Below are 48642 nucleotides of genomic sequence, written 5' to 3'. Positions count from 1 at the left end.
TCGGGGGGGGGGGGGGCGGGGGGGGCGGGGGGGGGGGGGGGGGGGGGGGCCGGCGGGGGGGGGGGGGGGGGGGGGGGCGGGGGGGGGGGGGGGCGCCCCCCCCCCGACACCCGCTGCTGGTGTCTTCGGTGGTGCGGGCGTCAGAGGGCGAGCGCCTGGGCGCGGCGCTTCACCTCCGTGCCGCGGTTCTCGTTGAGCGCCTGGGCGGGCGTGCCCGGCAGGCTCTCGTCCGGAGTGAACAGCCACTCCAGCATCTCCTCGTCGGTGAAGCCGTCGTCCCGCAGGACGGTCAGGAGCCCGACGAGGCCCTTGACGATGGCGTCGCCCTGGATGAAGGCGGCGGGAATCTGCAGGGCGTTGTTCGCTCCACGGCGCACGGCGATGAGCTGACCTTCCTTGATCAGCTGCCGCACGCGCGTCACCTCGACATCGAGCATCTCCGCGATGTCGGGCACGTAGAGCCAGGCGGGGACGAGCGCATCGATCTTTACGTCAATCTCGGTCACAGGACAAGCCTGCCATCCCGGACCGACAGTCGGTACTCGGGCCCTCGCCCGGCCTATCGGACCGCCGCTTTCAGGGGTACGGACGGGTCCGCGGCGCGCTCCGGGTCGACCGGGGTGGCGGCCTCGATGAGCTTGCGGCCCTGGGCCAGGTCGCGGGGGCGGCCGACGGCGAGGAGGGCCACCGGGACCCCGGCGCGCAGCCAGAGCACGGACCAGGTGTCGTCCGCCGGGTCGCCGCGCCACAGGAGCTCGTCGGCGTCCGCGTGGTGTCCGGCGTACTGCACGAAGCGGCCGAACTGCTCGGACCAGAAGTACGGCACCGGGTCGTACGGGCCGGTCTCGGCTCCGGTGATCGTCGCGGCGACCGTGCGCGGGCCCTGGAGGGCGTTGTCCCAGTGGTGGACGAGGAGGCGCTCGCCGTAGCGGGCGGAGGGGTAGGAGGCGCAGTCGCCGACGGCGTACACGTCGGGCAGGGAGGTGCGCAGCCGGTCGTCGGCCGTGACGGCGCCGCTCGGGTCGAGGGCGATGCCGGAGCCGGCGAGCCAGTCGGTGGCGGGGCGGGCGCCGATGCCGACGACGACGGCGTCGGCGGGCAGCTCGCGACCGTCGGCGAGGACGACCCGGCCGGGGGTGTCGGGTTCGACGGTGCGCACGCGCGCGTGGGTGAGGAGTTCGGCGCCGTGCGCCCCGTACCAGTCGGCCATGGGGGCGGCGACCTCGGCGGGCAGGGCCCCGGCGAGGGGGCGCTCGGCCGCCTCGACGACGGTGACGGCGCAGCCCGCCTCGCGCGCGGCGGTGGCGAACTCGGCGCCGATCCAGCCCGCGCCGACGACCACGACGGAGTGGCGGCGCTCCAGGACGGGGCCGAGGCGCACGGCGTCGTCGAGGGTGCGGAGCAGGTGGACCCCGGGGACGCCCTCGGTGCCGGGCAGGGTGACCGGGTGAGCGCCGGTGGCGACGACGAGGACGTCGTACGGGACGGGCCCGGCCTCGGTGTCGACCTCGTGGTCGGCGGCGCGCAGTCCGGTGACGTCGAGGCCGAGGCGCAGCTCGACGTCCAGGGCCTCGAAGTCGACGTCGAAGGCGGAGTCCTCGGCCTTGCCGAGGAGGATCGCCTTGGAGAGCGGGGGCCGGTCGTAGGGCTGGTGGGGCTCGGCCCCGATGAGGGTGACGGGGCCGGTGAAGCCCTGTTCGCGCAGGGCCACGGCGGTCTGCACACCCGCCATCCCGGCACCGACGATCACAACCTGCTGCTGGGCCTGCTTCTGCTCGCTCACCCGACCACCTTACGCATCTGACGGACCGTCAGGAAGGCAGGGGTGCGGCGTCCCCTGTGGGGCGCGTCGGGGCTGCGGCTAGTCTGGCGGGCGTAAAGCACTCGCGGGAGCCCGGACGCACCGGGCTGAGAGGGAGGCTGGCCGGCCTCCGACCGTACGAACCTGATCCGGGTCATGCCGGCGAAGGGAGGGGCTGGACGCCCATGCGTTCTTCCGATGTCCTCGTGGTCGGGGGCGGCATCATCGGCCTGGTCACGGCCTGGCGGGCCGCGCAGCGCGGGCTGCGCACGGCCGTGGTCGACCCGGATCCGGGCGGCGGGGCCGCGCGGGTCGCGGCCGGGATGCTCGCCGCCGTCACCGAGCTCCACTACGGCGAGGAGACCCTGCTGGGTCTCAACCTCGCCTCCGCCGCGCGCTATCCCGCCTTCGTGGCCGAGCTGGAGGAGTCCACCGGCCACGACGTGGGCTACCGCGCCTGCGGCACCCTCGCCGTGGCCCTCGACGCCGACGACCGGGCCCATCTGCGCGAACTCCACGCCCTCCAGACCCGCTGCGGCCTCACCTCCGAGTGGCTGAGCGGGCGCGAGTGCCGCCGTCTGGAGCCGATGCTCGCCCCCGGGGTGCGCGGTGGGCTGCGCGTGGACGGCGACCACCAGGTCGACCCGCGCCGGCTGGCCGCCGCGCTCCTCGTCGCCTGCGAACGGGCCGGGGTCGTCTTCCACCGGGCCCTCGCCGAGCGCCTGACGGTGGTACGGGACCGGGCCCGCGGAGTCGTCCTCGCGGGCGGCGGACCGGGCGGCGCCTCGGCCGGTGCTTCGGGCGGCGCTTCGGGCGGCGGACCGGGCGGCGCCTCGGCCGGTGCTTCGGGCGGTGGTCCGGGCGGTGGTCCGGGCGGCGCCTCGGCCGGTGCTTCGGGCGGCGCCTCGGCCGGCGCTTCGGGCGGCGGACCAGGCAGCAGTCCCGCCGGCTCCTCGGCCGGCGTCGAGCTGACGGCCGACCAAATCGTCCTGGCCGCGGGCAGCCTGAGCGGGCGGCTCGCGGGCGTGCCGGACGAGGTCCTGCCGCCGGTCCGCCCCGTGAAGGGCCAGGTCCTACGGCTGCGCGTGCCCGCGCCGTACGCCCCCTTCCTCTCCCGTACCGTTCGGGCCGTCGTCCGCGGCAGCCACGTCTACCTCGTGCCGCGCGAGAACGGCGAGCTCGTCGTCGGCGCCACCAGCGAGGAGCTCGGCTGGGACACGACGGTGACGGCGGGCGGGGTGTACGAGCTGCTGCGCGACGCCCACGACCTCGTCCCTGGCATCACCGAACTGCCGCTCACCGAGACGCTGGCCGGACTGCGCCCCGCGTCCCCGGACAACGCTCCGCTGCTCGGCCCCAGCGCCCTGCCCGGCCTGCACCTGGCGACCGGCCACTACCGCAACGGGGTGCTGCTCACCCCCGTCACCGGCGACGTCATGGCCGAGGCGCTCACCACGGGCACCCTCCCCGACGAGGCGCGCCCCTTCACCCCCCGGCGTTTTTCCCGTACTTCTCCCGTACGACAGGAGCAGCCCGCATGAACGTGTCCGTGAACGGAGAACCCCGCGAGCTCACCGGTCCCGTCTCCCTCGGCGCGCTCGTCGCGACCCTGAGCACGGCCCCGACCGGAGTGGCCGCGGCCGTCAACGAAGCGGTCGTCCCGCGCAGCGAGTGGGCGGCGACGCTGCTCGGCGAGGGCGACCGGGTGGAAGTCCTGACCGCGGTGCAGGGAGGCTGAGCGCGATGTCCGACGACGTGTTCACCCTCGGCGGTACGGAGTTCTCCTCGCGTCTGATCATGGGCACCGGCGGCGCGCCGAGCCTCGACGTCCTGGAGCGCTCGCTGATCGCCAGTGGCACCGAGCTGACCACCGTCGCGATGCGGCGGCTCGACCCGACGGTCCAGGGCTCGGTCCTCTCCGTCCTGGAGCGCCTCGGCATCCGGGTCCTGCCCAACACCGCGGGCTGCTTCACGGCGGGCGAGGCGGTCTTGACGGCCCGGCTCGCCCGGGAGGCGCTCGGCACCGACTGGATCAAGCTGGAGGTCGTCGCCGACGAGCGGACGCTGCTGCCGGACGGGGTGGAGCTCCTCGACGCGGCCGAGACGCTGGTCGACGAGGGCTTCACCGTCCTGCCGTACACGAACGACGACCCGGTCCTCGCACGGAAGCTGGAGGACGTGGGGTGCGCGGCGATCATGCCGCTCGGCTCCCCGATCGGCTCGGGGCTCGGCATCCGCAACCCGCACAACTTCGAGCTGATCGTGGAGCGGGCGGGGGTGCCGGTGATCCTGGACGCCGGTGCGGGCACCGCGTCGGACGCGGCGCTCGCGATGGAGCTGGGGTGCGCGGCGGTGATGCTGGCCTCGGCGGTGACGCGGGCGCAGGAGCCGGTGCTCATGGCGTCGGCGATGCGGCACGCGGTGGAGGCCGGCCGGCTCGCGCACCGGGCGGGCCGCATCCCCCGCCGCCACTTCGCGGAGGCCTCGTCCCCCGTGGAGGGCCGCCCGCACCTGGACCCGGAGCGCCCGGCGTTCTAGGGTCGTGCCCCGCCGAAGGGCTGCGGCGCTCGTCACAGCTGCGCTGCAGTACCGGGGCATCCGCGCGGGGGGCGTGTCCACGGCTCGTAGACTCGACGCCGTGGACACGACCCTTCAGGACCCCCTCGTCGGGCGGCTGCTCGACGGCCGCTACCGCGTCGACGCGCGCATCGCCGTCGGCGGGATGGCCACGGTCTACCGGGCCGTCGACACCCGCCTCGACCGCGTCCTCGCCCTCAAGGTGATGCACCCGGCCCTCGCGACGGACGCCGCTTTCGTCGAGCGGTTCATCCGCGAGGCGAAGTCCGTCGCCCGGCTCGCCCACCCGAACGTCGTCGGCGTCTTCGACCAGGGCGCCGAGGGCGCGTACGTCTATCTGGCGATGGAGTACGTCGCCGGCTGCACCCTCCGTGACGTCCTGCGCGAGCGCGGCGCCCTCGCGCCCCGCGCCGCGCTCGACATCCTGGAGCCGGTCCTCGCCGCGCTGGGCGCCGCGCACCGGGCCGGGTTCGTGCACCGGGACATGAAGCCGGAGAACGTCCTGATAGGGGACGACGGCCGGGTCAAGGTGGCCGATTTCGGTCTCGTCCGGGCCGTGGGCTCGGCGACCGCCACCACCGGCTCGGTCCTCGGCACGGTCTCGTACCTCGCGCCGGAGCAGATCGAGCACGGCACGGCCGACACCCGCGCCGACGTGTACGCCTGCGGTGTCGTGCTGTACGAGGTGCTGACCGGCGGCAAGCCCCACGCGGGCGACACCCCCGCCCAGGTCCTGTACCAGCACCTCCACACCGACGTGCCCGCCCCCTCCGCCACCGTCCCGGGGCTCGCCGTAGAGCTGGACGAGCTGGTCGCGGCCGCCACCGCCCGCAATCCCGAGGTCCGCCCGTACGACGCCGTCGCGCTGCTCGCCCTGCTCCGGGAGGCCCGCGCGCCCCTCTCCGACGAGCAGCTGGACGCCGTACCGCCGCAGGCGCGCTCCGAGGTCCGGGGCACCGCCGAGGACCGGACCAGCGTGATCGCCCGTGTCGTGCCGGCCGAGGCGGACGGGCAGCAGGCCCATCAGGTCCAGCACACGAACCGGCTGCCGGCCCCGGAACCGCCCCCCGCCGGCCGCGGGCGTGCTTCCCGCACGCCCCGCGCCCCCCGCGGTCCTCTTCTCGTCGTCCTCGGCGTCCTGCTCGCGCTCGGCATCGGCGCCGGTGTCTGGTACATCAATTCCGGCCAGTTCACCCGCGTCCCGGCCGTCCTCGGCCAGACCGAGGCCGTCGCGACCCAGCGGATCAAGGACGCCGGCCTGGACGTCGGCACGACGAAACGTGCCTTCAGCGAGGTGTACGAGCGCGGCGCGGTCATGGCCGTCGACCCGGCGCCCGGCGAGCGCGTCCGGGGCAACGTCACGGTCGTCCTCACGCTCTCCCGCGGTCCCGAGATCGTGAAGGTGCCCAACCTCAGGAACAAGCCGCTCGCCGAGGCCAAGCGGATGCTGCAGGCCGAGGGGCTGGCCCCCGGGGTGATCACCGAGGAGTTCAGCGACTCCGTCGCGCAGGGCGCCGTGATCGGCTCCGACCCCGAGCCCGGCACCGAGCGACGCCCCGACTCGGCCGTCGCGCTGGTGGTCAGCAAGGGCTCCCCGATCGACGTGCCCGACATGACCGGCGAGACCGTCGCCGACGCCACGGCCGCACTCAAGGAGGCCGGCCTCACCGTGCGGGTCGCGCCGGAGCGGGTCCACTCCCCCGAGGCCGCCGGCACGGTCGCCGCGCAGTCCCTCGCCGAGGGCAGCCGGGCCGCCGAGGGCGACACGATCACCCTCACCGTCTCCAAGGGACCAAAGCTGGTCGAGGTCCCGGACGTCACGGGCGAGACCACCGACGACGCCCGTACGGCGCTCGAGGACGCGGGATTCGAGGTGGAGGTCAAGAAGTCCTTCCCCTTCCTCGGCGACACCGTCGCGAGCCAGTCCGTGGACGGCGGCTCCACCGCCCCCGAGGGCTCCGTCGTCACCATCACGATCAAGGGACTCTAGAACCTCATGCGCAACCCCGTCGGCGGTCATGTCCCCGTGGCCGGTGGCCTCGCGACGACCGGCCTCGCCTACGCCCGCGTACTCGGCGCCGAGACCGTCCAGGTCTTCGTCGCCAATCCGCGCGGCTGGGCCACCCCGGTCGGCAATCCGGCCCAGGACGAGCGCTTCCGGGCGGAGTGCGAGGCCGAGTCGATCTCGGCCTGGGTCCACGCCCCGTACCTGATCAACTTCGGCTCCCACACCGAGGCCACCGTGGAGAAGTCGGTCGAGTCGCTGCGGCACTCGCTGCGCCGGGGCCGCGAGATCGGCGCGAAGGGCGTGGTCGTGCACACCGGCTCGGCGACCGCGGGCCGGCCGCGCGAGGTGGCCCTCGCGCAGGTGCGGGAGCGGATGAGGCCGCTCCTCGACGAGCTCACGCACGAGGACGACCCGTATCTGCTCCTGGAGTCGACGGCCGGGCAGGGCTTCTCGCTCTGCTCGCGCGCGGAGGACTTCGGTCCGTACTTCGACGCCCTCGACCACCACCCGAAGCTCGGCATCTGCCTCGACACCTGCCACATCTTCGCGGCGGGCCACGACCTCGCGGAGCCGGGCGGCGCGGTACGGACGCTCGACGAGCTGGTCGCGACCGTCGGCGAGGGCCGGCTGAAGCTCGTCCACGCCAACGACTCGAAGGACGTCGTGGGCGCCCACAAGGACCGGCACGCCAACATCGGCGCCGGTCACATCGGCGAGGACGCCTTCCGCGCGCTGCTGCGCCACCCGGCGACGGACGGCGTGCCGCTGATCATCGAGACCCCGGGCGGCACGGAGGGACACGTGGCCGACGTGGAGCTCCTCAAGAAGCTGCGCGGCTGATCCGGGGCCCGCATTTCCCGTTGAGGAATACCCCAGGGGGGTATACGGTTCTCGTAACGGCAGGAACCGCTACCCGGCCTTGGGGGCACCCATGGAACACGAAGCGCACACCCATCACGAGCACACCGCCCACGAGGGTCACGAGAACCACGCCGAGCACGCCAACCACACCCAGCACGTGAACCACAGCGAGCACCACGGACACCACCGCTCCGACGGCAAGGTCTCCTGGTCCATGGCCGCCAAGGCCACGCTGCACTGCCTCACCGGCTGCGCCATCGGCGAGGTGCTCGGCATGGTCATCGGCACGGCGCTCGGCTGGGGCAACATGCAGACGATGATCCTCGCGATCATCCTGGCGTTCTTCTTCGGCTACGCGCTCACCCTGCGCGGCATCCTGTCCGCCGGCGTCGACTTCAGGACGGCCTTCAAGGTCGCCCTCGCCGCCGACACCCTCTCCATCGCGGTCATGGAGATCATCGACAACGGCATCATCGCCCTCTGGCCCGGCGCCATGGACGCACACCTCGACGAGCCGTTCTTCTGGATCGTGCTCGCCATCGCGCTCGCCGCCGCCTTCGTGATCACCACGCCGGTGAACAAGTGGATGATCGGCCGCGGCAAGGGCCACGCGGTGGTCCACCAGTACCACCACTGAACCAACAGGACAGGACGGCCCCTCGGCGGTCCGGAGCGCTACAGCTCCGGGCCGTCGCCCGGTTCCTCCTGGTACGAGTACCGCTGCTCCGTCCACGGGTCACCGAGGTTGTGGTAGCCGCGCTCCTCCCAGAAGCCCCGGCGGTCGGCGGCCATGTACTCCACGCCCCGGACCCACTTGGGCCCCTTCCAGGCGTACAGATGCGGGACGACGAGCCGCAGCGGGAAGCCGTGCTCGGCGGTGAGCAGCTCGCCGCCCTTGTGGGTGGCGAAGATCGTGCGGTCCGCGGCGAAGTCGGAGAGCCGCATGTTGGCGCTGTAGCCGTACTCGGCCCAGACCATCACATGCGTGACCTGCGGCGCGGGCGGAGCCAGTTCGAGGATGGTCCGGGCGGGAACCCCACCCCATTCGGCCCCGAGCATGCTGAATTTCGTCACGCAGTGCAGATCGGCCACGACTGTGGAGAACGGCAGGGCCGAGAACTCCTCGTGGTTCCAGCACCGCTTGTCGCCGTCCGCCGTCGCGCCGAAGACGCGGAACTCCCAGCGCTCCGGCTTGAACTTGGGGACGGGGCCGTAGTGGGTGACCGGCCAGCCGCGCTGCAGCCGCTGACCCGGCGGAAGGTCCGGTGAACGATCCGGCTCCCCCGCTTCCCCTTTCCGGCGTTCTCCGCTCTCCGGCTGACCCATGCCATCCATGGTGACAGACGGCGAGGGGTGGTCATGACCAGCCAACCTCCCACCCGTCCGAGATTCGGGCAACTCCCACTAAGCCTGCACTTACTGGACGCCCCCCATTCGGGGTGCGAGGATGCGGCCATCCCGCCCAGTGACGACACAGACACGCAACGTGTCAGTGGAAGGAGCCTCTGCAATGCAGGGCGACCCCGAGGTCCTCGAGTTCCTCAACGAGCAGCTGACCGGCGAGCTGACGGCCATCAACCAGTACTGGCTGCACTACCGCATCCAGGACAACAAGGGGTGGACGAAGCTCGCCAAGTACACCCGCGAAGAGTCCATCGATGAGATGAAGCACGCGGACAAGATCACCGAGCGCATCCTGATGCTCGACGGTCTGCCGAACTACCAGCGGCTCTTCCATGTACGGGTCGGCCAGACCATCACCGAGATGTTCCAGGCGGACCGCCAGGTCGAGGTGGAGGCGATCGACCGCCTCAAGCGCGGGATCGAGGTCATGCGCGCCAAGGGGGACATCACGTCCGCCAACCTCTTCGAGGAGATCCTCGCCGACGAGGAGCACCACATCGACTACCTGGACACCCAGCTGGAGTTGATCGAGTCCCTGGGCGAGGCGCTCTACATCTCGACCCTGATCGAGCAGCCCAGCTGATCCCGGGCGCTCGGGCGGCCCCTCAGGCGGCCTCGGAGAGCCCCTCGGAGTCGACCGCCTCGGACGCCAGGGCCGGCATGCCCTGGTCGAGGAGTTCACGCCGGGGGCAGTTGCCGCGCCCGAGGATGGCCTGGATGCGACGGACACAGGAACCGCAGTCCGTTCCGGCCTTGCAGGCCGAGGCGATCTGGCGCGGCGTGCAGGCGCCCGCGTCCGCGTGCTCCTTGATGTGCTTCTCCGTGACACCGAAGCATGAGCAGACGTACACGCGGTTCACCTCCCGCCGAGATCGATAAGGCTAACCTAACCTTACCCGGCGGCCCGGAGCCTCAAAAGCCCTCGAGACGACGATGGGGCGCGGATCACATGGATCCGCGCCCCGTCGTCGTAGGTACCTACCGACTGATCACCTCACTGGTCGCGGTACATCTCCGCGACGAGGAAGGCCAGGTCGAGCGACTGGCTCCGGTTGAGGCGCGGGTCGCAGGCCGTCTCGTAGCGCTGGTGCAGGTCGTCGACGAAGATCTCGTCGCCGCCGCCCACGCACTCGGTGACGTCGTCACCGGTGAGCTCGACGTGGATGCCGCCCGGGTGGGTGCCGAGCTCCTTGTGGACCTCGAAGAAGCCCTTGACCTCGTCGAGCACGTCGTCGAAACGGCGCGTCTTGTGGCCTGAGGCGGCCTCGAAGGTGTTGCCGTGCATCGGGTCGGTGACCCAGGCGACGACCGCACCCGAGGCGGTGACCTTCTCGACGAGCTCGGGGAGCTTGTCGCGGACCTTGTCGGCGCCCATGCGGACGATGAAGGTCAGCCGGCCCGCCTCGCGCTCCGGGTCGAGCCGGTCGACGTACGTCAGCGCCTCGTCCACCGAGGTGGTCGGGCCCAGCTTGATGCCGATGGGGTTCGCGATCCGCGAGGCGAACTCGATGTGGGCGTGGTCGAGCTGGCGGGTGCGCTCACCGATCCAGACCATGTGGCCGGAGGTGTCGTACAGCTTGCCGGTGCGCGAGTCCGTACGGGTGAGGGCACCCTCGTAGTCGAGGAGCAGCGCCTCGTGGGAGGCGTAGAACTCGACGGCCTTGAACTCGGCCGGGTCGGTGCCGCAGGCCTTCATGAAGTTCAGCGCGTTGTCGATCTCCCGCGCCAGCTGCTCGTAGCGCTGGCCAGAGGGGGACGACTTCACGAAGTCCTGGTTCCAGGCGTGCACCTGGCGCAGGTCGGCGTAGCCGCCGGTGGTGAAGGCGCGCACCAGGTTGAGCGTGGAGGCGGAGGCGTTGTACATCCGCTTCAGGCGCTCGGGGTCCGGGATGCGGGACTTCTCGTCGAAGCCGAAGCCGTTGACCGAGTCGCCCCGGTACGTCGGCAGGGTCACGCCGTCGCGGGTCTCGGTGCCCTTGGAGCGGGGCTTCGAGTACTGGCCGGCGATACGGCCGACCTTCACCACGGGCACGGAGGCCGCGTAGGTGAGGACGGCGCTCATCTGGAGCAGCGTCTTGAGCTTGGCCCGGATGTGGTCGGCGGACACGGCGTCGAAGGCCTCGGCGCAGTCGCCGCCCTGGAGCAGGAACGCCTCGCCACGGGCGACGGCTCCCATCCGGGCGCGCAGCTGGTCACACTCGCCGGCGAAGACGAGCGGAGGATACGACTCGAGGTCCGCGATCACATCGCGCAGAGCCTCGGCATCGGGGTACTCGGGCTGCTGCGCCGCGGGCAGGTCTCGCCAGGTCGCCTTGGCGACGGCGTGGGTATCAGCGTTCACGGTCACACGGACCACAGTACGGGGTTCTTCGTCCTGTCTCGTCCCCCTGCCCAGTGGCTGAGACGCGCGCCCGAAATGTCCGCCGGCGATCTTCATGCCTTCGGGTGGTGTTACCCTCTGGCCCGTTTCACATGTTGACAGTCGAACCACACAGGGGTGGGCGTGACCCAGGGGCACCGCAGGGACCGCAAGAAGAAACGACTCATGTACGGAGCGGCGGCCGCGGTCGTCGCCACCGCCACGATCGGCACCATCGCGGTCGCCTCGCCGGGCCTCCTCGGCGCGGGCGAGGCCAAGCCGGCTGCTGGGAATTCTTCCCTCCAGTCGCAGTTCGCAAACGCGGCGGCGGAGTTCGATGTGCCGCAGAGCGTGCTGATGGCCGTGTCGTACCGCCAGACGCGGTGGGAGTCGCACGACGGTCTGCCGAGCGTCACCGGCGACTACAACGTCATGGGCCTGGCGAAGCTCGATGCCGAGGACGTCGAGGGCCACGACGAGCACATCGAGCACGCCGCCAACGGCACCGGCGACCCGGTGGTCGAGAAGAAGATCGACCAGAAGAAGCTGCTGGCTCCGCTGCCGGAGGAGACGGTCGACACCGACGACCCGAAGCTCCACACGCTGGACAAGGCGGCCGAGCTGATCGACAGCTCGACCGACGCCGTCCAGAAGGACACCAACGCCTCCATCCGGGCCGGTGCGGCGCTGCTCGCCGAGTACCAGAAGCAGGCCGGCGCCGAGCTGTCGGAGGAGCCGGGCGACTGGTACCCGGCCGTGGCCCGCTACAGCCAGTCCGAGGACCGCAAGGGCGCCGACCAGTTCGCGAAGCGCGTCTTCGAGTCGATCAAGACGGGCGAGGCCGAGATCACGGCGGACGGCGAGCGGGTCGTCCTGCCCGCCGACCCGACGGTCGATCCGGTCAAGCCGGCGAACGTCCCGCTGGCCGCGACGTCCACGGCCACGACGGCTGCGGTCGAGTGCCCGGCCGGTCTGGTCTGCACCTACGACTCCGCCGCCTACGTGCAGGACAAGGGCAACTTCAACATCGCGACCCGCGTCCCGTACGGCACCGGCGGCTTCGACATCCGCCAGATCGTCATCCATGACGTCGAGGGCACCCACGACGGCGCCGTGAGCGTCTTCAAGAACCCCGACAAGTGGGCCAGCGCCCACTACATCGTGCGCGCCGACGGCCGTGTCACGCAGATGGTCGAGACCAAGAACGAGGCGTTCCACGCCGGCAACAAGACCGTCAACATGCACTCGATCGGCATCGAGCACGAGGGCTACGCCATCAAGGGCGGCGGCGGCTGGTACAAGGAGTCGCAGTACGACTCCACCGCGGCGATGGTGAAGTACCTGGCCACCAAGTACAAGGTCCCGCTGACCCGCGAGCACATCATCGGCCACGACGAGGTGCCCGGTGTGGTCGACCAGTACGCGGCCGGCGTCCACTGGGATCCGGGCCCGTTCTGGGACTGGAACCGCTTCATGTCCAAGGTCGGCGCCCCGACCGGCGCCGGGGGCGCGGGCGGCCTGCTGACGACCGGCCAGACGGTCCGCGTGGTCCCGCCGTTCACCTCGGCGAACCAGCCTTCCCTGACGTACACGGAGCTGGTCAACGGTGTCGTGACGCGGAAGACCGCTCCCGCCCAGCCGACGAACTTCGGGTACCTCTACACGGAGCCGTCCACCTCGTCCGCCACGATCAAGGACGCCTACATCCCCAACGCCGTGTGGAACAGCGGCGACAACTGGGGCAACAAGGTCGTCGCGGGCGGTCAGTACGTCGTCGCGGGGACCTCCGGCAACTGGACCGCGATCTGGTACGGCTCGCTGAAGGCCTGGTTCTACAACCCCGGCGGACAGTTCACCTCCCTGGTGAGCACCGCGAAGACGGTGGTGAAGCCGGTCGGTACGACCCCGATCAAGGTCTACGGTCGCGCCTACCCCAACCGCGAGGCCTACACCGGCACGGGCGTCCCCGTCCAGGACGTCCCCGAGAAGGGCATCAAGAACGAAGACCCGCTGACCCGGTACACGATCCCCGCGGGCCAGGCGTACGTCGCCGCGGGCGCCGAGGTCGCCGGTGACTACTACTCCAGCGCGTACAACACGGACGGAACCCGTGTCGAGGGGACGACCAAGTTCATCCCCATCCACTACAACCACCGACTCGCGTGGGTGAAGTCCGCGGACGTGCAGGTGGTCGCCGCCACGGCTCCCGTCCGCACCGACAACCGCTACAACCTGCTCGCCCGTGACACCGCCGGTGTCCTGTGGCAGTACCAGGGCACCGGCAGCCTCCCCGGGGCGTTCCTGACCCGGTACCGGATCAGCGCCGGGTGGAACACGTACAACATCGTGTCCCCGATGACCGCGATGCGGGCGGACGGGACCGGGGACCTCGTGGCGCGGGACACCACGGGCGTCGCGTGGTACATCCCGGGCAGCGGGAACCCGTCCTCGCCGTTCAAGACCAGGATCCAGATCGGCCCGGGCTACCAGATCTACGACCGCATGGTGGGCGTCCGCGACATCACCGGTGACGGCAAGCCCGACATGCTGGCGCGCGAGAAGTCGGGCGCCCTCTGGCTCTTCAAGGGCACCGGCAACCCCTCCACCCCCTTCTACGGGCGGGTGAAGGCCGGCGTCGGCTGGTACATCTACAACGAGATCGTCAGCGTCGGCGACCTGACCGGTGACGGCAAGCCCGACGTGATGGCGCGCGAGCCCTCCGGCGCCATGTGGCTCTTCCGGGGCAACGCCACGAGCACGCTCTTCCAGAGCCGCCTCAAGGTCGGCAACGGCTACCAGACCTACAACAGCATGGTCGGCCCCAGCGACCTGAACCGTGACGGGAAGGTCGACTTCGTCGGCCGCGACACCACGGGAATGCTGTGGACGCTGCCGGGCTCCCACACGAGCGCGCTGTTCACCCCGCGTACGCAGGTGGGCGGCGGCTGGCAGATGTACAGCATGATCTTCTGATCGGATTCGTCCGATCGCTCCTCGGGGCCCGGCCCGCACCGTCCACGGTGTGGACCGGGCCCCGTTTCCGTGGCCCGCCGGGTTCCCGCTGGGCTACAGTGCTCGCATGTTCGCGCCGCAGATCCAGAACTGGTGGTGGACCGCTCATCCGGCGGCCCACTGATCGCGCGTACACCGACTGACACGCGAAGGCCGCCCGAGGGGCGGCCTTTTCTCGTACCCGGGCCGTTCCCCTCCTCTCCGCACTCCTCCCGGAAGGAACCGACCCGCCCCATGGACCTCTCTCGCCTCTTCGACGACTCCTGCCCGCCCTTCGCCCTGCTGCGCAGGCGCACCCCCGGCCGTGACCACGACACCGTGGAGGTGCTGGTCGGCCGGGTCCACGAGGCCGAGCGCCTCGCCGAGCTGCCCGTCGGCCCCCTGCCGACGCTCGCGCTCGTGCCCTTCCGGCAGATCCGGGAGCGCGGCTTCGACGTGCGGGACGACGGCACCCCGCTCTCGGTGCTCGTCGCGGACGAGTCGTACGAGCTGCCGCTCACGGAGGCGCTCGCCCAGCTGCCCACGCACGACGTGACCGTCGAGGGCGGCCGGTTCGACGTCTCGGACGAGGAGTACGCCGGGACCGTGCGGCGGGTCATCGACGAGGAGATCGGTTCCGGCGAGGGCGCGAACTTCGTCATCCGGCGCACCTACACCGGCGAGATCCCGGGCTTCGGCCGGGCCGACGCGCTCGCCCTGTTCCGGCGGCTCCTCGCGGGCGAGCGGGGCGCGTACTGGACGTTCGTCGTCCACACCGGTGACCGGACGCTCGTCGGGGCGAGCCCCGAGGTGCACGTGCGGATGACGGGCGGCACGGTCGTGATGAACCCGATCAGCGGCACGTACCGCTACCCGGCCGGCGCCGCCCCGACCCCGGAGGACCTGCTGGCCTTCCTCGCCGACCGCAAGGAGACCGAGGAGCTCTCCATGGTGGTGGACGAGGAGCTCAAGATGATGTGCACGGTGGGCGACATGGGAGGGGTCGTGATCGGCCCCCGTCTGAAGGAGATGGCCCATCTCGCGCACACCGAGTACGAGTTGCGGGGGCGCTCCAGCCTCGACGTGCGGGAGGTGCTGCGGGAGACGATGTTCGCCGCGACCGTGACCGGCTCGCCGGTGCAGAACGCCTGCCGGGTGATCGAACGTCACGAGGCGGGCGGGCGCGGGTACTACGCGGGGGCGCTCGCCCTGCTCGGCACGGACGAGAGCGGCGCGCAGACCCTGGACTCGCCCATTCTGATCCGTACGGCGGACATCGCCGGTGACGGAAGGCTGCGGGTCCCGGTCGGCGCGACGCTCGTCCGGCACTCCGACCCCGTCGGCGAGGTCGCCGAGACCCACGCCAAGGCGGCCGGGGTGCTCACCGCGCTCGGCGTGCGGGAGGGCCGTCCGGCCGCGGACCCGGCAGTCGCGGCCCCGGCGCGTCTGGCCGACGATCCGCGCGTGCGGGCCGCCCTGGACGCCCGGCGGGCCGATCTCGCGCCGTTCTGGCTGAGGATGCAGGTGAGGTCGGCGGAGCTGTCCGGCCACGCGCTGGTGATCGACGCCGAGGACACCTTCACGGCGATGCTCGCGCACGTCCTGCGCTCCTCGGGCCTGGACGTGTCGGTGCTCCGCTACGACGAGCCGGGGCTGCGGGAGCTGGCGCTCGCCCACGAGGGGCCGGTCGTGCTCGGCCCCGGCCCGGGCGATCCGGCGGACGCCGCCGACCCGAAGATGCGCTTCCTGCGCGGTCTGACGGCGGAGCTGGTGCGGGACCACCGGCACGGTCTGCTCGGGGTGTGCCTGGGGCACGAGCTGATCGCCGCCGAACTGGGCCTGGAGATCGTCCGCAAGCGGACCCCGTTCCAGGGGGCCCAGGTGCGGATCGACCTCTTCGGGCAGGAGCGGACGGTCGGCTTCTACAACAGCTTCACGGCCCGCTGCGACGACCGGGCGGCGGCCGAGCTCGCCCTGCACCGGATCGAGGTCAGCCGGGACGTGGAGACGGACGAGGTCCACGCGCTGCGCGGACCGGGCTTCGCCGGGGTGCAGTTCCACCCCGAGTCGGTGCTGACGATGGAGGGGGCCGCGCTGACGGCCTCGCTGCTCGCCGGAGTGCTCGTCTAGGGGGTCTGGACCCTGGGTACCAGGACGTTCTCGCTGCGCCGCCCGGCGGTGTAGTCGAGGACGTTCCGGACCGTGGTGTCGATGATCTGGCTGACGGCGTCGACCGTGTAGTACGCCTGGTGGGAGGTGACCACCACGTTCGGGAAGGTGACGAGGCGGGCCAGGGTGTCGTCCTCGACGATCTCCAGGGACTTGTCGAGGAAGAAGAGCCCGGCTTCCGCCTCGTACACGTCCAGGCCGACACCGGTGAAGCGGCCGGTCCTGAGCTCGGCGACCAGGGCCTCGGTGTCGATGAGACCGCCGCGGCTGGAGTTCACCAGGATCGCGTCGTCCTTCATCGTCCTGAGGGCGTCGGCGTCGATGAGGTGATGGGTGGACGGGAGCAGCGGCACGTGCAGGCTGATGAGGTCGGCCTCGGCGAAGAGCCGCTCCTTGTCCACGTACTCCATGCCCAGCGCGAGGCAGACCGGGTTCTCGGCGACGTCCCAGCCGAGCAGGTTCATGCCGAAGCCCTCGGCGATCCGGGTGAAGGCCTCGCCGATCTTGCCGGTGCCGAGGACGCCGACGGTACGGCCCCTCAGGTCACGGCCCATCAGTCCGTCGAGGCGGAAGTCGAAGTCGCGGGTCCGGTTGGAGGCGCGGACGATCCGGCGGTTGACGGCCATCGCGAGCGTCCAGGCGAACTCGGCGACGGAGTAGGGGGAGTAGTACGAGACCCGGGCGACGGTGAGGCCGAGGCGCTCGGCGACCTCCAGGTCGATGTTGTTGAAGCCCGTGGAGCGCTGGGCGATCATCTGGGTGCCGCCGGCGGCGAGGGTCTGCAGGACCTTGTGGTCGAGGATGGCGTTGACGCTGGTGGAGACGATCTCGTACCCGGCGGCGATCGGCGCGGTGTCCTCGGTGAGGAACACGTCCAGGCAGCGGATGTCGTGGTGCCCCTCGAAGGCCGTCTCGATCAGGGGCTTCTCGTCCGCCTGCACGCCGAATGCCAGGATTTCCACGGGTTTCCCCTCGAAAAGATCGTGAAACGGTGATGGGCCGCGTATGCGCGAACATCGCGAATATACGGCCCCTCACCTCACCGCGCCCGGCACCGACGGGCCTCAGGCAGCCCGCCGGACACCGCCTAGGCGTCGTCGAGGCCGCGCTCGATGGCGTACCGGACGAGCTCCACGCGGTTGTGGAGCTGGAGCTTGCCCAGCGTGTTCTGCACGTGGTTCTGGACGGTGCGGTGCGAGATCACCAGGCGCTCGGCGATCTGCTTGTAGCTGAGACCCTTGGCGACGAGCCGCAGGACCTCGGTCTCGCGCTCGGTCAGCTGCGGGGCCTTCGGCTCGTCCCCGCCGGCCGCCGGGGCGGGCTCGGAGGCCAGCCTGCGGTACTCGCCGAGGACCAGGCCGGCGAGGCCGGGGGTGAAGACGGGGTCGCCGCCGGCCGTCCGCCGCACGGCGTCGATGAGCTCCTCCGTACTGGCCGACTTGAGGAGATAGCCGGTGGCGCCGGACTTGACCGCCTCCAGGACGTCGGCGTGCTCGCCGCTCGCCGAGAGGACGAGGACCCGCAGCGCCGGATGCGCGCCGACGAGCTCCTTGCAGACCTGGACACCCGGCTTGACCGGCAGGTTCAGGTCGAGGACGAGGACGTCGGGGCAGGCCGCCGTGGCCCGGCGCACGGCCTGCTCGCCGTCGCCCGCCGTGGCGACCACGTCGAAGCCCGCCTCCGCGAGGTCGCGGGCGACCGCGTCCCGCCACATCGGATGGTCGTCGACGACCATCACCCTGATCCGCTGCCGGTCCGTCTGCTGCTCGCTCATCTTTCCTGTCCTGCCTTCCCCCGTGGAACCTTCAACTCGACTTCCGTGCCCTGCCCCGGGACCGAGATCAGCTCGGCCGAGCCGCCCAGGTCCCGCAGTCTGCCCCGGATGGAGAGGGCGACGCCCATCCGGCCCTCGCCCTCGGCCTGCGCGAGGCGGCCCTCCGGGATGCCGGGCCCGTCGTCCCGGACGGTGACGATCACCTCGTCGGGCCAGTCCTCGACCAGGATCCAGGCCTGGGCGTCCTCCCCCGCGTGCACCCGGACGTTGTCCAGGGCGGCGCCGACGGCGGCGGCCAGTTCGCGGGCGGCCGGCGGCGGCAGCACGACCGGCGCGCCCGGCTCGGAGAGGGTGACCCGGGCCCCGGCGCGCGGGGCGAGAAGGAGGCGCAGATCGACGGGCGTGTCGTCGTCGGACTCGTCGTCCACCTCGACGACCCGGACCACGGCCCCCTCGGACTCGTCCTCCGAGACCAGGCTGGGCCGGGTGAGTCCGCCCGCGACGAGCGTACGGAGCGCGACCTCCTGCTCCCCCGCCATCCGGCCGAGCTCGGCCGCCTCACCGCCCAGCGCGGTGCCGCGCCGCTGCACCATCGCGAGGACCTGGAGGACGCTGTCGTGGATGTCCCGGGCGAGGCGCTCCCGCTCCCGGGTCGCGGCCTCGATCTCCAGGGCGCGGGCGAGGGTGCGCTCGGAGGCGCGGGCCACCTCGACGACGTATCCGATGGCGATGGAGGCCACCCAGACGAGCAGCACGTTGTGGAAGGTGTCCCGGCTGGGGTGGCCGCGCTCGACGATGTTGGCGACGGCGACCAGGGAGGAGGCGACGCCGGCCCAGCGCCAGCCGCCCTTGATGGCGAACGCGAGGACGGAACCCGCGGTCCATATCGACGGCAGGGTGGGGCCGTCGACCGACTGGGCGTGGGCGTCGGCGAGCGGGGTGAGCAGGATGCCGACGAGGGCGACGGTGAGGTCGACGCCGAGGAAGCGCTTGGTGCAGCTGGCCGCGTTCGCCACTCTGGGGAGGGTCGCGAGGGTCCAGACGCACATCACCGCCAGATAGGCGACCGCGATCCAGGGCCGCTCGTACCGCTCCCGCCCGAAGGCGAACAGCAGGACGGCGTAGGTCATCGTCAGGACTCGGTAGCCGGTCAGCGCCCGCCACAACGGCTGCTCGACCGACATGCGCACGACACGCTCGCGCTTGGCCATCTCCCCCACCCACCCCGGACACCCCCAGGGGGTGCCATGTGCCATGCCCGGTCCCGTACCGCTCCGCTGACGTGCCCGGCGCTCCACTGACGCGCCTACCTGTCCGGCATACGCGCCTGCCCGCTCCGCTTACGCGCCGGACTCTTCCCGCGCGGCGATCTCGGCCTTGACGGCCTCCTTGGCCGCCTTCTCCGCGTCCGCGATCTGCCGCTTGGCGGCGGTCGCGTAGACGTCGACGTACTCCTGGCCGGACAGCTTCATGATCTCGTACATGACCTCGTCGGTCACCGAGCGGAGGATGAAGCGGTCCCCCTCCATGCCCTGGTAGCGGGTGAAGTCCAGTGGCTTGCCGATCCGGATCCCCGGACGCATCAGCTTGGGGACGACCTTGCCGGGCGGCTGGATCTTCTCCGTGTCGATCATGGCGACCGGGATCACAGGCGCGCCGGTGGCCAGGGCCACCCGCGCCAGACCGCCGGGCTTGCCCCGGTAGAGACGGCCGTCGGGCGAACGGGTGCCCTCGGGGTAGATCCCGAAGAGCCCGCCCTTCTCGACGACCTCGATACCGGCCCTGATCGCCGCCTCGCCGGCGCCGCGGGCACCCGAACGGTCGACGGGGAGCTGGCCGACGCCCTTGAAGAAGGCGGCGGTGAGCTTGCCCTTGACTCCCGGGGAGGTGAAGTACTCCGCCTTGGCGATGAACGTGACCTTGCGGTCGAGGACGGCCGGGAGGAAGAAGGAGTCGGAGAAGGAGAGGTGGTTGCTCGCCAGGATCGCGGGACCCTCGGCCGGAATGTTCTCCAAACCCTCGACCCAGGGCCGGAAGGCGAGCTTCAGGGACCCTCCGATGGAGAACTTCATTGCGCCGTAGATCAACTCGCCATGCCTTCCGTGTGCCGTGGCGACGACTTTAACCCGTACCGGCCTACGGCCCCCGCTACGGCCCTGGTCGGTGTCGGTCCGGTCGCGTACCGTGAAGGTCCTTCCCCATTTTCCGTCGCTTCGGCGCACCCGAAGTCGAACGAACAGGAGACCCCGGTGCCGGTCCTTCCCGGAGCCGAGCCGTACCGCCACGAAGGCGGAGAGGTCGGCGTCCTTCTCTGTCACGGATTCACCGGTTCCCCGCAGTCGATGCGCCCGTGGGCCGAGTATCTGGCCGGCCGCGGGCTCACCGTCTCGCTGCCATTGCTGCCCGGCCACGGCACCCGCTGGGAGGACCTCCAGCTCACCACGTGGCACGACTGGTACGCGGAGGTGGACCGGGCCCTGCGCGAGCTCCTGGAGCGGTGCGAGACCGTCTTCGTCATGGGGCTCTCCATGGGCGGGGCGCTCACGCTGCGGCTGGCCGCGCAGCACGGTGCCGCGGTGCGCGGCATCGTCCTCGTCAACCCGGGCAACAAGGTGCACGGCCTGGCGGCGCACGCGCTGCCCGTCGCCCGGCATGTGGTCCGCACGACGAGCGGCATCGCGAGCGACATCGCCAAGGAGGGCGTGAAGGAGGTCGGCTACGACCGGGTGCCGCTGCACGCCGCGCACTCGCTGCGCCAGTTCTTCCGTACCGTGGACGCGGAGCTCCCGCAGGTCACACAGCCGCTGGTGGTGCTGCACAGCCCGCAGGACCACGTGGTGCCGCCGGCCGACTCCGCCCGGGTCCTGAGCCGCGTTTCCTCGACGGACGTCCGGGAGATCCTGCTGGAACAGAGCTACCACGTCGCGACGTTGGACCATGACGCGGAGCGGATCTTCGACGAGAGCTGGGCGTTCGTCGAGCGTCTCGCCCCGAGTCCGGTCGACGGGAAGAGGAGCAGCAGCGGTGGCTGACCAGCAGGACGGCGGCGAGCGGGAGCCGCAGCCCATCGACGAGGAAGCGGCCTGGGCCGCGATCGTCGCCGGGTACGGGGACGAGCCCGCGGATCCCCCGGGGGCGCGGCCGTACCGGCCGATCGAGAACCTCGCACTGCCCGAACCGGAGGACGAGCCCGCGACGCCGGGCACCACGACGGGAACGGGCACCGGCATCGGCAGCACGGGCGCGGGCCCCAAGGCCGGGACCGGGCCGGGGGGCGCCGCCGGCTCGGGAGCCGGCTCGGAGGCGGCTTCCGGAGCCGACTCCGGTACGGAGGCGGACGGCGGGCCCAAAACGGACACCGGGTCCGCGGCGGACGCCGAGGACTCCGCCGACGGCGACCGGAGGCCGGAGGCCGGTGCGGAGAAGCCCGCGCTGGGCAGCTCCGTCGTCTTCGCGCCCGGCGTACGGCCGAGCGGCCCCCGGGACTACTCCCCGGCGGAGCCGGAGGAGGGCCCGGACGGTACCGGGGAGGGCCACTTCGTCCCGCCGGAGCCCCCGCCGCTGCCGGAGGCGGACGCGACGACCAAGTTCGCCTGGCTCGGCGTGGTCGGCGGTCCGGTGCTGATGCTGGTGGCCGTCCTTCTCCAGTGGGACATGACCTGGTGGCTGACGACGCTCTGCGTGGGCGGCTTCCTGGGCGGCTTCGCGACCCTCGTCGCGCGCATGAAGCACGACGACGATGACGACGGCTTCGGCGACCCGGGCCGCGGGGCGGTCGTGTAGTTCCCTCGTTCCGCACGCTACGCAGCAGGCACACGGACCGCCGCCAGTACGGGCAGGTGGTCCGTGGCCGTTCTCAGGTCCGTGGGGTCGAGGTGCGGCGGGACCCCGCAGCCGAGGAACTCGATGCCCGGCGTGGCCAGGATCGCGTCGATGCGCTGGTGCGGGTCGGCGGGGGTGGAGGTGTACTCGCCGCCCCAGGGGCTCACCGCCCAGCCGTCCCGGAGCTCCGTCGCGAGCCGGGTGAAGGCGGGGCCGTCGGGCCGTTCGTTGAGGTCTCCGGCCACGAGGACGTGCGGGGTGCCCAGCGCGGCGACGCGGTCGAGGACCAGGCCGGCCTGGGCGTACCGCTCGTCCTCCCGCAGGCTCAGGTGGCAGCTGATCAGCCCGGCCCTGGCCCCGCCGAAGCGGACGACGGCGGTCGCGAGGCCGCGGCGGTGCAGGCCGGGGGTGAGGGGAAGCAGCACGTCCTCGGTGCGTTCCACGGTGGCCCGCAGGGAGCAGAGCAGCATCGGTCCGGCCGCGGTGGCACCGCCGCTCAGCATGACGAGCTCGCTCTTGGCGGCGAGCCGGGCGGCGTGCTTGCGCCAGCGGAAGAAGCGCGGGGCCTCCTGGACGAAGACGAGGTCCGGGGCGCAGGCGCGGATCACCCGGGCGAGGGCGTCCTCGTCGTCGCGCATCGAGCGGACGTTGTAGCTCAGGACCCGGAGGACGGCCGAACCGTCCGCCTCGGTGAGGGAGTTGGGCAGCTCGCTGATCGCCATGCCGGCCAACATACGACGACCGCCCGCCGTGTCCCAGAGGGCGCGGCGGGCGGTCGTCGTATGCCTTCGTACGGGTGTCAGCCCTGGCGGGCCAGGTCCGCCGCGCCGACCAGGCCGGCCTTGTTGCCGAGCTGTGCCGCGAGGACCTGGGCGTGCGGACGCCACTGGCCGCCGATCAGCCAGCGCCGGAAGGACTTCCGGATCGGGTCCAGGACGAGGTCGCCCTCGTCCGAGACGCCGCCGCCGACGATGAACGCCGAGGGGTCGAAGAGCGAGGCCAGGTCGGCGAGACCGGCGCCCGCCCAGCGGGCCAGCTCACGGAACGAGTCGACGGCGACCGGGTCGCCGGCGCGGGCGGCCTGACTGACGTGCTTGCCCTCGATGCCCTCGGGGGTGCCGTCGCCGAGGCTCAGCAGGACCTCCGCGCGCTCCGGGGTGGCGTTGGCGCGCTGCTTGGCGTACCGGACGAGCGCGCGCCCGGAGGCGTACTGCTCCCAGCAGCCCTGGCTGCCGCAGCCGCACAGCAGTCCGTCCGGGACGACCCGGATGTGGCCGAACTCGGCGGCCACGCCGAAGCGTCCGCGGCGCAGCTTGTTGCCGATGATGATGCCGCCGCCGAGGCCGGTGCCGAGAGTGATGCAGATGACGTCCTCGTGGCCCTGGCCCGCGCCGAACTTGTACTCGCCCCAGGCCGCCGCGTTGGCGTCGTTCTCGACGACGACGGGGAGGCCGACGCGCTGCTCGACCTTGTCCTTCAGCGGCTCGTGCCGCCAGTCGATGTTCGGTGCGAAGAGGACGGTGGCACGCTTGTCGTCGACGTAGCCCGCGGCACCGATGCCCACGGCCTCGATCGAGTGGCCCTTGCCCGCCTCGGAGACCGCGGCGCTGATCGCGTCGACGATGCCTTCGGGGGTCGGCGGGGTGGGCACCTTGTGCGTGTCGAGGATGTTGCCCTCCTCGTCGACCACGCCGGCCGCGATCTTCGTGCCGCCGATGTCGACGCCGATGGTGAGTCCCATGTGTCCCTCAGTTTTCGGTCGAGCCCCGCTACGGCCCACCGTACCCGAGGGGAGGGGTCCTCCCGATCAGTCCCGATCAGTCGGTGCCGATCAGTCAGCCCCGATCAGCGGGTACGGATCAGCGAGTCCTCGATCAGTCGAGGTCGATGTGCTGGCCCGTGCCGGGCCCCTCGTCGTCGCGGCGCGGCTCGTCCTTGCCGTCACGGTCCTCGCCGTCGCGGCCGTCGGCGGCCTCGGTGTCGGCCTCGCGGCGCGGGTCGTCCTCGGCGACGGTCCCGCCGCGGGTCCAGCGGGTCTCGTGGCCCTCGACGGCGGAGCGGTAGGCGGCGAGCAGCTCGGTTCCGGCGGCGGCGAGGTGGTCGAAGACCTGCGGGTTGCGCTCGATGACGGGCTCGACGACGGCCTTCGCCTGGTTGACGACCTGCTTGACGGTCTCACCGCTGATGCCGCCGAGTCCGCCGAGCAGCGGGCCTCCGAGTCCCCCGGCGACCTTGTCGGCGACGGCGTCGAAGAGCTTGCGCAGCTCCTCGGCGGCCGAGCCGGGCTCGGCCCCGCGCTCCGCACGGCGGCGGGCCTTCTCCGCCTCCAGGTCCTCGGCGCACGCCTTGGCCCAGGCGTCCGAATCGCTCATGGCGTACTCCTCACAGGCTGGTACTTCGACGGTACACGCCCTCAGGGGGTCCGCGGCCAGAGTCCCGGGTCCGGTGTGAAGCGCACCCCGAGGTCCCCTTCGACGAGCCCCGCGCCGGTCACGGTGCAGCGGCGCAGGACGGACGGCAGGGGCAGGTGGCGGCGGAAGGGGCCGACGGTCAGGAGCAGTTCGTCGCCGCGGCGGACGAGGGCGAGCTCCTCCTTGACGGCGCCGGGCAGCGGGATGTGCCAGACGAGGACGCCGTCCTTCTCCCGGCGGTCCTCGACCTCGCGTCCGGGTACGGGGACGAGGGGGGCGGGCGCCGGGAGGGGCGCCAGGAGCGCGAGGTCCTCGGCTCCGCGCGGGTCGCGGCCGAGATGCGGCAGCTCGTGGACGACGCCCGCGGCGGTACGGAGCTCCGCCAGGTGCCGGTGCTGCTGGGTGGTGAGTCCGGCGAGCCAGGGGTCCTCGGAGTCGGCGGGGAGCAGCCGGTTGGCGACGACGGCGTCGAGGGCGAGGCCCTGGAGGGCGAGGCCGAGCCGGGCGGTGCGCAGGGCGTCGACGGCGGCCGGGCCGGGTTCGAGGACGAGGCGGACGCGGGTGGTGGGGGCGTCGGCGACGGCCTGGGCGGCGGCGAGCTCGGCCTCCCAGCGGGCGGTGGTCTCGTACAGCCACTGCGCGGGCATGGGGACCCCGGCGAGCTGGGCGAGCATCGGGCGCAGGGCGCGGGCGGCCTGCCGTTCGGGGGGCAGGAGGCGGCGCAGGTAGCGGCGGAGCTGCTCGGGCAGGGCGAGGAGGGCGAGGGCCTCGGGGAGCGGGGGGAGGTCGACGACGGCGAGGTCGTGGTCGCCGTGCGCGGCGTCGCGCAGGGCCCTCAGCAGGGCGAACTGGCGGCTGCCGGGGAGCTCGGTGAGCTCGGCGTCCTCGAGGGGGGCGGCGCCGAGGAGGTCGAGGGCGGCGCCGGAGCGGGCCTGGAGGGCGAGGAACTCGCGGCGGAAGTCCGCGGCGGGGTCGGGGCGCAGGACGCGAAGACCGCCGCCGCCCGGAAGCGGGTCCGGAAGCGGCCCGGCGAGCGGATCCGCCGCCTCGGAGACGAGCAGGACCCGGCGCCCCGCCCGCGCCTCGGCGAGGGCGGTCGCGGCGGCGACGGTGGTACGGCCGGCGCCGCCGAGGCCGGTGACAAGGATGATCCGCATGCGGAGGACGTTACCGCCGCCCGACCAGGGCCTGTCCGGCGGTCAGGGCCCCGGCCATGATCCGCCGGACAGGCTCCAGGGGTGTGCCGGCGGTCAGGCCGGCCCGACCGGCCGCGGACCCCGAGGCCTCACGCGCCGGATTCGACGCGCTTCTTCAGGCCGGCCAGGGCGCGGTCGATGATGACCTTCTCGGCCTTGCGCTTGATCATGCCGAGCATGGGGATCTTGACGTCGACGGTCAGCTGGTAGGTGACCTCGGTGCGGTCGCCGCCGCCGAGCGCGGCGAGCCGGTAGGAGCCGTCGAGGGAACGGAGCATCTGGGACTTGACCAGGGTCCAGCTGACCTCGTCGGCGCCGGTCCAGGTGTACGCCAGGGTGTGGTCGTCCTTGATGGCGCCGGCGTCGAGGAGCAGCCGGACCTTCTCCGCGCGGCCGGCGGCGTCCGTCTCCAGGACCTCGGCCTCCTTCACCTCGCCCGTCCACTCGGGGTAGCGGGCGAAGTCGGCGATCACACCCATGACGTCGGCCGGCGCCGCCTCGATGGTGATGCTCGAGCTGGTGTGTTCGGCCATCGCGGTGGCTCCTCCACTGTGCGGTCCGGCGAGAAGGCGAGAACTCGAAGGAAACGAAGGGCACGGACGTACGGATGTGCCGACGGCAGGCTATCGCGCCGCGGCTCCGCGCCCGTCACCACTCCAGGGCGAAGGGCCTGCCGGTCGACGCGAAGTGCCCGACGTTGACGCACTCGGTGGCCGCGATCCGCATCCGCCGGGCGAGCGGCTGGTGGACGTGGCCGAAGAGGGCGTACCGGGGCCGGGTGCGCCGGATCGCGTCGAGCAGGGCGCGGCTGCCGCGCTCGAAGCGGCGGGCCACCGTGTCGTACGTCAGCTCCGGCACGTCCGGCGGGATGTGGGAGCAGAGGATGTCGACGCCCCCGAGGGCCTCGACCTTGGCCGCGTACTCCTCGTCCGAGATCTCGTACGGGGTGCGCATCGGGGTGCGCAGTCCGCCGCCGACGAAGCCGACGGTGAGGCCACCGAGCTCGACGCGCTGTCCGTCGAGGACGGTCGTGCCCGGTCCGGCGAACTCGGTCCAGAGCCGGGGGATGTCGACGTTCCCGTAGGTGGCGTAGGTGGGGGTCGGGAAGGCGGCGAACAGCTCGGCGTACTGGCGGCGCACGGCGGTCTCGATGGCGGTGTCGCGGTCGACGTCAAGTCCGGCCCAGAGGCGGCGGCCCAGGTCACGGGCCTCGTCGAAGCGGCGGGCGGTGCGCAGTTCCACGAGTCTGTCGGCGTTCTCGACACCGAAGAGGTCGGGGAAGATCCCGCGGCCGTGGTCGGCGTAGTCGAGGAAGAGGACCAGGTCACCGAGGCATATGAGGGCGTCGGCGCCCTCTCCCGCCCTGGCGAGGTCGCCGGCGTTGCCGTGCACGTCACTGACCACATGGACTCGCATGAGCACACCTTAGGGGGTGTCACCTGCGGTTACTTCCGAGTCGGGAAACCTGTGGATTACTGTGCGCACAGCACCGTCATGCATGTGTGACGCACCGAACATCTGGCCGGGACCCCCTATCGGAACCATCTACCGATGGGTAACGTCCGGGCAGTCCAGTCGTGCTCACCCCCACTGAGCACCTGCCCGATCATGGACTTCACCGGTGCATCACACAGAGCCGTGGCGCCGGCGCCCGATGAGGAGCAGCAGTCTTGCGCGAGTTCAGCCTTCCGGCCCTGTACGAGGTCCCCACGGACGGCAATCTGACGGATCTCATCCGCCGCAACGCCTCCCGACACCCAGACGTCGCCGTGATGGGGCGCAAGGTCGACGGGGTCTGGACCGACGTGACCGCGACGCAGTTCCTCGCGGAGGTCCGCGGGGTCGCCAAGGGGCTGATCGCCTCGGGCGTCGAGCCGGGCGACCGGGTCGCGCTGCTGTCCCGCACGCGCTACGAGTGGGTGCTGCTCGACTTCGCGATCTGGAGCGCGGGCGGCGTGACCGTGCCGGTCTACGAGACGAGCTCCGCTGAGCAGATCCAGTGGATCCTCGGCGACTCGGGCGCCTCGCTGGCGCTCGTGGAGAGCCCGGCGCACGAGGCGTCGGTGGAGTCCGTCCGGGCGCGGCTCCCCGAGCTCAAGGGCGTCCGGCAGATCGAGGACGGCGCGATCGCCCGGCTCACCGCCGAGGGGGCGGACGTCTCCGACGAGTTGCTCGACGCGCGGATGTCGGCGGCGAACGCGGACGACCCGGCCACGATCGTCTACACCTCGGGCACGACCGGCCGCCCCAAGGGCTGTGTCCTGTCCCACCGGGCCTTCTTCGCCGAGTGCGGCAACATCGTGGAGCGGCTGAAGCCCCTCTTCCGTACCGGCGAGTGCTCGGTGCTGCTCTTCCTGCCGGCCGCGCACGTCTTCGGGCGGCTCGTCGAGGTCGCGTCCGTGATGGCGCCGATCCGCCTGGGCTGCGTCCCGGACATCAAGAACCTCACCGACGAGCTGGCCTCGTTCCGGCCGACGCTGATCCTGGGCGTGCCGCGGGTCTTCGAGAAGGTCTACAACTCGGCGCGGGCCAAGGCGCAGGCCGACGGCAAGGGCAAGATCTTCGACAGGGCCGCGCACACGGCGATCGCGTACAGCCGGGCGATCGGGACCCCCGAGGGCCCGTCCTTCGGCCTGAAGCTCAAGCACAGGGTCTTCGACAAGCTGGTCTTCAGCAAGCTGCGGGCGGTGCTCGGCGGGCGCGGCGAGTACGCGATCTCGGGCGGCGCGCCGCTGGGCGAGCGGCTCGGCCACTTCTTCCGGGGCATCGGCTTCACGGTCCTCGAGGGGTACGGCCTGACGGAGTCGTGCGCGGCGACCGCGTTCAACCCGTGGGACCGGCAGAAGATCGGCACGGTCGGTCAGCCGCTGCCGGGCTCGGTCGTGCGGATCGCCGACGACGGCGAGGTCCTGCTGCACGGCGAGCACATCTTCTCGCGGTACTGGAACAACGAGGCGGCGACGGCCGAGGCGCTGGCTGACGGCTGGTTCCACACGGGCGACATCGGCACGCTCGACGAGGACGGCTACCTCGCGATCACGGGCCGCAAGAAGGAGATCCTGGTGACGGCGGGCGGCAAGAACGTCGCCCCGGCGGTCATCGAGGACCGGATCCGGGCGCACGCACTGGTCGCGGAGTGCATGGTGGTCGGCGACGGGCGCCCGTTCGTGGGCGCGCTCGTCACCCTGGACGAGGAGTTCCTCGGCCGCTGGGCCGCCGACCACGGCAAGCCGGCGGGCTCGACGGCGGCCTCCCTCCGCGAGGACGGCGAGCTCCTGGCGGAGGTCCAGCGCGCGATCGACGACGGAAACGCCGCGGTCTCCAAGGCCGAGTCGGTCCGCAAGTTCCGTGTCCTGCCCGCCCAGTTCACGGAGGAGGCGGGCCACATCACCCCGTCCCTGAAGCTGAAGCGGAACGTGGTGGCGAAGGAGTTCGCGGACGAGATCGAGGCGATCTACCAGGGCTGAGCCCTGGAAGCGGACCGTACGGCTGGAGGCCCGGGGCGACATCGCTCCGGGCCTCCAGCCGTTTCCGCACCCCACCGCACCGAGACTTGAACACGTTCAACTCCGGGTGGCAGGATGCCTCCCATGAAGATCGCAGGGGGAAGCGCGTCGCACGGGCTCCGCGGGTACGGGGTGGTGGTGGCGCTGCTCGCCACCCTGACCGGCTGCCTCGCCGGGCCGGCCCAGTACTACGAGGGGACGGACGTCCACGACGCCACGGCGGCCGAGGTCGCCGGGGTCTGGGAGTCCACCGAGGGCACCTCGATGACGCTGCGCCCGGACGGAACGGCGACCGTCACCCGGCTCGACGGCGCGGACTTCGACTTCGACGAGGGCTGGCGGCTCTCCGGCAAGGGCACCTGGTCCCTCGCCGACGACCCCGACGGGCAGGACGTGCGCCTGAAGCTCACCCAGCGCACCAAGGTCGACCGGCGAGCGGACGCCACCATGCCCCCGCCGGACGGCGGGGACCCGCCCACCGCCTACACCTGGCGCTTCTTCGTGGACCGCGACGAGCGGCGCGAGCTCGTCCTGTTCTTCTTCTACGGCGATCCCGACGGCGGCTCCAGCTACGTCATGACGCGCGAGCCGTCCGCTACAGCAGCTCCCTGAGCCGCTCCGCCAGCAGGTCCCAGCGCCACCTCTCCTCGACCCAGGACCGGCCGCGCTCGCCCATGCGGGCGCGGAGCCCGGGGTCGAGCAGGAGGGTGGCGACGCGGTCGGCGGTCTCCTCGGCGGATTCGCCGCGGACGACCCAGCCGGTCCCGCCGTCGAGGACGGCGTCGGGGGCGCCGCCGGAGTCGCCGGCGACGACCGGGAGGCCGGTGGCCGAGGCCTCCAGGTAGACGATGCCGAGCCCCTCGACGTCGAGGCCGCCGCGGCGGGTGCGGCAGGGCATGGCGAAGACGTCGCCGGCCCCGTAGTGGGCGGGGAGTTCCGACCAGGGGACGGCGCCGGTGAAGCGTACGGATCCGGCCACGCCGGTCTCGGTCGCGAGGCGGCGCAGGTCGTTCTCGTACGGGCCGCCTCCGACGATCAGGAGGACCGCGTCCGGGACCCGGCGCAGGATCGCGGGCAGGGCCCTGATCAGGGTGTCCTGGCCCTTGCGCGGGACGAGCCGGGAGACGCAGACGACGACGGGCCGGTCGCTGAGCCCGAGGCGGGCGCGGACGTCGGCGCCGCCCGAGTCGGGGTGGAACGTCTTCTCGTCCACCCCGGGCGGGAGCTGGACCATCCGCCCGGCGGCGGCGGGCGTGAGGGCCTCCGCGATCCGGGAGCGGGTGTACTCGCCGAGGTACGTGATGGTGTCCGTGCCCTCGCCGATGCGGCGCAGCAGCTGTCGGGCGGCGGGGAGTTGGGCCCATCCCGCCTCGTGGCCGTGGGTGGTGGCGACGAGCCGCCGCGCGCCCGCCCTGCGCAACGCGGGGGCCATCAGGCCGAGCGGTGCCGCGGCGCCGAACCACACGGACCGGCAGCCGTGCTCGCGCAGCAGCGCGGTGGCGCGGGCGGTGACCCGGGGTGTGGGCAACAGCATGGTGGTGCGATCGCGGACAACCGTGAAAGGCTGTTCGGCGTCGAACAGAGCGGTCGCCTCGACCCCTTCGCGGCTTCGCTTCCAGGTGGAGGCGTAGACCACGATCTGTTCGGGATCCAGGCGCAGCGCCATGTTGTGCAGGAACGCCTGGATTCCGCCGGGTCGCGGCGGGAAGTCGTTGGTTACGATCAGGGTCTTGTCCATCGTGGCCGACAGTACGCGATGGGCACTCACCGCCCGGCACCACCACTCTCCGCGCGAGCGGACCGACAGGACAAGGACGATTCAGTGATGACGGGCGGCGCGGTGAAGAACGGTTCACTCACGGGTCTGCGGCTTCCGCTCGGCCTCTGGGCCCTCACCAGGGCCATCCTGCTGCTCTGCGTCTTCAAGGTCGTCGTCGTCCCCGGGCCGGACATCACCTTCGACATCTCGCACATCTACCAGGGCTGGTACGAGGTCCTGCGGACGGGCACGTACCCGCTGGACGACGTCACGTGGCAGTACCCGCCGGCCGCGGCCCTCGCGGTCCTCTCGCCCGTGCTGCTGCCGTTCCTCGACTACGCGTCCGCCTTCTTCCTCCTCGCCTTCCTCTGTGACGCGTTCATCTTCGGGCTGCTCCTGCACACGGGCCGCCGCGCGGGCCGGACGCTCTACGGCGCCTGGATCTGGATCGCGGGCATCGCGCTGCTCGGCCCGATCACGTACGCCCGGTACGACGTGATGGTGACCGCCGTCGCCGTCGCGGGGCTGCTCGCGGCCGGCCGGAGTCCGCGTGTCCTCGGCGCGCTCGCCGGCTTCGGCGCGGTCCTGAAGGTGTGGCCCGCGCTGATCCTCGCGGGTACCGCGAAGGGCCGCGCGACCTTCCGCTCCTGGTCGACGGCGGCGGGCGCGGCGGCCGCCGTCCTGCTGCTGTGCGTGCTGTGGATGCCGGGGGCGCTGGCCTTCCTCTCCTACCAGCGGGACCGGGGCACCGAGGTCGAGTCGCTGGGCTCGATGGTCTTCCACGTGATCCGGCACTTCGGCTGGGACGGCGAGCCGCGGATGAACTTCGGCTCGATCGAGTTCCTCGGCCCGCACGTCTCCACGGTCTCCACCTTCGCCCTCGGCCTCACCATCGCCGCCTTCGCCTGGCTCCTGCTGTGGCGGATCCGTTCGCGCCGCTTCACCTCGTCGACGGTGGCGGACGCGGCCTTCGTGGCCGTGCTGCTGTTCACGGTCACGAGCCGGGTGCTCTCCCCGCAGTACATGCTGTGGCTGGTCGGTCTGGGCGCGGTCTGCCTCGCCTACCGGTCGAGCCGGATGCGGCGGCCCGTGCACCTGGTGATCTGGGCGGCGGGGGTGACGCAGTTCGAGTTCCCGGTGTGGTTCTCGCACGTGACGCGCAGCGACCCGCTGGGCATCGCGGTGCTGTTCACCCGGAACGGCCTGCTGATCGCCGCCGCGCTGATCGCCTGCCGGATCCTGTGGCGCCAGACGGTGACGGAGCCGCGTCTCGCCGCGGCCACCATCCCGGCCCAGGCGACGCACCCGGAGCGCGAGAAGGCCCTCTCCGGCTCCTTCTGAGGGACGGCTCCTCCTGGTGGGCAGCGAGGACACGGCGGCTCAGCAGGCCGAGGGCCGCGCACTGGACCGCCATGGCGAGAGCCATCGCCAGACAGATCCCGGCGAGTCCGAACCCTGACAGGGCGTACGCGAGCGGCAGCTGCACGAGGACGCCGACGACGGTGATCCGGGCGAGGTACGGACCGGCCCCGCTGCCCTCGAAGACTCCGGCGACCCCGATGAAGCAGGCCATGAGCAGCAGGTAGGGGCCGAGGCAGCGCAGGAAGAGCGCGCCCGCCTCCGCCACCGCGGGCTCGGCGCCGAAGGCGCGCATCACGGGCCCGGCACCCAGGAGCAGCAGCCCGGCGGCGGCCGCGCCGAGGACGGCGGCGAGGAGCAGGGCCTGCCGTTCGACCGCCCGCCGCTCGTCCGTGCCGCCGCCGACAAGGTGAGCGGTGTGGATCCCGGCGGCCTGCTTGACGGCGTAGAAGGCCATGGTGGCGACGTACATGGCCTTGGTGGCGATGCCGTAGGCGGCGGTCTCGGTGACGCCGAGCCGCGCGACGACGGAGACGAGGGCGAGTGCCCCGGCCATCCGGACGGTGAAGTCGACGGACGTGGGGAGGCCGGTCGCGGCGGTACGGCGCAGGGCGGCGGTGGTCGACAGGGTGGGGCGGACGGTGCGCGCCGCCTTCAGCAGCGGGGTCCGGCGCAGGACGAGCAGGCCTGCGGCGAGGGCGACGGTCCGGCCGGTGACGGTGGCGAGCGCGGCGCCCTGGACTCCGTACGCGTGGATGAGCAGCGGATCCAGGACGAGGATCAGTCCGTTGGCGAGGAAGGCGAGCCGCATGGGGGTACGGGTGTCCCCGGCGCCCTTGAGGACGCCGTCGAGGACGTTCGTGGCGAAGAAGACGGCCGTGCCGGGGAGCGAGACCGCGAAGTAGGCGGTGGCCAGGGCGTGCGCCGGGTGGCCGGGGCCGCCGAGCAGCAGGGCGGCCAGCGGGTCGCGCAGCAGGTACCCGCCGAGGGCCACGGGCGGTACGAGCAGGGCGCAGAGGACGGTGCCACCCCGGACGGCGGCGCGGACGGCGGCGGGATCGTCGGCGCCGCGGGCGCGGGCGACGAGCACGGTGGTGCCGGAGCCGGCCATGAGGACGACGCCGAGCAGGAGGTTCTCGACGTTGGTGGCGACCGCGACGGCGGCGACCGCGTCCCCGCCGAGCCGGGCGACCCAGACCATGTTGATGACGCCCGCGGCGACCCCGGCGAGGAGTTCGAAGTAGACGGGCCGGGCGAGCCGGACGAGTGCGCGGCGGTGTGCGGACATGCGAAAGAGATCCCCCCTCTTTTCGAGATACCTCGAAAAGAGGTATCTCGAAAAGAAGTAGCATGACGGCCGGTGGCACGACAAGCGCGAAGGAGGCCGGCCTGTGCTGGAGCTGTCGATCCTGGGCTTCCTGTACGAGAAGCCCCTGCACGGGTACGAGCTGAAGGAGCGCATCCAGGGCCTGAGCGGCCACGTCCGCCCGGTCAGCGACGGCGCCCTCTACCCGGCGATCGCCCGCCTCGTGAAGAACGGCCTCGTCGACAGCCGCACGGAGCCCGGCGCGAGCGCCGCCCCGCGCCGCACGCTCTCCCTCACCCCGGACGGCCGCCGGGAGCTGCTCGCCCGGCTGCGGAACCCCAAGGACGCCGAGATCACCGACGGGCAGCGGTTCTTCACCGTGCTCTCCTTCCTCGGCCGGCTCCCCGAGCCGGCGGAGCAGGCGGCCGTGCTCCGCCGCCGCCAGGAGTTCCTCTCCGCCCCGGCCGGCTTCTTCTACGAGGGCGGGACCCCGGTGCGCGCCGAGGACGAGCCCGACCTCTTCCGGCAGGGCATGCTGCGGATCGCTCGCGCCACGGGCACGGCGGAGAAGGCCTGGCTGACCGAGGCCCTCGAAGAACTGGACGCGCGGGCGGCGCGCGTCAGCCGAGCCGTTCCGTCAGAAACGTCCGCCACGCGGCCGTGAACTCCTCCGGGGTGGTGTCCAGGACCTCCTGGAGCGCCTTCTCCACCGCGCCCTCCCGGGCCGGATGCGCCCCCACCGCCCGGTAGAACTCCGTCAGCTCCGTCTCGCCCCAGCGCTCCGCGATCAGCTCGCACGCGAGCCAGCCGCTCTCGTAGGCCCGGGCGAGCGACTCCGCGTCGCCGCCGAAGGCGAAGTCCGTGTCCTCCGGGAGCCGGACCGGCGGCTCGCCCGCGCGGACCGCGCGCCGCAGCTCGGGGGCGGCCTGGGCGGTGGTCCGGCCGGTGCCCCGGTAGCCGACCCAGTCGGCGAAGCCCTCGGAGAGCCAGACCGGCGTGGCCGGTGAGGTGTGAGCGCGGGTGGCGACGTGGACCGTCTCATGGGTGAGGACGAACTGCCGGCCGAAGTCGCCGAGGCCCCCGTACGCCTCGGGGTTGACGATGACCCGGTCCGCCGGCGCGTCCGCCCCGCCCTCGGTCTCCCCCGTGGTGACGGCGGCGATGCCCCGGTAGGAGGCGCCCGGTGCCCCGAGCAGCCCGCCCATGGCATCCAGGGAGCCTGGAACGAGGACGACGACCTCGCGGGCCCACTCCGAGGACCAGGCCGCGCTCACGGCGGGGACCGCCCGGTCGGCGGCCTCGGCGATGTCCCGGAGCCGCTCCGGGTCCTGGCCGACGCCGAGGACGAGCGAGCGGGCGCCCCGGACGGTCCGTACCTCCCCCTGCTCCCAGAGCTGCCGCGGCGCGCCCTCCGCGGGCCGGTCACCGGTCACGTACCAGCGCCCGTCCCGCTCGGCCAGGTCCAGGACGCGGTCGCTGGTGACGGGTCCCCCGTCGTGGCCACGGAAGCGGTAGCCGAGCACGGCGCGGGCCGTGACCTCGTCCTCGTCTGTGCGGTCGATCCCGGTGACCCGGTACGTCCAGTCGTCGAGCGGCACCTTCGCGAGCCGCCGGAACTCGGTCACGGCGGTCGGCGCGTAGGCGGGGTCGAGGGCGGCGCGGAAGCCGGGCTCGTCGCGGTCGAGGAGCGCCCTGGCGTGTCCGTCGAGGAGCGTCTGTATCTCCCGGGACGCCGCGGCCGTCGCCGAGGCCGTGTCCATGGTTCGACCCGCCGCACAGCCGGCGAGCCCGGTGAGCGCGAGCAGCAGGGCGAGCAGGCAGGCCGCGGCCGGTCGCCGCGCTCCACACCCCTGACCTGCCACGCCAACGATCGTACGGTCGGTACCGCTTCCGGTACGGCGGATCGGCGAAAGGACCGGCGACGGGCCCGGCGACCGCGCGGGCTCAGACCCGGGTCACCGTCACGTTCGACATCATGTTCACCGGGTCGTAGCGGACCCGCGCGCCCGGGTAGGGGGCGTGGATGACCTGTCCGTTGCCCGCGTAGATCCCCACGTGGCTGGCGTCGCCGCGGTACGTGACCAGGTCGCCGGGCTGCGCCTGCGAGAGCGGCACCTGCCGGCCCGCGTGCCGCTGCGCGGAGGAGGTGCGCGGCAGGCTGATCCCGGCCTGCCGGTACGACCAGACCATCAGGCCCGAGCAGTCGAAGCCGGTGGGCCCGGTCGCCCCCCACACGTACGGTTTGCCGATCGCGCTGCGGGCGGCGAGCACCGCGGCCGAGGCCCGTGAGGAGCCGGGGCCGAGGTCGGCGAGGGGCGGCAGCTCCCCGGCGGCCTCCGCGCGTCCACCGGAGCGGGAGGCACGGTCGTAGTCGGCGCGCTCCTCGACGGTGAGGGAGGCGAGGAGGCGGCGGGCCTCGGCGAGCTTGCGCTCGACGGTGCGCTTGTGGCGGGCCACCTCGGCCCGGCTGCGTTCGAGCTCGACGAGGGCGGTGCGTGCCTCGTCCCGCTTCTGGTTCAGCCGGCGCTGCTCCCGCTGGAGTTCGCCGAGCGCCGCGCCCTGCCGGGCGGTGGCGCGGTCGAGGACCGAGGCGCGCTCCAGATAGCTGTCGGGGTCGGAGGAGAGCAGCAGCGCGAGGGCGGGGTCGATGCCGCCGGAGCGGTACTGGGCGCCGGCGACCGAGCCGAGGGCGCCCCGCATGTGGTTGATGCGCTCCTGGCCGCGGGCGAGTCCGTCCTGTGCCCGGGAGACCGTCCGGCGCAGCGCGTCCGCCTTCTCGTCCGCCTTGTTGTAGCCCTCGGTGGCCTTCTCGGCCTCCTCGAAGAGGCGGTCGACGGTGGCCCGGGTGGCCGTGGGCGTGGTCCCGGGGTCGGCGCTCGCGGGGACGGCCCCGAGGGACGCCGCCGCGGTGGCCGCGGCGGCTGCGGTCAGGACGGTGACCCTCGCGGGTCGGCGGTGGGACGCCACTAATCGCGCTCCGTTCGGCTCGACGCAGACTGGCGCGGCAGACAGTAGCCGCTGATCACGTCACGTCCAACGAAGGCGCCGGGCACACAAAGTGACGCCCCGCCGGAGATCACAGGTCACCGGCGGGGCGTCAGGTCAGCGAGCGTCCGGGCGAACCACCCGTTTGGGCGGCATACCGGAGCGGGGTGTGTCAGCCTCCGACGCGGACGCCGAACTGGAACGTGCCCATGTAGCTCATCGACTCGTAGCGGACGCTGGCGCCCGGCTTGGGGGCGTGCAGGATCGTGTTGTTGCCCGCGTACAGACCCACGTGCGACAGGCCGTTGAAGAAGACCAGGTCGCCCGGCTTGAGCTGGCTGCGGCCGATCTTCGTGCCGTCGTTCTGCTGGGTGTACGTGGTGCGGGTGAGCCTGGCGCCGGCCTGGCGGTAGGCCCACTGGGTCAGACCCGAGCAGTCGTAGGCGTTGGGGCCCTCGGCGCCGGAGACGTACGGCTTGCCGATCTGGGAGGCGGCGGCGTTGAGCGCGGCGGCGCCGAGGCCGCTCGCGGGGGCCTCGTTGCCGAGGTCGAGCCGCTCGCCGGCGGCGCGGCTGGCCCGCTGCTCCTTGGCCCGCTCCTCCTGCTCCAGCCTGGCCTTCTCGGCCGCCGTGAGGGTGTTGAGGAGCTTCTGCGCCTCGGCGAGCTTGCTCTGGTACTTCTGCTTCTTCGCACCGAGGGTCTTGCGGACGTCCTCGAGGTCGGCCAGCTTCGTGGTCGCCTCGGCGCGCTGCTGCGCGAGGGTCCGCTGCTTGGCCTGGATCGAGGTGAGGACGTCGGCCTGCTGGGCGCTCAGCTGGTCGATCGCGGACGCCTTGTCGAGGTAGGTGTCCGGGTCGGCGGAGAGGAAGAGCTGGAGCGCCGGGTCGATGCCGCCGGAGCGGTACTGGGCGCTGGCGACCGAACCGATCTGGTTGCGCAGGGTGTTGAGCTCCTGCTGACCGCGGGCCACCTTGTCCTGGAGGTTGCTGATCTCCGTCTGCAGCGTGCCGCGGCGCTCTTCGGCCTGGTTGTACTGCTCCGTGGCCTCTTCGGCCTCGTGATGGAGCTCGTCGACCTTCGACTTGACCTCGTCGATCTTGGGCTTGGGGGCCGCCTGGGCTCCGGACTGGGCGGAGAGCGCGACGGCGGCGGCCGCGGCCGCGGTGAGCACGGTCACGCGGGCACGGCTCGGCTGCTTGGGTCGACGGTGGGACGCCACGAAGGCGAGCTCCTTCTTCCTCAGAGCCGCCCAACCGGTGAGGGGCAGGCGGTTCCTCCGCCGTCACCCCGGATGGGTGATCAACCGCGCGAAGGTTCGAAGCCTGACCCTAGTGACCAAGTTGTGATCAGTTCAAATCCCACTGGCAAAAATATCGCTCACGCAGCACTTTGTTTACCCACACCACACGGGCAGTGATGACCACTTGACGGTGCGCCATCCAGAATTCGGGCATAAAGCCCAGGAGTTACGAGACGTTACGAGAGCCGCGAAAGCCGCTTCAGCAACAATGCGGACGCCACGGGCCTCGCACCCGCCTTCGCCACTCCGTCGGCCACCTCGCGGTCGGTGGAGACCACCACCACGGGCCGCCCCGGCGGCTCGGCCCGGACCAGCTGACGGATCAACTCGTCCGCCGTCACGCCGGGCTTGGAGAAGAGCACGCGCACCCCGCGCGGCGGCGCGAGCAGTACCGGGGCCGCCAGTTCCGCCCCGTCGAAGACACACGTGACCTCGGCGCCCGAGCGGGCCGCGAGGGCCGAGAGGCTCCCGAGGAGCCGCAGCCGCTGCTTCTCCAGCGGCATCGTCGGATAGCCGGTCTTGGTGACGTTGTAGCCGTCGACCACCAGATGGGCCTGCGGCAGCGCGAGCAGTTGGTCGAGCAGCGCCGGATCGGTCTCGGAAAGCGCCCGTGCCGCGATGTCCTTCGGGGACATCCGCCCCGGCTCCACCGCGTCGACGGTGTCCGCCGGGTGTACGGAGACGGGGGGCAACGCCAGTTCGCGGCGCAGCCCCTGGGCCGCGTCCAGGACCGTGTCGAGCAGCAGCCGCAGCCGCATGTCCTCCACCGAGCGGCCCTCGCGCGCGGTCCTGCGGCTCGCCTCCAGCGCCGCCTCGACCTCGGCGAGCCGGGCCTTGAGCCGCCGGCTCTCGCTCTCGGCGGCCGACACCTGGGCCGCCGCCTCCGCCCGCGCGGTGTCGATCTCGCCCTGCGCGCGGCGCAGCGCGGCCTCACCGCGCTTCACATCGCTCTGGGCGCTGCGCAGCTTGCGGTGAAGCGATTCCGCTTCCCTCCGGGCGGCGTCCAGATCGTGGCGCAGCTCCTCCGTCTCGCCCCGGGAGCGGTCCTTCGCGGCGGCGAGCTCCTCGCGCAGCCGATCCAGTTCGCGCCGACCGGCCTCGTCGGCCCGCTCGGCGTCCGCCCGCTGGGCCTCCTCGCCCGCGGCGGCGACGAGCTTGACCCAGCCGACCGGACGCAGCACGTAGGCGGCGGCCGCCACGTCGAGCGGGTCGGCGGCGGCGGGCGGGGTGCCCGTCTCGACGGCACCGGCGAGCTCGGGCTGGGACTGCTTGAACCGCTCGCCGATCCGCTGACGGAAGAGCGGGTCGCTCTCCAGGGCGGCCGCCATCGCGTTTCCGGCGAACTTGGCCCGCCGGCTCGCGGTGAACCGCGCGTACTGCCGCAGGGGGGCCGGCAGCTCCGAGACGGTCAGCCCGCCGAAGGCGTCCGCGACCAGCGCGACGACCCGCCGACGTACACCTTCCGCCAGTGGGTGGTCGAGCGTCTCGGCAGCGTCACCTGCCGCGCCGGCCGGCTCTCCACCGTGCGCGGGCTGCTCCACGATCCGTCACCCCTATGTCGTCCGCGCCGCCCCTCAGGAGGCGGCGCCCGGCCTGTCCACCAGTTCGATCTGGTCCACCGCGTTGCACCAGCGGCAGCGGACCGACTCGATGGTCTCACTGACCACCTGCCGCTCCTCGACCGTCGGGTCGCCCGCGAGGTCCAGATGGACGTACTCCACGACCTTGGACGAGCGGGTCACGTCGAAGCGGGTCAGGTTGCCACAGAGCGTGCAGCGCCAGCGAGTCTCGGCGGTCGGCAGGGGAACCGTCGTCATCGAGCCGTCCTTCTTCCTGTTGCGTGGTACCAGGTGCGGGAGCCGCGGTGCGCCGTCGAACTGCGGTCGTACTGCCCGTTACCCTACGGCCTCGCCGGTGCGCCGGAGCACGGCGAGGCACTCTGTCCAGTTCGGCCCCGGTACGCCATGATCTGTCCATGATCGACTGGCGAGCGGCTACCCGGGGTGCCTGGCGGGGCACCCGCGGCGGCCCCACGGTGACCTACTGCCTCATCGCCGCCTGCTGCCTCCTCTTCGCGATGAGCCCGGTCTCCGGACTCAACCCGGTGTACGGCACGGGGGACGCGCTCCTCGCGGCCCAGGGCGCGTACTTCCGCCGCTGGGGCGTGGTCCCCGCCGAGCTGATGGCCGGCGACCCCCACGCCCTGCTCACCCCGCTCACCGCGCTCTTCGTCCACGGCAGCTGGCTCCATCTGCTGGGAAACATGCTCTTCCTGTACGTCTTCGGCGCGATGGCCGAAGAGCGCATGGGCCCCGTCGAGTTCGCCCTCTTCTACCTGGGCACCGGCTACCTCGCCCTGGTCGGGTACGCCGTGGCACACGCGAACAGCGAGCAGACGCTCGTCGGGGCGTCCGGGGCGATCTCCGGGGTGCTCGGGGCCTTCCTCTTCCTCTTCCCGCGCTCCCGGGTGACCAGCCTCTTCCCCTTCCTCTTCTTCCTGCCGCTGCGCTTTCCCGCCTGGATCGTGCTGATCTTCTGGTTCGTGCTCCAGTGGCTGGCGGCGCGGGCGGCCGGACCGGGCCCCGGCGTCGCCTATCTGGCCCACGTGGTGGGCTTCTCCCTCGGCTTCCTCTACGCCTGGGGCCGCTACCGGGGTGGGGATAGAGTGAAGGCTCCAGCCGCGGCGACCGAGGGAGAAAGCCAGCCGTGATCACCGCGATCGTGCTCATCAAGACCAGCGTGGACCGCATCCCCGAGATCGCCGAGTCGATCGCGGCGCTCGACAGCGTCAGCGAGGTCTTCTCGGTGACCGGGACCTACGACCTGATCGCCATGGTCCGGGTGTCGCGCCACGACGACCTGGCGGACGTCATCCCCGGCAGCATCAGCAAGATCCCCGGCGTCGAGGCCACGGACACGCACGTGGCGTTCCGGACGTACTCCCAGCACGATCTGGAGGCGGCCTTCGCCATCGGCCTGGAGTCCTGAGGCCGCGCACGCGTCACGACGGAAGGGGGCCTCCCGGCCGGGAGGCCCCCTTCACCCGTACGAGTGACTGATCAGCCGCGGTCGGGGACGCAGCGGCCGTCCTCGGTGCGGTACTTCCACTGCGCGCCGTCCCGGACAAGCTCCTTCACGGCGCCGACGAACCGCTCCACGTGCTCGTCCGGCGTACCGGCGCCGAAGCTCACCCGGATCGCGTTGAGGGACCGCTCCCCCGGGGTCGCCTCGGGGGAGCCGCACTCGCCCTGGGTCTGCGGGTCGCTGCCGAGCAGTGTGCGGACCAGCGGGTGGGCGCAGAAGAGGCCGTCACGGACGCCGATGCCGTACTCGGCGGAGAGCGCGGCGGCGAAGTGGGAGCTGTTCCAGCCCTCCACGACGAAGGAGATGACGCCGACGCGGGGCGCGTCGTCGCCGAAGAGCGAGAGCACCTTGACCTCGGGGACCTCGGCGAGGCCCGCGCGGACCGTGTCGATCAGGTGCTGCTCGCGGGCGACGAGCTGGTCGAAGCCGGCCTCGGTGAGCGCCCTGCAGGCGGAGGCGATGGAGTAGACGCCGATGACGTTCGGGGAGCCGGCCTCGTGGCGGGCGGCGGTGGTGTGCCACTCCACGTCCACGCCGCCGTCGGCGCGGCGCGCCACCTTGCGGGAGGCGCCGCCGCCCGCGAGGTACGGCTCGGCGTCCTGGAGCCAGTCGGAGCGGCCCGCGAGGACGCCCGAGCCGAAGGGCGCGTACAGCTTGTGCCCGGAGAAGGCGACCCAGTCCACGTCCAACTCCTGTACGGAGACGGGGTGGTGGGGCGCGAGCTGGGCGGCGTCGAGCACGGTCCTGGCGCCGTGGGCGTGGGCGGCGGCGGCGAGCTCCTTCACCGGCCACAGCTCACCGGTGACGTTCGAGGCACCGGTGACGCAGACCAGGGCGGGGCCGTAGGGGTCGCGGTCGGCGAGTGCCCGCTCCAGGGTCGCGACGGCCTGCTCGGGGGTGCGGGGCGCGTTGAGGTAGGTGACGTGGGCGTCCTGCCAGGGCAGCAGCGAGGCGTGGTGCTCGGTCTCGAAGACGAAGACCTGGCAGTCGGCGGGGAGCGTGGCCGCGAGCAGGTTGAGGGAGTCGGTGGTGGAGCGGGTGAAGACGACCTGGTCGCCCGGGCGGCAGTCGAGGAACTCGGCGACGGTGACGCGGCTGTTCTCGAAGAGGTCGGTGGAGAGCTGGGAGAGGTAGCCGGCGCCGCGGTGGACGCTGCCGTAGTAGGGGGCGTACGCGGCGACGTCGTCCCACACCCGCTGGAGCGCCGGGGCGCTGGCGGCGTAGTCGAGTGCCGCGTAGGTCACTTCGCCACCGGTGACGAGCGGGACGGTGACGTCCCGGCCGAGGACCGGCAGCGGGGCGGCGCAGCAGGGGTCGGCGGACTCGGAGTCGGCGGTCACGACAGCGGCGTTCGGGTATGCGGACATGGCGGTATCTCCCGGCGGGCGGTGCGGAATGGCTTCGGTGATCCCGTACGCGGCCGGACATGGCGGGGTACGGGTGATGCCTCGGAGGACATGGGGGTACGCGAAAGTGACCCTGATCCGAGGGTGAAGAAGGGGCGGATTCGCCCTATCGCATTCGCTTGCTCACGGAAAAAGCTCCTCGAGAGACCAGGACCCCTGGTGGTCGAGGGGCCCGCGCTTGCCGTGGACCTTGCTGTCCACGGCCTGGTCTTCACCCGGGGCACCCCGCCACGGACGGAGGGTTGCCGGACAGCAAGCCGGGGCTTCGTAGCTGTCACTCATGACCTGGCATGCATCCTGCCACATGATCGCGGATGCGTAAGACCCCGGTCCGCATGCTGGACCGGGGCCTCGAAGGAACCGCTACGCGTTGCTGGCGGCGACCCAGCGCTCCAGGGTGCGGTGGGCCGCGCCGGAATCGATCGCCTCCGCGCCCTTCGCGATACCGGCGCGCAGCTGCTCCGCCAGGGTGCCCTCGCCGGGCTCCAGGGCGGTGAGCGCCGCCGCGGTGTTGAGGAGCACCGCGTCCCGTACGGGCCCGGTCTCCCCCGCGAGGAGCCGGCGGGCGACGTCGGCGTTGAAGGACGCGTCCGCGCCGCGCAGCGCCTCCAGGGGTACGAGGTCGATGCCCACGTCCCGCGGGTCGAAGCGCTCCTCGGTCACCGTGCCGCCGCGGACCACCCAGACCCGCGAGGTGGAGGTGGTCGTCAGCTCGTCCAGGCCGTCGTCGCCGCGGAACACCAGGGCGGAGTTGCCGCGCTCGGCGAAGACCCCGGCCACGATCGGTGCCATGCGCGCGTCGGCGACGCCGACGGCCTGGGCGCGGACCCTCGCCGGATTGGTCAGCGGGCCGAGGACGTTGAAGGTCGTGCGGATCCCCAGCTGGCCGCGCGCGGCGGCGACGTGCCGCAGCGCCGGGTGGAACTTCACCGCGAAGCAGATGGTGATGCCGGCTTCCTCGGCGACCTCGGCGACCCGCCGGGGGGTCAGGTTCAGATTGATGCCGAGCTTCTCCAGGACGTCGGAGGAGCCGGAGGCGGAGGACGCGGCGCGGTTGCCGTGCTTGACGACCTTCGCGCCCGTGCCGGCGGCCACGATCGAGGCCATCGTGGAGATGTTCACGGTCTTGGCGCCGTCGCCGCCGGTGCCGACGATGTCGACGGCGGGGCCGGGCACCTCGATCACGTTGGCGTGCTCGTACATGCTCCGTACGAGGCCGGTGATCTCCGCGACCGTCTCGCCCTTGGCGCGCAGCGCCACCATGAACCCGGCGATCTGGGCGTCGGTGGCCTCGCCGCGCATGATGAGGTCCATCGCCCAGGCCGTGTCGTCGGCGGCGAGGTCACGGCCTTCGAGCAGGCCGTTCAGGAGGACGGGCCAGGAGCGGCCCGCCGACGTAGGTCCTCCAGCGGGGGTCACAGCGCTCATGGCAGCTCCTGGGTCATCACGTAGGGGAATACAAGGTCCACCCTATCGAGCCCGGAAGACGGCGAAGAGCCCCGTCCATCGAATGGACGGGGCTCTCACCGTGGCGACCTACGTCATCGGAAGGTCAGGGGATCAGTGGTGGCCGTGGCCGCTCTGGATCTCCTTGTACTCCTCCGAGGTGGGCTTGGCGATCTGGCTGTCATCGCCGTAGTAGCCCTTGTTGAGCTTGACCCGGAGCTTCTCGATCGCGCCGATCTTGCGCTCCACGCCGTTCTCGTCGACGGCCGGCGGAAGCTCCGCGGCCGCGTACTGCTCGTGCGCCGTGAGCTTGTGCAGCTCGCCCTGGCTCAGCGGGGTGTGGACCTCGACGAACTCACCGTGCGGCAGGCGCTTGATGATGCCCGACTCGCGGCCGTGCAGCACCTTGTCCTTGTCCCGGCGCTGGAGGCCGAGGCAGATCCGCTTGGTGACGATGAACGCGATGACCGGGCCGAGGAAGAAGAAGATCCGCACGAACCAGGTGATCGAGTTGATCGACAGGTGGAAGTGGGTCGCCCAGAGGTCGTTTCCACCACCCACGAGCATGATCATGTACGCGGTGATCCAGGCGACACCGAAGGCGGTGCGCGTCGGAGCGTTGCGCGGGCGCTGCGCGATGTGGTGCTCGCGCTTGTCGCCGGTGATCCAGGACTCGATGAACGGGTAGACCGCGATCGCCGCGAGGACCGCGGGGAAGATCGCCAGCGGGATCATCACGCCCAGGACGAGCGTGTGGCCCCAGAGGTTGATCTCCCAGCCCGGCATGACACGGATCAGCCCCTCGGCGAAGCCCATGTACCAGTCGGGCTGGGCGCCGGTGGACACCTGGTCCGGGCGGTACGGGCCGAGCGCCCAGATCGGGTTGATCGAGGCGATCGCCGAGATGACCGCGATGACACCGAAGACCAGGAAGAAGAAGCCTCCGGCCTTCGCCATGTACACGGGCAGCAGCGGCATGCCCACGACGTTCTTGTTCGTACGGCCGGGGCCCTCGAAGTGCGTGTGCTTGTGGACGAACACCAGGATCAGGTGAGCGACCACCAGGCCCAGCATGATGCCGGGCAGGAGCAGCACGTGCGCCGAGTAGAACCGGGCCACGAAGTCGCCGCCGGGGAACTCCCCGCCGAACAGGAACATCGAGAGGTACGTGCCGACGACCGGCACGGACAGGATCGCGCCCTGCATGAAGCGGACACCGGTGCCGGAGAGCAGGTCGTCCGGGAGCGAGTAACCGGTGAAACCGGTGAACATGCCCAGGAAGAACAGCAGGAAGCCGAACAGCCAGTTGATCTCACGCGGCTTGCGGAACGCGCCGGTGAAGAACACGCGCATCATGTGCACGAACATGCCGGCGAGGAAGATCAGCGCCGCCCAGTGGTGGATCTGCCGGATCAGCAGACCACCGCGCACCTCGAACGAGATGTGCATGGTCGAGTTGAACGCCTCGGACATCAGCTGTCCCTGGAGCGGGACGTACGGTCCGACGTACTCCACCTCGTTCATCGACGGGTGGAAGAACATCGTCAGATAGACGCCCGTCAGGATGATGATGAGGAAGCTGTAGAGGCAGATCTCGCCCAGCATGAAGGACCAGTGGTCCGGGAAGATCTTCCGCATGTTGGCCTTGGCCAGCGTGTAGATCCCCAGGCGACCGTCGGCCCAGTCGGCTACCCGCTCACCGGCGGGGGCCTTCTTGTTCGTATCCGTCACGGTGCTCATCCGCGCTCCCAGAAGGCAGGGCCGACGGGCTCGTCGAAGTCGCCGAGCGCCTCCAGGAAGCCCTTGTCGTTCACGCCGATCCGCAGCTGCGGGAGGGCGTGACCGGCCGGGCCGAAGATGACACGGGCGCCGTCGGAGAGGTCGAAGGTGGACTGGTGGCACGGGCAGAGCACGTGATGCGTCTGCTGCTCGTACAGGGAGATCGGGCAGCCCACGTGGGTGCAGATCTTCGAGAAGGCGACGACGCCCTGGTGCGACCACTCGAGCTCGCGCTTGTCCTTGATGTCCTCCGGCTGGATCCGGACGATCATCAGGGCGGCCTTGGCGATCTCGACCTGGAAGTCGTGGTCGTGCTCCGTCATGCCCTCGGGCATCGCGAAGGTCAGCGAACCGACCGCGACGTCCTCGGGACGCAGCGGCTCGTGCGTGTTCATGTTGATCAGCTGCTTGCCCTTGGCCCACTTCGTGGTCCGGAGCTTCTTCTCGGGCAGCGGACCCATGTCACGCAGGAGCATGACGCCGGAGAGGGGGACGAGCGCCAGCGCACCGAACAGCGTGTTGCGGATGAGCTTGCGGCGGCCGAAGCCGGACTCGGCGGCACCGGCCGCGAAGTCCGACATGACCTTCGCCTTGACCTCGGGCGACGCCGCCATCGGGTGACGCTCGTCGGCGACCTCGACGTCGGACATCAGGGTGCGGGCCCAGTGGACCGCGCCCGCGCCGATGAAGAAGAGAGCCGCACCGAGGGTCAGACCCAGGGCGAAGTTGAGCGAGGACACCCGGCCGAAGGGCCAGATGTACACGATCTGATCGACCGGGAAGATCACGTACGACGCGATGAAGCCGACCGTGGCCAGCATCGACAGCGTGAACATGAAGGCGACCGCACGCTCGGACCGCCGGGCGGCCCGCTCGTCGATGTCCTGGATGCGCGGCTTGTGGGGCGGGAGGCCCGGGTCGGCGAACGGGTCGTCGGCGACCTTCACCGCGCCGTGCGCGGTGTCCTGCCCTGCGGGCAGGTTCTCTTCTGGAATCTCTTGGGTACTCATGACTTCTTGGCCTTAGCGGTGTGGGCCGCGACCCAGATGGCAACTGCGATGAGCGCACCCAGACCGAAGATCCAGGCGAACAGACCCTCGGAGACGGGGCCGAGGCCGCCGAGCTTGAGACCGCCCGGGTTGTCGGCCTTGTCGCTGTTGACGGCCTGGACGTACGCGATGATGTCCTTCTTCTCCTTCTCCGGCATGGTCGTGTCCGGGAAGGAAGGCATGTTCTGCGGGCCGGTCTGCATGGCCTCGTAGAGGTGCTTCGGGCTCACGCCTTCGAGGCTCGGGGCGTACTTGCCGTTGCTCAGCGCGCCGCCCTCACCGGTGAAGTTGTGGCACTGGGCGCAGTTGGAGCGGAACAGCTCGCCACCCTTGGCGACGTCCGCACCGGCAGGGTTGTACTGACCCTCGGTCGGCGTGATCGCACCGGCACCGAGAGAGGCGACGTACGCCGCGAGCTGATCGATCTCAGCCTGCGAGTAGATGACCTTCTTCTTCGGGACCTGGGCGCCCGGCTGCTGGGCCGGCATGCGGCCCGTGCCGACCTGGAAGTCGACCGCGGCCGAACCGACGCCGACCAGGGACGGGCCGTCAGAGGTTCCCTGACCGCCGGTTCCGTGGCAGCTGGCGCAGCCGACGGAGTAGAGCTTCTTGCCCTCCTCGATCGCGAGGGACTGGGCGGTTTCATCGGCCTTCGCCGTGCCCGCGGGCGCGAACGCGGCGTACAGCCCCCCAGTGGCCGCCAGCGCGAGTAGGAGGACGACGACCGCCGCCAGCGGATGGCGTCGTCGTGCGGAGAGCTTTTTCACGGATTACCCCGGTGTCAGGATCTTCTGCGTCGATGCTTGCTGGATGTCTCGGTCCGCCGTGTCGGCGGGACCGATTACTTGATCATGTAGATCGTGGCGAAGAGGCCGATCCAGACGACATCGACGAAGTGCCAGTAGTAGGACACGACGATGGCGGCGGTTGCCTGCTCGTGGGTGAACCTCTTGGCGGCGTACGTCCGGCCGAGGACCAGCAGGAAGGCGATGAGACCGCCCGTCACGTGCAGGCCGTGGAAGCCGGTGGTCAGGTAGAACACGGAGCCGTACGGGTCCGACGAGAGCGAGAGGCCCTCGTGCTTGACCAGCTCGGTGTACTCGAAGACCTGGCCGCCGATGAAGATCGCACCCATCACGAACGTGATGATGAACCACGTCCTGAGCTTCTTCACGTCGCCCCGCTCGGCGGCGAAGACGCCGAGCTGACAGGTGAGGGAGGAGAGCACCAGGATCGTGGTGTTGGTCGCCGAGAACGGGAAGTTCAAGGCCGAGGCCTTTTCCGCCCAGAACTCGGGACCTGTCACCGATCGCAGGGTGAAGTACATCGCGAAGAGGGCCGCGAAGAACATCAGCTCGGAGCTCAACCAGATGATGGTTCCGACGCTGGTGAGGTTCGGTCGATTGACCGACGGGTGCGCGTGCCCTGTTTCTACTGTCGTTACTGTCGCCACGACCGACATTATGTCGGTCGCTTATCCCGCCCTCACTCCGGGGGGTGCCGTTCGGAGTGTCAGGGGGGCGTGTCCAGCCCGAACGGCCCATCGGAAGCCCCTTCGAACAGGTGCTGAACGGGTGTTGACGGGGTGTGGACCGGAGTAGCATCCCGCGCATCGATCGACGACCTTCCCACGGACTTCCCCACGGAGGAACGATGCAGTCGAGTGCCACGGTCCTGGTCTACAGCGACGACGCGAACACCCGCGCGCAGGTGCGCCTCGCCGCGGGGCGCAGGCCCGCGGCCGACGTGCCGCCGGTCGAGTTCGTGGAGTGCGCGACGCTGCCCGCGGTGCTGAAGCGCCTGGACGAGGGCGGTGTCGACGTCTGCGTCCTGGACGGCGAGGCGGTGCCCGCCGGCGGCATGGGCGTCTGCCGGCAGATCAAGGACGAGGTCTTCAGCTGCCCGCCGGTGCTGCTGCTCATCGGGCGCCCGCAGGACGCCTGGCTGGCCACCTGGAGCCGCGCGGACGCCGCGATCACCCTTCCGGTGGAACCGGTGGAGTTCGCGGCGTCCCTGGCCGCCCTGCTGCGCAGCCGCCTCTCGATTGACGCGTAACGCTGCGCCTGGCGAGTGAGCCGAAGGGGCGCGGCCAGGGGAACAGGGCCGAGCGCGCGGAGCCTCCTGAGGAACGAAGGAGGCGAGCACGGTCGGCCCTGTGAGTCCGGCTTGAGCGCCCCGGAGGCGAACCGAGCCCCAGGGCGTGTTTCGAAAGTAGCGTCGTCTGCCCGAAGGGCAGGCCGGGCGGCGTCTGGTGCGTGCGATCGCAAGGCGGAGGGTCGTCCCGATACTG

General features: G+C 71.7%; 46 protein-coding genes, 1 pseudogene and 2 riboswitches. Of the genes and pseudogenes, 19 read left to right on the top strand and 28 right to left on the bottom strand.

All coding sequences use genetic code 11. The annotated features are described in order from the left end of the window. Positions 1-140: 140 nt before the first annotated feature. Positions 141-506: an Rv2175c family DNA-binding protein gene (locus ACWFR1_RS18340; protein WP_453552296.1), complete on the bottom strand. Its 366-nt coding sequence runs from the start codon at positions 504-506 to the stop codon at positions 141-143. Between the two features lie 53 nt (positions 507-559). Continuing rightward, complete coding sequence (locus ACWFR1_RS18335) at positions 560-1783, bottom strand: NAD(P)/FAD-dependent oxidoreductase (RefSeq protein ID WP_453552294.1); 1224 nt, start codon at positions 1781-1783, stop codon at positions 560-562. Positions 1784-1876: 93 nt separating this feature from the next. After that, positions 1877-1989, top strand: a riboswitch (TPP riboswitch). Between ACWFR1_RS18335 and ACWFR1_RS18330 the strand changes: the two genes are divergently transcribed. From ACWFR1_RS18330 to ACWFR1_RS18305, 6 genes are all read left to right on the top strand, one after another. Next, positions 1987-3342 (top strand): FAD-dependent oxidoreductase, encoded by a 1356-nt coding sequence (locus ACWFR1_RS18330; protein ID WP_453552292.1) that lies wholly within the window; start codon positions 1987-1989, stop codon positions 3340-3342. It overlaps the preceding riboswitch by 3 nt. Then, positions 3339-3539, top strand: coding sequence for a sulfur carrier protein ThiS (thiS, locus tag ACWFR1_RS18325; RefSeq protein WP_125750571.1), 201 nt, complete (start codon positions 3339-3341; stop codon positions 3537-3539). The genes ACWFR1_RS18330 and thiS overlap by 4 nt, the downstream gene beginning before the upstream one ends. Positions 3540-3544: 5 nt before the next feature. Next, positions 3545-4339: a thiazole synthase gene (locus ACWFR1_RS18320; RefSeq protein WP_453552290.1), complete on the top strand. Its 795-nt coding sequence runs from the start codon at positions 3545-3547 to the stop codon at positions 4337-4339. 100 nt (positions 4340-4439) lie between these two features. Beyond that, complete coding sequence (pknB, locus tag ACWFR1_RS18315; protein ID WP_453552288.1) at positions 4440-6368, top strand: Stk1 family PASTA domain-containing Ser/Thr kinase; 1929 nt, start codon at positions 4440-4442, stop codon at positions 6366-6368. A gap of 6 nt (positions 6369-6374) precedes the next feature. Beyond that, a complete protein-coding gene (locus ACWFR1_RS18310) occupies positions 6375-7226 on the top strand; it encodes a deoxyribonuclease IV (RefSeq protein WP_453552286.1) in 852 nt (283 codons plus the stop codon). 91 nt (positions 7227-7317) lie between these two features. After that, positions 7318-7884, top strand: coding sequence for a DUF4396 domain-containing protein (locus ACWFR1_RS18305; RefSeq protein WP_453552284.1), 567 nt, complete (start codon positions 7318-7320; stop codon positions 7882-7884). A 38-nt stretch (positions 7885-7922) separates the two neighbouring features. Here the strand turns inward: ACWFR1_RS18305 and ACWFR1_RS18300 are convergent, their stop codons facing one another. Continuing rightward, positions 7923-8573 carry a sulfite oxidase-like oxidoreductase gene (locus ACWFR1_RS18300; protein ID WP_453552282.1) on the bottom strand — a complete coding sequence of 217 codons (651 nt, stop codon included), beginning with the start codon at positions 8571-8573 and terminating at the stop codon, positions 7923-7925. Positions 8574-8757: 184 nt separating this feature from the next. On the opposite strand from ACWFR1_RS18300, the gene bfr reads away from it, so the two are divergent. Continuing rightward, positions 8758-9234 carry a bacterioferritin gene (gene bfr / locus ACWFR1_RS18295; RefSeq protein ID WP_024755581.1) on the top strand — a complete coding sequence of 159 codons (477 nt, stop codon included), beginning with the start codon at positions 8758-8760 and terminating at the stop codon, positions 9232-9234. 22 nt (positions 9235-9256) lie between these two features. Here the strand turns inward: bfr and ACWFR1_RS18290 are convergent, their stop codons facing one another. Next, on the bottom strand, positions 9257-9511 hold the full coding sequence (locus ACWFR1_RS18290; protein ID WP_453552279.1) for a (2Fe-2S)-binding protein: 255 nt from the start codon (positions 9509-9511) through the stop codon (positions 9257-9259). Positions 9512-9645: 134 nt separating this feature from the next. Continuing rightward, positions 9646-10992, bottom strand: coding sequence for a class II 3-deoxy-7-phosphoheptulonate synthase (locus tag ACWFR1_RS18285; protein ID WP_453552383.1), 1347 nt, complete (start codon positions 10990-10992; stop codon positions 9646-9648). A gap of 162 nt (positions 10993-11154) precedes the next feature. Here ACWFR1_RS18285 and ACWFR1_RS18280 point away from each other — a divergent pair, with 162 nt between their 5' ends. The 3 genes from ACWFR1_RS18280 (at position 11155) to ACWFR1_RS18270 (ending at position 16131) form a co-directional block, all read left to right on the top strand. Continuing rightward, on the top strand, positions 11155-13983 hold the full coding sequence (locus ACWFR1_RS18280) for an N-acetylmuramoyl-L-alanine amidase (protein ID WP_453552277.1): 2829 nt from the start codon (positions 11155-11157) through the stop codon (positions 13981-13983). A gap of 106 nt (positions 13984-14089) precedes the next feature. Further along, positions 14090-14146, top strand: a complete 57-nt coding sequence (locus ACWFR1_RS18275; protein ID WP_071892416.1) for a trp operon leader peptide — start codon at positions 14090-14092, stop codon at positions 14144-14146. Positions 14147-14256: 110 nt separating this feature from the next. Continuing rightward, a complete protein-coding gene (locus ACWFR1_RS18270; RefSeq protein ID WP_453552276.1) occupies positions 14257-16131 on the top strand; it encodes an anthranilate synthase family protein in 1875 nt (624 codons plus the stop codon). On the opposite strand, the gene ACWFR1_RS18265 is transcribed toward ACWFR1_RS18270, so the two are convergent. The 4 genes from ACWFR1_RS18265 to ACWFR1_RS18250 all read right to left on the bottom strand — a co-directional run bounded on the left by ACWFR1_RS18265 (position 16128) and on the right by ACWFR1_RS18250 (position 20016). Continuing rightward, on the bottom strand, positions 16128-17132 hold the full coding sequence (locus ACWFR1_RS18265; protein ID WP_453552274.1) for a 2-hydroxyacid dehydrogenase: 1005 nt from the start codon (positions 17130-17132) through the stop codon (positions 16128-16130). The genes ACWFR1_RS18270 and ACWFR1_RS18265 overlap by 4 nt on opposite strands. Positions 17133-17257: 125 nt before the next feature. Further along, a complete protein-coding gene (locus ACWFR1_RS18260; RefSeq protein WP_453552272.1) occupies positions 17258-17944 on the bottom strand; it encodes a response regulator in 687 nt (228 codons plus the stop codon). Next, the gene (gene macS / locus ACWFR1_RS18255; protein ID WP_453552270.1) at positions 17941-19155 is read right to left on the bottom strand and encodes a MacS family sensor histidine kinase; all 1215 of its coding nucleotides are present in this window, start codon (positions 19153-19155) and stop codon (positions 17941-17943) included. Before macS ends, ACWFR1_RS18260 begins: the two co-directional genes overlap by 4 nt. A 129-nt stretch (positions 19156-19284) precedes the next feature. Then, positions 19285-20016, bottom strand: a complete 732-nt coding sequence (locus ACWFR1_RS18250; protein WP_453552268.1) for a lysophospholipid acyltransferase family protein — start codon at positions 20014-20016, stop codon at positions 19285-19287. Positions 20017-20193: 177 nt separating this feature from the next. Here ACWFR1_RS18250 and ACWFR1_RS18245 point away from each other — a divergent pair, with 177 nt between their 5' ends. Together ACWFR1_RS18245 and ACWFR1_RS18240 are read left to right on the top strand one after the other, a co-directional pair. Further along, on the top strand, positions 20194-20976 hold the full coding sequence (locus tag ACWFR1_RS18245; RefSeq protein WP_453552266.1) for an alpha/beta hydrolase: 783 nt from the start codon (positions 20194-20196) through the stop codon (positions 20974-20976). Beyond that, positions 20969-21727: a hypothetical protein gene (locus ACWFR1_RS18240; protein ID WP_453552264.1), complete on the top strand. Its 759-nt coding sequence runs from the start codon at positions 20969-20971 to the stop codon at positions 21725-21727. Before ACWFR1_RS18245 ends, ACWFR1_RS18240 begins: the two co-directional genes overlap by 8 nt. A gap of 17 nt (positions 21728-21744) precedes the next feature. Here the strand turns inward: ACWFR1_RS18240 and ACWFR1_RS18235 are convergent, their stop codons facing one another. From ACWFR1_RS18235 to ACWFR1_RS18210, 6 genes are all read right to left on the bottom strand, one after another. Then, the gene (locus ACWFR1_RS18235; protein ID WP_453552263.1) at positions 21745-22488 is read right to left on the bottom strand and encodes an endonuclease/exonuclease/phosphatase family protein; all 744 of its coding nucleotides are present in this window, start codon (positions 22486-22488) and stop codon (positions 21745-21747) included. A gap of 77 nt (positions 22489-22565) precedes the next feature. After that, positions 22566-23507, bottom strand: coding sequence for an ROK family glucokinase (locus ACWFR1_RS18230; RefSeq protein ID WP_453552261.1), 942 nt, complete (start codon positions 23505-23507; stop codon positions 22566-22568). Positions 23508-23640: 133 nt separating this feature from the next. Next, positions 23641-24138 (bottom strand): DUF5304 domain-containing protein, encoded by a 498-nt coding sequence (locus tag ACWFR1_RS18225; protein ID WP_453552259.1) that lies wholly within the window; start codon positions 24136-24138, stop codon positions 23641-23643. Between the two features lie 41 nt (positions 24139-24179). After that, positions 24180-25334 carry an ArsA-related P-loop ATPase gene (locus ACWFR1_RS18220; protein WP_453552257.1) on the bottom strand — a complete coding sequence of 385 codons (1155 nt, stop codon included), beginning with the start codon at positions 25332-25334 and terminating at the stop codon, positions 24180-24182. Between the two features lie 128 nt (positions 25335-25462). Beyond that, entirely contained in the window at positions 25463-25906 is a 444-nt protein-coding gene (locus tag ACWFR1_RS18215; protein ID WP_384565947.1) for an SRPBCC family protein, read from the bottom strand. 115 nt (positions 25907-26021) lie between these two features. Beyond that, a complete protein-coding gene (locus ACWFR1_RS18210) occupies positions 26022-26789 on the bottom strand; it encodes a metallophosphoesterase family protein (protein WP_453552255.1) in 768 nt (255 codons plus the stop codon). A 254-nt stretch (positions 26790-27043) separates the two neighbouring features. Here ACWFR1_RS18210 and ACWFR1_RS18205 point away from each other — a divergent pair, with 254 nt between their 5' ends. Then, positions 27044-28840, top strand: a complete 1797-nt coding sequence (locus tag ACWFR1_RS18205) for an AMP-dependent synthetase/ligase (protein WP_453552253.1) — start codon at positions 27044-27046, stop codon at positions 28838-28840. 123 nt (positions 28841-28963) lie between these two features. After that, on the top strand, positions 28964-29491 hold the full coding sequence (locus ACWFR1_RS18200) for a hypothetical protein (RefSeq protein ID WP_453552251.1): 528 nt from the start codon (positions 28964-28966) through the stop codon (positions 29489-29491). On the opposite strand, the gene ACWFR1_RS18195 is transcribed toward ACWFR1_RS18200, so the two are convergent. Next, on the bottom strand, positions 29475-30617 hold the full coding sequence (locus tag ACWFR1_RS18195) for a glycosyltransferase family 4 protein (protein WP_453552249.1): 1143 nt from the start codon (positions 30615-30617) through the stop codon (positions 29475-29477). The genes ACWFR1_RS18200 and ACWFR1_RS18195 overlap by 17 nt on opposite strands. Positions 30618-30635: 18 nt before the next feature. Here ACWFR1_RS18195 and ACWFR1_RS18190 point away from each other — a divergent pair. Continuing rightward, a pseudogene (locus tag ACWFR1_RS18190) lies at positions 30636-31565 on the top strand (glycosyltransferase family 87 protein); the annotation flags it as partial. A 262-nt stretch (positions 31566-31827) separates the two neighbouring features. On the opposite strand, the gene ACWFR1_RS18185 reads toward ACWFR1_RS18190, so the two are convergent. Next, positions 31828-33285 (bottom strand): MATE family efflux transporter, encoded by a 1458-nt coding sequence (locus ACWFR1_RS18185; RefSeq protein WP_453552247.1) that lies wholly within the window; start codon positions 33283-33285, stop codon positions 31828-31830. Positions 33286-33388: 103 nt separating this feature from the next. Between ACWFR1_RS18185 and ACWFR1_RS18180 the strand changes: the two genes are divergently transcribed. After that, positions 33389-33967: a PadR family transcriptional regulator gene (locus tag ACWFR1_RS18180; protein ID WP_453552245.1), complete on the top strand. Its 579-nt coding sequence runs from the start codon at positions 33389-33391 to the stop codon at positions 33965-33967. Here the strand turns inward: ACWFR1_RS18180 and ACWFR1_RS18175 are convergent. From ACWFR1_RS18175 to ACWFR1_RS18155, 5 genes are all read right to left on the bottom strand, one after another. Then, positions 33924-35165: a hypothetical protein gene (locus ACWFR1_RS18175; RefSeq protein WP_453552243.1), complete on the bottom strand. Its 1242-nt coding sequence runs from the start codon at positions 35163-35165 to the stop codon at positions 33924-33926. The genes ACWFR1_RS18180 and ACWFR1_RS18175 overlap by 44 nt on opposite strands. Positions 35166-35247: 82 nt before the next feature. Then, positions 35248-36270 (bottom strand): NlpC/P60 family protein, encoded by a 1023-nt coding sequence (locus ACWFR1_RS18170; protein ID WP_453552241.1) that lies wholly within the window; start codon positions 36268-36270, stop codon positions 35248-35250. A 190-nt stretch (positions 36271-36460) separates the two neighbouring features. Next, positions 36461-37507, bottom strand: a complete 1047-nt coding sequence (locus ACWFR1_RS18165) for an NlpC/P60 family protein (RefSeq protein WP_453552239.1) — start codon at positions 37505-37507, stop codon at positions 36461-36463. A gap of 257 nt (positions 37508-37764) precedes the next feature. Continuing rightward, complete coding sequence (locus ACWFR1_RS18160) at positions 37765-39129, bottom strand: NYN domain-containing protein (RefSeq protein ID WP_453552237.1); 1365 nt, start codon at positions 39127-39129, stop codon at positions 37765-37767. 33 nt (positions 39130-39162) lie between these two features. After that, the gene (locus ACWFR1_RS18155; protein WP_017238847.1) at positions 39163-39405 is read right to left on the bottom strand and encodes a hypothetical protein; all 243 of its coding nucleotides are present in this window, start codon (positions 39403-39405) and stop codon (positions 39163-39165) included. A 158-nt stretch (positions 39406-39563) separates the two neighbouring features. On the opposite strand from ACWFR1_RS18155, the gene ACWFR1_RS18150 reads away from it, so the two are divergent. Further along, entirely contained in the window at positions 39564-40298 is a 735-nt protein-coding gene (locus tag ACWFR1_RS18150) for a rhomboid family intramembrane serine protease (RefSeq protein WP_453552234.1), read from the top strand. Next, complete coding sequence (locus tag ACWFR1_RS18145; protein WP_024755605.1) at positions 40295-40576, top strand: Lrp/AsnC family transcriptional regulator; 282 nt, start codon at positions 40295-40297, stop codon at positions 40574-40576. Before ACWFR1_RS18150 ends, ACWFR1_RS18145 begins: the two co-directional genes overlap by 4 nt. Positions 40577-40647: 71 nt before the next feature. On the opposite strand, the gene ACWFR1_RS18140 is transcribed toward ACWFR1_RS18145, so the two are convergent. From ACWFR1_RS18140 to ctaE, 6 genes are all read right to left on the bottom strand, one after another. Then, positions 40648-42039, bottom strand: coding sequence for an aminotransferase class V-fold PLP-dependent enzyme (locus tag ACWFR1_RS18140; protein WP_453552232.1), 1392 nt, complete (start codon positions 42037-42039; stop codon positions 40648-40650). Positions 42040-42247: 208 nt separating this feature from the next. After that, a riboswitch (SAM riboswitch) is annotated at positions 42248-42364 on the bottom strand. A gap of 77 nt (positions 42365-42441) precedes the next feature. Then, complete coding sequence (trpD, locus tag ACWFR1_RS18135) at positions 42442-43506, bottom strand: anthranilate phosphoribosyltransferase (protein ID WP_453552230.1); 1065 nt, start codon at positions 43504-43506, stop codon at positions 42442-42444. A gap of 132 nt (positions 43507-43638) precedes the next feature. Then, positions 43639-45264: a cytochrome bc1 complex cytochrome b subunit gene (qcrB, locus tag ACWFR1_RS18130; protein ID WP_453552228.1), complete on the bottom strand. Its 1626-nt coding sequence runs from the start codon at positions 45262-45264 to the stop codon at positions 43639-43641. Beyond that, the gene (gene qcrA / locus ACWFR1_RS18125) at positions 45261-46313 is read right to left on the bottom strand and encodes a cytochrome bc1 complex Rieske iron-sulfur subunit (RefSeq protein ID WP_453552227.1); all 1053 of its coding nucleotides are present in this window, start codon (positions 46311-46313) and stop codon (positions 45261-45263) included. The genes qcrB and qcrA overlap by 4 nt, the downstream gene beginning before the upstream one ends. Beyond that, entirely contained in the window at positions 46310-47119 is an 810-nt protein-coding gene (qcrC, locus tag ACWFR1_RS18120; RefSeq protein ID WP_453552225.1) for a cytochrome bc1 complex diheme cytochrome c subunit, read from the bottom strand. The genes qcrA and qcrC overlap by 4 nt, the downstream gene beginning before the upstream one ends. A gap of 74 nt (positions 47120-47193) precedes the next feature. Next, entirely contained in the window at positions 47194-47814 is a 621-nt protein-coding gene (gene ctaE / locus ACWFR1_RS18115) for an aa3-type cytochrome oxidase subunit III (protein WP_141296084.1), read from the bottom strand. A gap of 191 nt (positions 47815-48005) precedes the next feature. Between ctaE and ACWFR1_RS18110 the strand changes: the two genes are divergently transcribed. Continuing rightward, positions 48006-48407 (top strand): hypothetical protein, encoded by a 402-nt coding sequence (locus ACWFR1_RS18110; protein ID WP_453552223.1) that lies wholly within the window; start codon positions 48006-48008, stop codon positions 48405-48407. Positions 48408-48642 lie beyond the last annotated feature (235 nt).

It is taken from the genome of Streptomyces sp. NPDC055103 (genome assembly GCF_053607625.1).
The sequence above is the reverse complement of the archived record's forward strand: the minus strand, read 5'-3'. Positions and strand labels throughout refer to the sequence as shown.

Excerpts from the sequence above, each read along its gene's own strand:
- ACWFR1_RS18260 (WP_453552272.1), bottom strand. The coding sequence starts at position 17,944 with ATGAGCGAGCAGCAGACGGACCGGCAGCGGATCAGGGTGATGGTCGTC.
- ACWFR1_RS18150 (WP_453552234.1), top strand. The coding sequence starts at position 39,564 with ATGATCGACTGGCGAGCGGCTACCCGGGGTGCCTGGCGGGGCACCCGC.
- ACWFR1_RS18220 (WP_453552257.1), bottom strand. The coding sequence starts at position 25,334 with ATGCGGATCATCCTTGTCACCGGCCTCGGCGGCGCCGGCCGTACCACC.
- ACWFR1_RS18330 (WP_453552292.1), top strand. The coding sequence starts at position 1,987 with ATGCGTTCTTCCGATGTCCTCGTGGTCGGGGGCGGCATCATCGGCCTG.
- bfr (WP_024755581.1), top strand. The coding sequence starts at position 8,758 with ATGCAGGGCGACCCCGAGGTCCTCGAGTTCCTCAACGAGCAGCTGACC.
- qcrB (WP_453552228.1), bottom strand. The coding sequence starts at position 45,264 with ATGAGCACCGTGACGGATACGAACAAGAAGGCCCCCGCCGGTGAGCGG.
- ACWFR1_RS18235 (WP_453552263.1), bottom strand. The coding sequence starts at position 22,488 with ATGGCGATCAGCGAGCTGCCCAACTCCCTCACCGAGGCGGACGGTTCG.
- trpD (WP_453552230.1), bottom strand. The coding sequence starts at position 43,506 with ATGAGCGCTGTGACCCCCGCTGGAGGACCTACGTCGGCGGGCCGCTCC.
- ACWFR1_RS18110 (WP_453552223.1), top strand. The coding sequence starts at position 48,006 with ATGCAGTCGAGTGCCACGGTCCTGGTCTACAGCGACGACGCGAACACC.
- ACWFR1_RS18195 (WP_453552249.1), bottom strand. The coding sequence starts at position 30,617 with ATGGACAAGACCCTGATCGTAACCAACGACTTCCCGCCGCGACCCGGC.
- ctaE (WP_141296084.1), bottom strand. The coding sequence starts at position 47,814 with ATGTCGGTCGTGGCGACAGTAACGACAGTAGAAACAGGGCACGCGCAC.
- ACWFR1_RS18250 (WP_453552268.1), bottom strand. The coding sequence starts at position 20,016 with ATGAAGTTCTCCATCGGAGGGTCCCTGAAGCTCGCCTTCCGGCCCTGG.
- qcrA (WP_453552227.1), bottom strand. The coding sequence starts at position 46,313 with ATGAGTACCCAAGAGATTCCAGAAGAGAACCTGCCCGCAGGGCAGGAC.
- ACWFR1_RS18270 (WP_453552276.1), top strand. The coding sequence starts at position 14,257 with ATGGACCTCTCTCGCCTCTTCGACGACTCCTGCCCGCCCTTCGCCCTG.
- ACWFR1_RS18185 (WP_453552247.1), bottom strand. The coding sequence starts at position 33,285 with ATGTCCGCACACCGCCGCGCACTCGTCCGGCTCGCCCGGCCCGTCTAC.
- ACWFR1_RS18200 (WP_453552251.1), top strand. The coding sequence starts at position 28,964 with ATGAAGATCGCAGGGGGAAGCGCGTCGCACGGGCTCCGCGGGTACGGG.
- ACWFR1_RS18305 (WP_453552284.1), top strand. The coding sequence starts at position 7,318 with ATGGAACACGAAGCGCACACCCATCACGAGCACACCGCCCACGAGGGT.
- ACWFR1_RS18215 (WP_384565947.1), bottom strand. The coding sequence starts at position 25,906 with ATGGCCGAACACACCAGCTCGAGCATCACCATCGAGGCGGCGCCGGCC.
- ACWFR1_RS18155 (WP_017238847.1), bottom strand. The coding sequence starts at position 39,405 with ATGACGACGGTTCCCCTGCCGACCGCCGAGACTCGCTGGCGCTGCACG.
- ACWFR1_RS18140 (WP_453552232.1), bottom strand. The coding sequence starts at position 42,039 with ATGTCCGCATACCCGAACGCCGCTGTCGTGACCGCCGACTCCGAGTCC.
- ACWFR1_RS18320 (WP_453552290.1), top strand. The coding sequence starts at position 3,545 with ATGTCCGACGACGTGTTCACCCTCGGCGGTACGGAGTTCTCCTCGCGT.
- ACWFR1_RS18230 (WP_453552261.1), bottom strand. The coding sequence starts at position 23,507 with ATGGGACTCACCATCGGCGTCGACATCGGCGGCACGAAGATCGCGGCC.
- ACWFR1_RS18300 (WP_453552282.1), bottom strand. The coding sequence starts at position 8,573 with ATGGGTCAGCCGGAGAGCGGAGAACGCCGGAAAGGGGAAGCGGGGGAG.
- ACWFR1_RS18225 (WP_453552259.1), bottom strand. The coding sequence starts at position 24,138 with ATGAGCGATTCGGACGCCTGGGCCAAGGCGTGCGCCGAGGACCTGGAG.
- ACWFR1_RS18310 (WP_453552286.1), top strand. The coding sequence starts at position 6,375 with ATGCGCAACCCCGTCGGCGGTCATGTCCCCGTGGCCGGTGGCCTCGCG.
- ACWFR1_RS18210 (WP_453552255.1), bottom strand. The coding sequence starts at position 26,789 with ATGCGAGTCCATGTGGTCAGTGACGTGCACGGCAACGCCGGCGACCTC.
- thiS (WP_125750571.1), top strand. The coding sequence starts at position 3,339 with ATGAACGTGTCCGTGAACGGAGAACCCCGCGAGCTCACCGGTCCCGTC.
- macS (WP_453552270.1), bottom strand. The coding sequence starts at position 19,155 with ATGGCCAAGCGCGAGCGTGTCGTGCGCATGTCGGTCGAGCAGCCGTTG.